At 71.7% G+C, this 55,997-nt stretch carries 53 protein-coding genes and 1 tRNA gene (2 of these 54 cut by a window edge); 15 read left to right on the top strand and 39 right to left on the bottom strand.

The features are described from left to right. The 6 genes from ACFWJ8_RS08125 to ACFWJ8_RS08100 form a co-directional block, all read right to left on the bottom strand. On the bottom strand, nucleotides 1–485 hold the beginning of the coding sequence (locus ACFWJ8_RS08125) for a DNA glycosylase AlkZ-like family protein (RefSeq protein WP_378810464.1). 613 nt of this gene lie to the left of the window's left edge; 485 of the gene's 1,098 nt are visible here — the first part of the coding sequence; its start codon is at nucleotides 483–485; the stop codon falls past the left edge of the window. Nucleotides 486–526: 41 nt separating this feature from the next. Beyond that, nucleotides 527–1,093, bottom strand: coding sequence for a LemA family protein (locus ACFWJ8_RS08120; RefSeq protein WP_018172307.1), 567 nt, complete (start codon nucleotides 1,091–1,093; stop codon nucleotides 527–529). Nucleotides 1,094–1,175: 82 nt separating this feature from the next. Next, on the bottom strand, nucleotides 1,176–2,489 hold the full coding sequence (locus ACFWJ8_RS08115) for a D-arabinono-1,4-lactone oxidase (protein WP_378810462.1): 1,314 nt from the start codon (nucleotides 2,487–2,489) through the stop codon (nucleotides 1,176–1,178). Then, nucleotides 2,486–3,742: an alanine racemase gene (locus tag ACFWJ8_RS08110; RefSeq protein ID WP_378810460.1), complete on the bottom strand. Its 1,257-nt coding sequence runs from the start codon at nucleotides 3,740–3,742 to the stop codon at nucleotides 2,486–2,488. The genes ACFWJ8_RS08115 and ACFWJ8_RS08110 overlap by 4 nt, the downstream gene beginning before the upstream one ends. A gap of 85 nt (nucleotides 3,743–3,827) precedes the next feature. Continuing rightward, nucleotides 3,828–5,060, bottom strand: a complete 1,233-nt coding sequence (locus ACFWJ8_RS08105; RefSeq protein ID WP_378810458.1) for an MFS transporter — start codon at nucleotides 5,058–5,060, stop codon at nucleotides 3,828–3,830. 4 nt (nucleotides 5,061–5,064) lie between these two features. Continuing rightward, nucleotides 5,065–6,495 carry a glycoside hydrolase family 1 protein gene (locus tag ACFWJ8_RS08100; protein WP_378810456.1) on the bottom strand — a complete coding sequence of 477 codons (1,431 nt, stop codon included), beginning with the start codon at nucleotides 6,493–6,495 and terminating at the stop codon, nucleotides 5,065–5,067. 167 nt (nucleotides 6,496–6,662) lie between these two features. On the opposite strand from ACFWJ8_RS08100, the gene ACFWJ8_RS08095 reads away from it, so the two are divergent. Beyond that, complete coding sequence (locus tag ACFWJ8_RS08095) at nucleotides 6,663–7,262, top strand: TetR/AcrR family transcriptional regulator (RefSeq protein ID WP_378810454.1); 600 nt, start codon at nucleotides 6,663–6,665, stop codon at nucleotides 7,260–7,262. 49 nt (nucleotides 7,263–7,311) lie between these two features. Here the strand turns inward: ACFWJ8_RS08095 and ACFWJ8_RS08090 are convergent, their stop codons facing one another. From ACFWJ8_RS08090 to ACFWJ8_RS08045, 10 genes are all read right to left on the bottom strand, one after another. Further along, nucleotides 7,312–7,467 carry a hypothetical protein gene (locus ACFWJ8_RS08090; protein ID WP_378810452.1) on the bottom strand — a complete coding sequence of 52 codons (156 nt, stop codon included), beginning with the start codon at nucleotides 7,465–7,467 and terminating at the stop codon, nucleotides 7,312–7,314. A 67-nt stretch (nucleotides 7,468–7,534) separates the two neighbouring features. Next, nucleotides 7,535–7,607 (bottom strand) — tRNA-Leu (locus ACFWJ8_RS08085). 72 nt (nucleotides 7,608–7,679) lie between these two features. Continuing rightward, a complete protein-coding gene (locus ACFWJ8_RS08080; protein WP_378810450.1) occupies nucleotides 7,680–9,110 on the bottom strand; it encodes an NAD(P)/FAD-dependent oxidoreductase in 1,431 nt (476 codons plus the stop codon). 33 nt (nucleotides 9,111–9,143) lie between these two features. Further along, a complete protein-coding gene (locus ACFWJ8_RS08075; protein ID WP_378810448.1) occupies nucleotides 9,144–10,436 on the bottom strand; it encodes a S8 family serine peptidase in 1,293 nt (430 codons plus the stop codon). Continuing rightward, nucleotides 10,433–10,948 (bottom strand): DUF501 domain-containing protein, encoded by a 516-nt coding sequence (locus tag ACFWJ8_RS08070; RefSeq protein WP_378810446.1) that lies wholly within the window; start codon nucleotides 10,946–10,948, stop codon nucleotides 10,433–10,435. Before ACFWJ8_RS08070 ends, ACFWJ8_RS08075 begins: the two co-directional genes overlap by 4 nt. 58 nt (nucleotides 10,949–11,006) lie before the next feature. Continuing rightward, complete coding sequence (locus ACFWJ8_RS08065; protein WP_378810444.1) at nucleotides 11,007–11,534, bottom strand: septum formation initiator family protein; 528 nt, start codon at nucleotides 11,532–11,534, stop codon at nucleotides 11,007–11,009. 120 nt (nucleotides 11,535–11,654) lie between these two features. Continuing rightward, nucleotides 11,655–12,935, bottom strand: coding sequence for a phosphopyruvate hydratase (gene eno, locus ACFWJ8_RS08060; protein WP_378810442.1), 1,281 nt, complete (start codon nucleotides 12,933–12,935; stop codon nucleotides 11,655–11,657). 123 nt (nucleotides 12,936–13,058) lie between these two features. Next, nucleotides 13,059–13,727: an O-methyltransferase gene (locus ACFWJ8_RS08055; RefSeq protein ID WP_378810440.1), complete on the bottom strand. Its 669-nt coding sequence runs from the start codon at nucleotides 13,725–13,727 to the stop codon at nucleotides 13,059–13,061. A 31-nt stretch (nucleotides 13,728–13,758) separates the two neighbouring features. Beyond that, entirely contained in the window at nucleotides 13,759–14,766 is a 1,008-nt protein-coding gene (locus ACFWJ8_RS08050) for a DUF1648 domain-containing protein (RefSeq protein WP_378810438.1), read from the bottom strand. Then, complete coding sequence (locus ACFWJ8_RS08045) at nucleotides 14,763–15,134, bottom strand: GntR family transcriptional regulator (protein ID WP_378810436.1); 372 nt, start codon at nucleotides 15,132–15,134, stop codon at nucleotides 14,763–14,765. The genes ACFWJ8_RS08050 and ACFWJ8_RS08045 overlap by 4 nt, the downstream gene beginning before the upstream one ends. A gap of 85 nt (nucleotides 15,135–15,219) precedes the next feature. On the opposite strand from ACFWJ8_RS08045, the gene ACFWJ8_RS08040 reads away from it, so the two are divergent. After that, nucleotides 15,220–15,693: a DUF4442 domain-containing protein gene (locus ACFWJ8_RS08040; RefSeq protein WP_378810434.1), complete on the top strand. Its 474-nt coding sequence runs from the start codon at nucleotides 15,220–15,222 to the stop codon at nucleotides 15,691–15,693. 3 nt (nucleotides 15,694–15,696) lie between these two features. Here ACFWJ8_RS08040 and ACFWJ8_RS08035 read toward each other — a convergent pair whose 3' ends face one another. Further along, a complete protein-coding gene (locus ACFWJ8_RS08035; RefSeq protein ID WP_378810432.1) occupies nucleotides 15,697–16,458 on the bottom strand; it encodes a helix-turn-helix domain-containing protein in 762 nt (253 codons plus the stop codon). Nucleotides 16,459–16,558: 100 nt separating this feature from the next. Here ACFWJ8_RS08035 and ACFWJ8_RS08030 point away from each other — a divergent pair, with 100 nt between their 5' ends. Beyond that, a complete protein-coding gene (locus tag ACFWJ8_RS08030) occupies nucleotides 16,559–17,062 on the top strand; it encodes a VOC family protein (RefSeq protein WP_378810430.1) in 504 nt (167 codons plus the stop codon). A gap of 28 nt (nucleotides 17,063–17,090) precedes the next feature. Here the strand turns inward: ACFWJ8_RS08030 and ACFWJ8_RS08025 are convergent, their stop codons facing one another. Then, nucleotides 17,091–17,900, bottom strand: coding sequence for an SGNH/GDSL hydrolase family protein (locus ACFWJ8_RS08025; protein WP_378810428.1), 810 nt, complete (start codon nucleotides 17,898–17,900; stop codon nucleotides 17,091–17,093). A gap of 122 nt (nucleotides 17,901–18,022) precedes the next feature. Beyond that, nucleotides 18,023–18,463, bottom strand: coding sequence for a YdeI/OmpD-associated family protein (locus ACFWJ8_RS08020; protein ID WP_378810427.1), 441 nt, complete (start codon nucleotides 18,461–18,463; stop codon nucleotides 18,023–18,025). Between the two features lie 70 nt (nucleotides 18,464–18,533). On the opposite strand from ACFWJ8_RS08020, the gene ACFWJ8_RS08015 reads away from it, so the two are divergent. Further along, entirely contained in the window at nucleotides 18,534–19,781 is a 1,248-nt protein-coding gene (locus ACFWJ8_RS08015) for an APC family permease (protein WP_378810425.1), read from the top strand. On the opposite strand, the gene hisS is transcribed toward ACFWJ8_RS08015, so the two are convergent. From hisS to nhaA, 3 genes are read right to left on the bottom strand one after another with little or no spacing between them, the layout of a single operon-like run. Continuing rightward, nucleotides 19,765–21,051 (bottom strand): histidine--tRNA ligase, encoded by a 1,287-nt coding sequence (hisS, locus tag ACFWJ8_RS08010; protein WP_378810599.1) that lies wholly within the window; start codon nucleotides 21,049–21,051, stop codon nucleotides 19,765–19,767. The genes ACFWJ8_RS08015 and hisS overlap by 17 nt on opposite strands. A gap of 60 nt (nucleotides 21,052–21,111) precedes the next feature. After that, a complete protein-coding gene (locus tag ACFWJ8_RS08005; RefSeq protein ID WP_378810422.1) occupies nucleotides 21,112–21,792 on the bottom strand; it encodes a MazG family protein in 681 nt (226 codons plus the stop codon). Further along, nucleotides 21,759–22,907, bottom strand: a complete 1,149-nt coding sequence (gene nhaA / locus ACFWJ8_RS08000; protein WP_378810420.1) for a Na+/H+ antiporter NhaA — start codon at nucleotides 22,905–22,907, stop codon at nucleotides 21,759–21,761. The genes ACFWJ8_RS08005 and nhaA overlap by 34 nt, the downstream gene beginning before the upstream one ends. Nucleotides 22,908–23,061: 154 nt before the next feature. Here nhaA and ACFWJ8_RS07995 point away from each other — a divergent pair, with 154 nt between their 5' ends. Continuing rightward, on the top strand, nucleotides 23,062–25,734 hold the full coding sequence (locus ACFWJ8_RS07995; protein ID WP_378810418.1) for a phosphoenolpyruvate carboxylase: 2,673 nt from the start codon (nucleotides 23,062–23,064) through the stop codon (nucleotides 25,732–25,734). A gap of 4 nt (nucleotides 25,735–25,738) precedes the next feature. Then, a complete protein-coding gene (locus ACFWJ8_RS07990; RefSeq protein WP_378810416.1) occupies nucleotides 25,739–26,956 on the top strand; it encodes a phosphotransferase in 1,218 nt (405 codons plus the stop codon). 52 nt (nucleotides 26,957–27,008) lie between these two features. Here the strand turns inward: ACFWJ8_RS07990 and ACFWJ8_RS07985 are convergent, their stop codons facing one another. Beyond that, a complete protein-coding gene (locus ACFWJ8_RS07985) occupies nucleotides 27,009–27,608 on the bottom strand; it encodes a gamma carbonic anhydrase family protein (protein ID WP_378810414.1) in 600 nt (199 codons plus the stop codon). Nucleotides 27,609–27,760: 152 nt separating this feature from the next. Between ACFWJ8_RS07985 and gdhA the strand changes: the two genes are divergently transcribed. Next, the gene (gdhA, locus tag ACFWJ8_RS07980) at nucleotides 27,761–29,119 is read left to right on the top strand and encodes an NADP-specific glutamate dehydrogenase (RefSeq protein ID WP_378810412.1); all 1,359 of its coding nucleotides are present in this window, start codon (nucleotides 27,761–27,763) and stop codon (nucleotides 29,117–29,119) included. A 210-nt stretch (nucleotides 29,120–29,329) separates the two neighbouring features. After that, on the top strand, nucleotides 29,330–29,527 hold the full coding sequence (locus tag ACFWJ8_RS07975; RefSeq protein ID WP_378810410.1) for a hypothetical protein: 198 nt from the start codon (nucleotides 29,330–29,332) through the stop codon (nucleotides 29,525–29,527). Between the two features lie 47 nt (nucleotides 29,528–29,574). Here the strand turns inward: ACFWJ8_RS07975 and mfd are convergent, their stop codons facing one another. After that, nucleotides 29,575–33,237, bottom strand: a complete 3,663-nt coding sequence (mfd, locus tag ACFWJ8_RS07970; protein ID WP_378810408.1) for a transcription-repair coupling factor — start codon at nucleotides 33,235–33,237, stop codon at nucleotides 29,575–29,577. A 79-nt stretch (nucleotides 33,238–33,316) separates the two neighbouring features. On the opposite strand from mfd, the gene ACFWJ8_RS07965 reads away from it, so the two are divergent. Then, complete coding sequence (locus ACFWJ8_RS07965; protein WP_378810406.1) at nucleotides 33,317–33,952, top strand: hypothetical protein; 636 nt, start codon at nucleotides 33,317–33,319, stop codon at nucleotides 33,950–33,952. A 27-nt stretch (nucleotides 33,953–33,979) separates the two neighbouring features. Here ACFWJ8_RS07965 and pth read toward each other — a convergent pair whose 3' ends face one another. From pth to ACFWJ8_RS07945, 4 genes are all read right to left on the bottom strand, one after another. Then, complete coding sequence (gene pth / locus ACFWJ8_RS07960; protein WP_378810404.1) at nucleotides 33,980–34,567, bottom strand: aminoacyl-tRNA hydrolase; 588 nt, start codon at nucleotides 34,565–34,567, stop codon at nucleotides 33,980–33,982. 58 nt (nucleotides 34,568–34,625) lie between these two features. Beyond that, nucleotides 34,626–35,399, bottom strand: a complete 774-nt coding sequence (locus ACFWJ8_RS07955) for a hypothetical protein (protein ID WP_378810403.1) — start codon at nucleotides 35,397–35,399, stop codon at nucleotides 34,626–34,628. Then, entirely contained in the window at nucleotides 35,396–35,968 is a 573-nt protein-coding gene (locus ACFWJ8_RS07950; RefSeq protein WP_378810402.1) for a DUF6114 domain-containing protein, read from the bottom strand. Before ACFWJ8_RS07950 ends, ACFWJ8_RS07955 begins: the two co-directional genes overlap by 4 nt. 87 nt (nucleotides 35,969–36,055) lie before the next feature. Then, complete coding sequence (locus ACFWJ8_RS07945) at nucleotides 36,056–36,649, bottom strand: DUF6230 family protein (protein ID WP_378810401.1); 594 nt, start codon at nucleotides 36,647–36,649, stop codon at nucleotides 36,056–36,058. A gap of 157 nt (nucleotides 36,650–36,806) precedes the next feature. Between ACFWJ8_RS07945 and ACFWJ8_RS07940 the strand changes: the two genes are divergently transcribed. Then, a complete protein-coding gene (locus ACFWJ8_RS07940; RefSeq protein WP_378810399.1) occupies nucleotides 36,807–37,445 on the top strand; it encodes a TetR/AcrR family transcriptional regulator in 639 nt (212 codons plus the stop codon). 80 nt (nucleotides 37,446–37,525) lie between these two features. On the opposite strand, the gene ACFWJ8_RS07935 is transcribed toward ACFWJ8_RS07940, so the two are convergent. Beyond that, nucleotides 37,526–38,161 carry a 50S ribosomal protein L25/general stress protein Ctc gene (locus ACFWJ8_RS07935; RefSeq protein ID WP_378810397.1) on the bottom strand — a complete coding sequence of 212 codons (636 nt, stop codon included), beginning with the start codon at nucleotides 38,159–38,161 and terminating at the stop codon, nucleotides 37,526–37,528. A 292-nt stretch (nucleotides 38,162–38,453) separates the two neighbouring features. Here ACFWJ8_RS07935 and ACFWJ8_RS07930 point away from each other — a divergent pair, with 292 nt between their 5' ends. Then, nucleotides 38,454–38,576 (top strand): hypothetical protein, encoded by a 123-nt coding sequence (locus ACFWJ8_RS07930; RefSeq protein WP_378810395.1) that lies wholly within the window; start codon nucleotides 38,454–38,456, stop codon nucleotides 38,574–38,576. Here ACFWJ8_RS07930 and ACFWJ8_RS07925 read toward each other — a convergent pair. Beyond that, nucleotides 38,561–39,067, bottom strand: coding sequence for a gluconokinase (locus tag ACFWJ8_RS07925; protein ID WP_378810394.1), 507 nt, complete (start codon nucleotides 39,065–39,067; stop codon nucleotides 38,561–38,563). The two genes, ACFWJ8_RS07930 and ACFWJ8_RS07925, sit on opposite strands and share 16 nt — an antisense overlap. Before the next feature lie 178 nt (nucleotides 39,068–39,245). Here ACFWJ8_RS07925 and gndA point away from each other — a divergent pair, with 178 nt between their 5' ends. Then, nucleotides 39,246–40,694: an NADP-dependent phosphogluconate dehydrogenase gene (gndA, locus tag ACFWJ8_RS07920; RefSeq protein WP_378810392.1), complete on the top strand. Its 1,449-nt coding sequence runs from the start codon at nucleotides 39,246–39,248 to the stop codon at nucleotides 40,692–40,694. A gap of 105 nt (nucleotides 40,695–40,799) precedes the next feature. Here gndA and ACFWJ8_RS07915 read toward each other — a convergent pair whose 3' ends face one another. Next, the gene (locus ACFWJ8_RS07915; RefSeq protein ID WP_378810390.1) at nucleotides 40,800–42,116 is read right to left on the bottom strand and encodes an FAD-binding oxidoreductase; all 1,317 of its coding nucleotides are present in this window, start codon (nucleotides 42,114–42,116) and stop codon (nucleotides 40,800–40,802) included. Nucleotides 42,117–42,226: 110 nt separating this feature from the next. Here ACFWJ8_RS07915 and ACFWJ8_RS07910 point away from each other — a divergent pair, with 110 nt between their 5' ends. Continuing rightward, on the top strand, nucleotides 42,227–43,216 hold the full coding sequence (locus tag ACFWJ8_RS07910; protein ID WP_378810388.1) for an SDR family oxidoreductase: 990 nt from the start codon (nucleotides 42,227–42,229) through the stop codon (nucleotides 43,214–43,216). A 16-nt stretch (nucleotides 43,217–43,232) separates the two neighbouring features. On the opposite strand, the gene ACFWJ8_RS07905 is transcribed toward ACFWJ8_RS07910, so the two are convergent. Beyond that, nucleotides 43,233–43,958 (bottom strand): ABC transporter ATP-binding protein, encoded by a 726-nt coding sequence (locus ACFWJ8_RS07905; RefSeq protein WP_378810598.1) that lies wholly within the window; start codon nucleotides 43,956–43,958, stop codon nucleotides 43,233–43,235. A 63-nt stretch (nucleotides 43,959–44,021) separates the two neighbouring features. Then, complete coding sequence (locus ACFWJ8_RS07900; protein ID WP_378810387.1) at nucleotides 44,022–45,500, bottom strand: ABC transporter permease; 1,479 nt, start codon at nucleotides 45,498–45,500, stop codon at nucleotides 44,022–44,024. Nucleotides 45,501–45,702: 202 nt separating this feature from the next. Between ACFWJ8_RS07900 and ACFWJ8_RS07895 the strand changes: the two genes are divergently transcribed. Next, on the top strand, nucleotides 45,703–46,431 hold the full coding sequence (locus ACFWJ8_RS07895) for a response regulator transcription factor (RefSeq protein ID WP_378810385.1): 729 nt from the start codon (nucleotides 45,703–45,705) through the stop codon (nucleotides 46,429–46,431). Further along, nucleotides 46,428–48,014: a sensor histidine kinase gene (locus ACFWJ8_RS07890; protein WP_378810384.1), complete on the top strand. Its 1,587-nt coding sequence runs from the start codon at nucleotides 46,428–46,430 to the stop codon at nucleotides 48,012–48,014. The genes ACFWJ8_RS07895 and ACFWJ8_RS07890 overlap by 4 nt, the downstream gene beginning before the upstream one ends. A gap of 377 nt (nucleotides 48,015–48,391) precedes the next feature. Here the strand turns inward: ACFWJ8_RS07890 and ACFWJ8_RS07885 are convergent, their stop codons facing one another. The 6 genes from ACFWJ8_RS07885 to glmU form a co-directional block, all read right to left on the bottom strand. Then, entirely contained in the window at nucleotides 48,392–49,954 is a 1,563-nt protein-coding gene (locus tag ACFWJ8_RS07885; protein WP_378810596.1) for an FAD-dependent oxidoreductase, read from the bottom strand. Further along, nucleotides 49,954–50,850 carry an FAD:protein FMN transferase gene (locus ACFWJ8_RS07880; RefSeq protein WP_378810382.1) on the bottom strand — a complete coding sequence of 299 codons (897 nt, stop codon included), beginning with the start codon at nucleotides 50,848–50,850 and terminating at the stop codon, nucleotides 49,954–49,956. Before ACFWJ8_RS07880 ends, ACFWJ8_RS07885 begins: the two co-directional genes overlap by 1 nt. 2 nt (nucleotides 50,851–50,852) lie before the next feature. Further along, nucleotides 50,853–51,353 (bottom strand): FMN-binding protein, encoded by a 501-nt coding sequence (locus ACFWJ8_RS07875; RefSeq protein ID WP_378810381.1) that lies wholly within the window; start codon nucleotides 51,351–51,353, stop codon nucleotides 50,853–50,855. Between the two features lie 69 nt (nucleotides 51,354–51,422). After that, nucleotides 51,423–54,218 (bottom strand): cation-translocating P-type ATPase, encoded by a 2,796-nt coding sequence (locus tag ACFWJ8_RS07870; protein WP_378810379.1) that lies wholly within the window; start codon nucleotides 54,216–54,218, stop codon nucleotides 51,423–51,425. 54 nt (nucleotides 54,219–54,272) lie between these two features. Beyond that, entirely contained in the window at nucleotides 54,273–55,307 is a 1,035-nt protein-coding gene (locus ACFWJ8_RS07865) for a ribose-phosphate diphosphokinase (protein WP_378810377.1), read from the bottom strand. Continuing rightward, nucleotides 55,282–55,997, bottom strand: partial view of a bifunctional UDP-N-acetylglucosamine diphosphorylase/glucosamine-1-phosphate N-acetyltransferase GlmU gene (gene glmU, locus ACFWJ8_RS07860; RefSeq protein ID WP_378810375.1) — the end only. Its footprint extends 745 nt past the window's final position; the window shows 716 of its 1,461 coding nt (coding positions 746–1,461); its start codon lies beyond the right edge, outside the window — the gene reads right to left on this strand; it ends in the stop codon at nucleotides 55,282–55,284. Before glmU ends, ACFWJ8_RS07865 begins: the two co-directional genes overlap by 26 nt.

Below are 55,997 nucleotides of genomic sequence, written 5' to 3'. Positions count from 1 at the left end.
ACCAGCATCTCGAGCAGCTGCAGGCTGTTGCGGTTGTTCGTCCAGCCCGACGAGCGCCACGACACCTGAGCCGTGTCGGGGACCTCGCTCGGGTGCAGCGGCCCCTCGGCGCGCAGCTTCGCGAGGGTCTCGCGGCGGAACACGTCGTTCGCGGCGAGCCACTCCCGCGCCTGCGCGGACTCGGGACGCCGTCGCATCTCGGGCACCAGCAGGGGCAGATCGGTCATGGCGCGATAGAACCCGCCCCACTCGAACACGGCGCGGTCCTCTTCGAACAGCCTCACCAGGTCTGCCGACTGGTACGGCCAGCCCAGCCTGCTCCACAGGATGAGATCGACGCTGGGGGCGATCGCCGACGTCGGATCGATGGGCAGGATCGTCAGCGCATCGATCGTCTCGACGACTCCTGCGGGACGCTCGGCGGTCAGCAGCTGCCCGTGCAGAGCGATGCGACGGGCCTGCTCCTGCGTCAGCCGATGGACCATGCCTCGACGCCGGCCACGGGTGCGGACATCACCCGTCCGCGTCAGAACTGCACGCGAGGCGGCTCGGAGATCGCGGCGCCGTCGATCACCTCGAAGAACTCGCGCTCGTGGAAGCCGAGGTTGCGGGCGAACATGTTGTTCGGGAACACCTTGATCTTCGTGTTCAGCTCGCGCACACCGCCGTTGTAGAACCGGCGCGAGGCCTGGATCTTGTCTTCGGTGTCGACGATCGACTGCTGCAGCTGAAGGAAGTTCTGGCTGGCCTGCAGCTGCGGGTACGCCTCGGCGACGGCGAACAGCGACTTGAGCGCCTGCTGCATATGGCCTTCGGCGACGCCCGCGTCGGCCGGCCCGGCCGCCGACAGCGTCTCGGCGCGCGCACGGGTCACGTTCTCGAACACCGCCTTCTCGTGCGCGGCGTAGCCCTTGACGGCCTCGATCAGGTTCGGCAGCAGATCGGCACGACGCTTCAGCTGCACCGTGATGTCGCTCCACGCCTCATCGACGCGCACGTTCAGCTGGACGAGCGAGTTGTACGTCGCCCAGAGATAGATGCCGGCGATGACGACGAGCGCCACCACGATGAGGACTGGGATCAGCCATTCCATTGCCGAGTCTCCATTCGATAGTGCCCTCATCCTATCGACGCACGCGCACGCCGCATGAGGGTCGGATGCGGACTCTCAGGCGTTACCCACCGAGAACCCTGTCGAGGTACGCGTTGCGGAACATCCGGTCGGGATCCAGCCGATCGCGCAGCGCGACGAAGTCGTCGAAGCGCGGGTAGCGTTCGCGGAGCACATCGGCGCCGAGCGTGTGCATCTTGCCCCAATGCGGACGCCCGCCGTGGGCGAGCATGATCTGCTCGACCGCCTCGAAGTACTCGGTGGGATCCTCGCGCCAGTACCGATGCACCGCGATGTACGCGGAGCCACGGCCGTGCGCCGTCGACAGCCAGCGGTCGTCGGCTGCCGCGAAGCGCACCTCGACCGGGAACCCGATGCGCCAGCCGCGCTCGTCGATGAGGGTGCGGACGGCGTCGAACGCCGGGCGCACGTTCTCGACCGGCAGCGCGTACTCCATCTCGCGGAAGCGCACCGACCTGCTGGTGGCGAACACGCGGGCCGAGTCGTCCGTGAACTCCCGGTCGCCCCAGACCTTGGCCGACAGCCGGTTGATGGGGGGGACGAGCGCCGGGACGGCCTTGCCTGTCGTGCACGCGACCTGATGCAGGCCGCTGCCGACGAGCGTGTCATCGAACCATTTGCCGACGCGCGACAGCGGGTGCCGCGGCGCGGACTCGGGAAGCCGCGTGTTGGTCTTCGTCATGGCCCGGTCGGTGTGCGGGAACCAGTAGAACTCGAAGTGGTCGGCGGCGGCGACACGGTCGTCGAGACCGGCGAGCACGACGTCCAGGGCTTCGGGCTGCTCGACCGCGTGCAGCACGAACGCGGGGACGCACTGCAGCGTCACCTCGACGAGGATGCCGAGGGCGCCGAGGCCGAGCGCGACCGCGGGCAGCAGCTCGCGGTTCTCGGTCTCGTCGACGCGGAGGAGATCGCCCGATGCCGTGACGAGGGTCGCGCCGACGACCTGGGCGGCGATGCCGCCGAAGCGCGCCCCGGTCCCGTGCGTGCCGGTCGAGATCGCACCGGCGACCGACTGCCGGTCGATGTCGCCCAGGTTCTCCATCGCCAGGCCGTACGGTTCCAGCAGCGCCGGCACCTGGTGCAGCCGGGTGCCCGCGAGCAGAGTCACCCGCTTGCGCGCCGCATCGACCGAGAGGAGGCCGCTCAGGTCGCGCAGCTCCAGCAGCACGCCGGGCGCCACCGCGATGCCGGTGAAGCTGTGGCCGGCGCCGACCGCCTTGACCGGCATGTGTCGTGCTGCCGCCGCGACGACGGCGCGCTGCACCGCATCGACGGTGCGCGGAAACTCGATCCGCTGCGGCCTGACAGATTCTGAGCGCCCCCAATTGCGCCACACTCCGCCTGGACGGGTCACAGAAATGCCTTCCCCTCGCCGCGATACGTCGCGATCGTCCCCACAAGACTGCTGCCGTCGACCACGTGGTACCGGTCGACGCGTTCGGCGAGCTCGCCGCTCTTGGAGTGTCGGAACCACACGCGGTCCCCCACCTGGAGCTCACGCGCGGCATCGCCGCGCAGCGGCGTCTGCACCTCTCCGGCGCCTTCGCGCGGCGCGGTGCGCAGGCCCGCGGGCCACACGGCGCGCGGCTGGCGCGACTCCAGCGCCGGACCCGAGGCGATCCAGCCGCCACCGAGGACGGTGGCGATGTCGGGCGCCGGCTTGCGGACCACCTCGAGCGCGAACGCCGCGGCGGGGGCGGGGTCGAAGGCACGGTAGCCGTCGAAGAGGTGACCGGCGAGCAGACCGCTGCCGGCCGTGAGCTCGGTGACGGCCTGATCGGATGCCGTCAGCTCGAGCGATCCCGTGCCGCCACCGTTGACGAACTCGAGCGGTGCGATGTCGCGGAGCGCGGCGACGATGGCCCCCCGGCGCTCGAGCAGCTCGGCACCGGAGCGCCGCTGCATCCACCGGACGACGGCATCCCCCGATCCGGTCGCGTCGCCCTGCCCGGCGATCTGAGCCTCGTACATCATGAGGCCGACCAGCCGGAAGCCGTCACGGGCGGCGATCGAGCGTGCGAGCGCGGCGACCTCGGGCGCGTCATGCACCGGCGAGCGGAACACGCCGATGTGACCGAGCCCGGGGGCCCGCCACGACGCGTCCGCGTCGATGGCCACCCGGATCTCTGGCCGCGAGCCCGGCGCCGCGATCGCGTCGACCACGTCGAGCTGGGCGAGATCGTCGACCATGAGGGTAATGCGGGATGCCGCGACCTCATCGGCCGCGAGGGCCGCGATGGCCGCGCGATCCACGGTCGGGTATCCGAGCACGATGTCGTCGTGCCCCGGTGCCCCGTCGCGTTCCTGTGCGAGCCACAGCGCCTCAGGGAGCGTGAACGCCAGGATCCCCTGGTAGCCCGGAAGGGCCAGCACGGCGTCGATGACCTCGCGGACACGGACCGACTTGCTCGCGACGCGGATGGGCACGCCACCGGCGCGCACCACGAGGTCGAGGGCGTTGTAGCGGAGCGCTTCGGCGTTGATCGCGGCGACGGGGCCGCTGACGTCGGCGAGGGCGTGACTCATGGCGCCCCAGTAGGCCGCGGGGTCATGCCAGGAGGAGCCATGCGGGCGGGCGCCGGCGGTGGCGAGCAGATCTATCGTCATGGACGCTGGATTCCTTCGGGTTGCATTCATCGTACGTGGGTGGCGACGGGCGTCATGTCGCCGCTGCGGGGCGCTCACCGGCTGCTCACCCGCCGGTCCTCACCCGCAGGACGGCGAAGCCGCCGAGCGCCATGACCGCCGCGGCGACGGCGTACAGCTGCGAGTACCCGGCGACGGTCAGCACGAGCCAGCCGACGACGGCCGCGATCGGCAGATACTGCACGGCGCCGGCGATGCCGATGTCGCGGGCGCGGGTCGCGGCATGCGGCAGCACGTCGGTCAGCAGAGCCTGGTCGACCGACAGGAACAGCCCGTACCCCAGGCCGAGGAGGACGGCGGCGGCGATGCTGCTCTCCCACGTCGGCAGGAGCGAGAGGAGCAGCGCGGCCGCCGCCTGCAGCAGTGCGGCACCGAGCACGAACGCCCGCCGGGCGGCGAAGCGGTCGGTCAGGAGCCCGCCCAGCCACGACGCGAGAGCGCAGAAGCCCAGATACACCAGGATCAGCACCATGAGAGCACCGTCGGGGTCCGGCAGCCGGAGCACGTCCGCCAGGAAGAACAGCAGGTACGTGGTGCCGATCAGGTTTCCGGCGTTGACGAGGGTGCGTGAGGTCACCGTCCACCCGAAATCCCGATACCCGGCCACCCGGTCACGCAGCGGGCGCCGCGCACGGGCCTGCCGTGGTGCCGTCGGCGCGGGGGCCTGCTCACGGAACAGGATCAGGAACGGCATCGGGGCGGCCGCCGCGATCGCTGCGATGACCATCCAGCTCGCCGGCACGTCCGTCACCACCTCGGTGACCACGACCATCCCCGCCGCCAGGGCGATCACCTGCGGCACGCCCATCGCCGCCGATGCGCGCCCGCGCTGCGCGACGGGCACCTGGTCGGCGATGACCGCGGAGAGCGATACGAGCATCGCCGCCTCCCCGACGGCCACGAGGCCCAGCAGCACGACGGCGCCGATCCAGGTCGTCTGAAACCCCACGAACGCGAACGAGAGCGTCGCGAGCACGACGCCGGCGGCGGCCCACGTGCGCCGCCGTCCGAACCGGGGCCGGCTGCGGTCGCAGAGCCAGCCGATGATCGGGATGCAGATCACGATGACCGCCGACATCTCGCCGATGAGCAGCGAGCCCAGCGCGACCTTGTCGTCGGGAGCGATGACGCTCGCGAGCTTCACGACCATGAACTGGCCGGGCAGCATCACCAGCAGCCAGAACCCGAACCACGCCAGCGCGAAGCACAGCAGCCACGTCCGCGTCACCGGGTGGACGGCGTGCCCGCTCGCGACGGTCACGTCGGACTGCTCGGCCACGGGATCAGGCCCTCGGGCGGGCGCTCAGCGCCTCGCGCAGGTGGTGGAAGGACGCCTTGGGGGTCCGCACACCCGTCTCGAAATCGACGTGCACGAGACCGAACCGCTGGGTGAACCCTGCGGCCCACTCCCAGTTGTCCATCAGGGACCATACGAAGTATCCGCGCAGGTCCACGGCCTCGGCCACGCCGCCGGGGGCGACGGCATCCAGCGCAGCGGTCAGGTGGTCGCTCAGGTAGGCGACGCGCTCCGCGTCGCGCACCGTGCCGTCCTCCCCCTGCTCGTCGGCGAAGCTCGCACCGTTCTCGGTGATGTAGACCGGCGGCAGATGCGCGCCGTACCGCGCAGACATCTCCGCCAGCGCCACGCCGAGGTACTCGGGGGCGATCGGCCAGCCGAATCCGGTGACCGGATACTGCGGCAGGGGCTCGAGTCGGAACGGCAGGTCGGCCATCGCCTGACTCGTGCCGTCCGGGCTCTCGCCCGAACCCGCGCCTGCCGCGACGAGGCTGGGCACGTAGTAGTTCAACCCGTAGAAGTCCAGCGGCTGCGAGATGGTCTCGAGGTCGCCGGCAGGGATGTCGGCGAAGGCGCCGAAGAGCCCAGCCAGCTCGTCCGGGACCTCCGGATAGCGCCCGAGCAGGACCGGGTCGGAGAAGACGCGGTTGTGCACGATGTCGAACAGCGTCGACATCGCGACGTCCTCCGGTGTGTCGTTCAGTGGCCGCACCGGGGAATACACGTTGGTGATCCCGACCGCGCCGCGCACTCCCGCTTCCCGCAGCGCCCCGACCGCGAGGCCGTGGCCGAGCAGCTGATGGTGGACCGCGGGAAGCGCGTCGAACAGGAGGCTCAGGCCGGGCGCGTGAAGGCCGAGCGCGTAGCCGTTCAGCGTCACGGTCGCGGGTTCGTTGATCGTGATCCACCCGTCGATGCGGTCGGCGAACCGCGTGCCGACGAGGCCGGCGAAGTCGCCGAACCGCAGCGCGGTTTCGCGGTCGAGCCACCCCTGCGCGTACTCGGCCGGCAGGTCCCAGTGCGACAGCGTCGCGAAGGGCGACACGCCGGCTTCGAGCAGCTCGTCCAGCAGCCGGTCGTAGAAGGACACTCCCGAGGCGGACAGCGGCCCACTGCCGCCGGGCTGCAGCCGCGTCCAGCCGAACGAGAACCGGTAGGCGTCCGCGCCCAGGTCCGACATCAGCCGCACGTCTTCACCGAGTCGGTGGTAGTGGTCGGTGGTGACCGCCGGCGTCGTGGCATCCACGATCCGACCGGGCTCGTCCGCGAAGCGGTCCCACACGCTCGGCGTGCGTCCGCCGACACGGGCGGCGCCCTCGATCTGCGCGGCGGCGGTGGCCGTGCCGAACAGGAACCCCGGGGGGATGCGGCGGCCGAGCGCCCGTGCGCTGCGGTGTGTCACGGCGTCGTCGAACATCGTCGTCCCCTCGCGCGGACACCGGCGTCCGCGTAGCCTCCATCAAGTGGGACGATCGTCCCACTTGACGTATCGTAGGCATCCACCGCCCCCGGAGGCAAACCGTCTCCACCGGCACAGAGCATCCGGCGCCGCGGCAGGTCAGAATCGATGCGGAGAGGAACCCCGTGCGCACACCCGTCGACGCCCGACGTGCCGCCCTGGTCGAGGCCGCGGTCCGTGTCGTGTCGGCGCGCGGGCTGAGTGCGGCATCCACTCGGGCCATCGTCGCCGAGGCCGGCATGTCGCTGGCGAGCTTCCACTACGCCTTCGAATCCCGCGACGAACTCCTCGACCTGCTGATCACCGAAGTGCTCGCCAAAGAGGAGAAGGCCGTCCTCCCGGAGCAGCTGGAGGGACGCACGCTCGCCGAGCTGCTCCACGCCGGCCTCACCGGCTACCTGGACCACCTCCGCGCCGATCCTGCCCGCGAACAGGCGATGCTGGAGCTCACCCAGTTCGCGTTGCGCGCCAGGCCGGAACTCGCACGGGATCAGTACGCGCAGTACACGCGCATCGCGACAGCCGCGCTCGAGATGGCGGCCCACCACACCCGGTCTCGCTGGACCGTCCCGGTCCCCACGGCTGCGCGCCTGCTCATCTCCTTCACCGACGGCATCACGCTGACCTGGCTGGTCGACCGTGACGACGCCCTCGCCGAGAGCGTCGTGACCGCGGCGGCCGCGGCGCTCGCGCAGCTTGCCGCGCCGCTGACAGACGCGGAGTGAGGGATGCCTCGTCCGCCCGCGCTCCGGCAGGCCGGGGGCGTGCGAGCGACTACTTGTCGGCCTTCAGGCGCTCCTGGCGCTCCTGCTCGACCTCCTCTTCGGCTCCCCAGACGGCGATGGGGGGCGTGCCGAGAAACAGCGCGGTGAACTTCCACCACCAGCCGCTCTTCGGGGTGTCCTGAGGGTTCGCGTTCTGGTCGTCCATGCCGGGCCCCTTCGCGTTTTGTCCCAGGTTAGCCCCGATTATCGGAGAAGACGAGGGGCGCCGACGGTACCCCCGGTGGGACTCGAACCCACACTGAAGCGATTTTAAGTCGCCTGCCTCTGCCATTGGGCTACGGGGGCGGGACGCCGTCCGCGGATACGCGAATGCCGCAGGCTCATCTTCTCAGACGAGCCTGCGGCATCGGCGGACGCTCAGTTCGCGGCGACCTTCTCGGCGTCGGCGGCCGACTTCGCGGGCGCCTTGCGCGCCGGGGCCTTCTTGGCCGGAGCGGCCGGCTCGGCGGGCGCCTCGACCGGCTGCTGCGGACGCGGGCGTGCCGCGAACTCTTCGAACACGTAGCGCGGGTTCTGCACCGTCGACAGGTTCACCAGGTCGCGACCCAGCCAGAAGTTGTTCCACCAGCCCCACAGGACGCGCCACTTGCGCTCCCACGACGGCATAGCCAGCCCGTGGTAGCCACGGTGCGCGAGCCACGCGATCCATCCCTTGAGAGCCAGGTTGCCGGACTGGAAGACGCCGACCCAGAGGCCCAGGCCTGCGACGGCGCCGAGGTTCTTGTGGAAGTACTGACGAGGCAGCTCGCCGCGGAGCACCGCGACCAGGTTCTTCGCGAGGAGCTTGGCCTGACGGACCGCGTGCTGCGCGTTGGGCACGCAGTAGCCGCCCACCCCGCCGCCCGACAGGTCGGGCACGGCGGACACGTCGCCGGCCGCCCAGGCGCCCTCGACGAACTCGTCCTCGGTGCCCACGCGGAGGTCGGCGCGGGTGCGGATGCGGCCGCGCTCCTCGACGGGCAGGTCGCCGCCGCGGACGACGGTCGGGTTCGCCATGACGCCGGCCGTCCAGATGATCAGGTCGCTCGGGATGACCTCGCCGGTCGAGAGCTGGATGTCGCCGTCGACGGCACCCTGCACCTGCGTGTCGAGGTGGACCGACGCACCGCGCTTGGCGAGGTTCTTCAGCACCCACTCGCTCGTCTTGAGCGAGACCTCGGGCATGATGCGGCCCATCGCCTCGATGAGGTGGAAGTGCGTGTCCTCGAACGTGATCTGCGGGTAGCTCTTGACCAGCGACGAGGCGAGCGAGCGCAGCTCGGCGAACACCTCGATGCCGGCGAAGCCGCCGCCGACGACCACGACGGTCAGCAGACGGTCGCGCTCGGGACCGGCGGGGAGCGTCGACGCCTTGTCGAAGTTCGACATCAGCTTGTCGCGGATCGCGACCGCCTCTTCGATCGTCTTGAGACCGATCGCATTATCGGCGATGCCCGGGATCGGGAACGTGCGCGACACGGCGCCGGCGGTGACGACGATCTGGTCGTACTCGAACTCGTACGGCGTGCCCGCGATCGGCGTGATCGTCGCCGTCTTGTGCGCGTGGTCGATGCCGGTGACCTTGGCGGCCACGACGTTCGTGCGCTTCAGGTGCCGGCGCAGCGCCACGACCGCGTGGCGCGCCTCGATCGAGCCGGCCGCGACCTCGGGGAGGAACGGCTGGTAGGTCATGTAGGGCAGCGGGTCGACGATCGTGACCTCTGCCTCACCCTTGCGAAGATGCTTCTCGAGCTTCCACGCGGTGTAGAAGCCTGCGTATCCGCCGCCGACGATAAGGATCTTTGGCACGGTGTTGCTCACGGTGGGGACTACTCCTGGAGGTCAGCGGCTCGGCGTGCGGGACGCCAATCGGATGCGTCGGACAGCAGCGGTGACGCCGAGCGCCACCAGTATAGCGGCCACCGTGAGCAACGAGAGCGGCAGGGTCCCGTACAGGACGGTGTCGCGGTCGGGAAGCAGCGGCGAGGACGCACGCGTGGCGGCGTCGGCCTTCGGCAGCGGCGGCACCTCCACGGAGGGCTGCGACTCCGTCGGCAGCGGTGCCGACTGCGCCCGCCGGTACAGGCGCACCCAGTCCTTCAGGCTGCCCATCGGGTTCGCGTTCACGCCGGGGACGTCCGCCGACACGGCGGCGGCGGCATCCACGAGTCCGTAGCCGTACAGCAGCTTGTCGGCAGGATCGACACCGACGGCGTGCGCGGTCTTGACGATGCGGTTGATGACGTTGTCGGCGTCGAGGTCGGGGTGCGCGGACCGCACGAGCGCGGCGATCCCCGCGACGATCGGCGCCGCGCCGCTCGTGCCGTCCCACGACACGACGGTGCCGTCTGCGGATACCCCGACGAGCTCCTCGCTCGGTGCGGACACCCCGATCGTGATGCCCTGCGTGGAGGCGTCGACGCTCGCCTTGCCCGAGCGGTCCACGCCGCCGACCGTCAGGACGCCGGGGATCGTGGCGGGTGCACCGACCTTGGTCGTGCCGCTCCCCCGGTTGCCGGCCGCCACGACGATGACGACGTCATGGTCGAAGGCGTACTGGAAGGCCTCGTCCCAGCTCTCGGGCCAGTCGGGCACGTTCGTCGTCAGCGACATGTTGATGACGTCCGCGCCGTTGTCGACCGACCAGTGGATCGCGTCGACGATCTGGTCGGCGAACGACCGGGTGGCGGACGACCCGAAGCCCACCGACACCGACAGCAGCTGCGCCTCAGGGGCGACGCCGATCACGCCCGCATCGGGTCCGGTGCCGCGGCCGGCGGCCAGCGATGCCACCCAGCTGCCGTGGTCGGCGTCCACCGCGCCCACCGGCGTGCGGCCGTCGGGCGAGCCGGCGCCCGACACGTCGGTGCCGGAACTGACCGCGCCGTCGAACTCGCTCGAGCCCCGGCCGATCCCGGTGTCGATGATCGCGATCTTGACCCCCGCGCCGCGGGTGGCCTGCCAGGCCTTCGCGATGCCGTAGTCGCTCAGCCAGTACTCGGCCGAACGCACCGGGTCCGTGCCGCCGGGCGGGGTCGCCTCGGGTGTCGCCGCCTGCGCCATCGCCGGCGCGGCCGCGACGAGGGTCGTCGCGACGGCGGCTGCGGCGATCGCTGCCAGGAGGCGACGGATCATCCGGCCGAGCCAGGCTGTGCGCACACGCAGCGATCCGGCGACCACGACGACAGCTCCAGCGCGCGGTCCCCGATCGGGTTGACGCCCGGTCCCGCGGCGAGCGCGTGACCGGCGAGCGCATGGAGGCACTTGACGCGCGTCGGCATGCCGCCCGCGGAGATGCCGGCGATCTCTTCGGGCTCGCCGTACGCGGCGCGATCGCGCAGGTAGGCCTCGTGAGCACGCCGGTACGCCTCCGCGACGTCCTCGTCGGCGAGTTCGTCCGAGAGCTCGCGCATCACGTGGTCGGCTTCGAGCGTCGACATCGCCGCCGTGGCCGCGGGATGCGTCAGGTAGTAGAACGTGGGGAACGGCGAGCCGTCGGGCAGCCGGGGCGAGGTCGCCACGACCGTGGGGTTGCCGCACACGCAGCGCGCCGCGATGCCGATAACCCCGCGTGCGGGTCGTCCGAGCTGCTCGCGAAGCACGGCGAGGTCGGCGTCGCTGACAGGGGGGTACGGCGGAGTCGTCACGATTCCAGGCTAGCGGGGGCGCCTGGGACGAGGCTGGACCATGACCCCCCGCGGCCGCTCACTCGGTGGGCGTGCCGGTCGGGGTCTCGCCGGTCGTGCCGGTGGGCGCCGGATCGGTGGGCGTGTCGTCGGGCACGCCGAAGGTGATCGGCGCCACCGTCTGGGCGAGTCCCGCCTCGGTCACCGAGCGCACCAGCTGCGACATCCAGTCGGTGTGCGCCGCTTCGACCTGATCGCTCACGGGAGCCTGCTCCTGCGGGGCGAGCTCGGGCGGCAGGTCGTTGTCGACGAGGTACACGACCTCTCCCGGCTTGACGTAGTACAGGCGCTCCCGCGCCTGCGTCGTGATGTACGCCGGGTCCTGCCACCGCTCGCGCTGCGCCTCGAGGTCGGCGACCTCGTCGCGACTGAGCTGCACCGCCGCCTCGAGCGCGGTGATCTGCTGGCGCTGGTCGACGTAGGTGCCGATCGTCGGCACCAGCACGAACGCGGCGAGCACGACGAGCCCCAGCATGATGACCATAAAGCCCGACAGGCGGATGCCGCCGAGCCAACCCCGCACGTCGACGGGGCGCCGAGCGCTCACGGGACGCCGGCGGGAGGCATCCACGCTTCCGGCGGGCGGGCGGGAGGCCCCGGAGGGACGAGAAGGGGGAGCCGTCGTCTTGGCCACGGCTCCCCCTCTCGTCAACAGTCGTGCTGCGCGTCAGCCCTTGAAACGGGGGAACGCTCCGCGACCCGCGAACACCGCGGCGTCGCCGAGCTCCTCTTCGATGCGCAGAAGCTGATTGTATTTCGCGACGCGCTCGCTGCGAGCGGGCGCGCCGGTCTTGATCTGACCGCAGTTGACCGCAACGGCCAGGTCGGCGATCGTCGTGTCCTCGGTCTCGCCCGAACGGTGCGACAGCATCGAGCGGTAGCCGTTCTGGGTCGCCACCGCCACGGCGTCCAGCGTCTCGGTGAGCGTGCCGATCTGGTTGACCTTGACCAGGAGCGCGTTGGCGACACCCAGGTCGATGCCACGCTGCAGGCGCTCGGGGTTGGTGACGAACAGGTCGTCGCCGACCAGCTGCACCTTCTTGCCGAGCTTGTCGGTGAGAGCCTTCCACGCGTCCCAGTCGTCCTCGGCGAGGGCGTCCTCGATCGTGACGATGGGGTAGTTGTCGACGAGGTCGGCGAAGTAGTCGGTCAGCTTCTCGGCCGACCACGCCTGACCCTCGACCGTGTACACGCCGTCCTTGAAGAACTCGGTGGCGGCGACGTCGAGACCGACGGCGACGTCGGTGCCGGGGGTGAAGCCGGCCTTCTCGATCGCCTTGATCAGGAAGTCCAGGCCCTCGCGGTTGCTGGGGAGGTCGGGGGCGAAGCCGCCCTCGTCGCCGAGGCCGGTGGCGTAGCCCGCCGCCTTCAGCTCGCCCTTGAGGACGTGGTAGACCTCGGTCCCCCAGCGCAGCGACTCGCGGTACGTCTCGGCCCCGATGGGCGCCAGGAAGAACTCCTGGAAGTCGATGCCGTTGTCGGCGTGCTCGCCGCCGTTGATGACGTTGAACAGCGGCACGGGCAGGACGTGCGCGTTGGGTCCGCCGAGGTAGCGGAACAGCGGAAGGTCGGCCGCGTCGGCGGCGGCCTTGGCGACCGCGAGCGAGATGCCGAGGATCGCGTTGGCGCCGGTGCGCTCCTTGTTGGGGGTGCCGTCGGTCTCGTTGAGGATCTCGTCGACGATGCGCTGCTCGCTCGCGTCGATGCCCTCGATGGCCGGGCCGAGCTCGTCGATGACGGCGTCGATCGCCTTCAGCACGCCCTTGCCGCCGTAACGGCCCTTGTCGCCGTCGCGCAGCTCGTACGCCTCGAATGCGCCCGTGGACGCGCCGGAGGGGACGGCCGCACGCTGGACGGTTCCGTCGTCGAGCAGCACCTCCACCTCGACGGTCGGGTTTCCGCGCGAGTCGAGAATCTCACGCGCGCCTACAGCCTCGATCAGTGCCACAGGGGACTCCTTGTTCGTGGAGGATGAATCGTCGGAGCGTCGTCGGTCCGGTCCCAGCCTAGTGATCCGACCCCGTCTCGTGACGACGGATGCCGAAGGCCGGGGCGACCGTTCATGCCGAAGTCATACGACCAGGGCGAGGGCGATCCCGTCGTAGCCCTTCGCGTCGAGGGTCTGCAGCGCCGTCGCGTCGAACCGCGGATCACGGCCGAGCATCTCCAGACCGCGCTGGACACCGATGATCTGGGGGTTCTCGGTGGCGGGATTCGCCACCTCTCCGCCACGCACGGCGTTGTCGACCATGACGACCGTGCCGGGTCGTCCGAGCCGTGCGGCCCAGTCGAGATAGATCGTGTTGGACTCCTTGTCGGCGTCGATGAACACGAGGTCGAAGGGCTCGCCGTCGTCGAGCGTCGGCAGCACGTCGGCGGCGCGGCCCAGCCGGATCTCGACCTTGTCGCCCACCCCGGCGCGGTCGAGGTTCGCGCGGGCGATCTCGGCGTTGTGCGGCTCGGCCTCGATGGTGACGACGCGGCCGCCCTCGGGGATCCCCCGTGCCAGCCAGATCGTCGAGTACGCGCCGAGCGTGCCGATCTCGAGCACGCGGCGCGCTCCCGACATGCGGGCGATCAGATGAAGCAGCTTGCCGTTGACCGGGGCGACTTCGATCGCCGGGAGGCCGGCCTGGTTCTGATCCTCGACGGCCCGGTCGAGGGTCGGATCGTGGCCGACCAGCAGTTCGGTCAAGTAGGTGTCGACGCGGCGCCAGGTGTCAGGGGTGGGGTCAGCCATTCCCCCAGCAAATCCGGCGCCGCGCCGGGCGTCAAGGCCTCGCGCCCGCCCGCTGCACCAGCGCCTCCAGCAGCGCGGCGGCGGTCCCGGCGTCATCCACCGTGACGACGAAGCGGCGCCCGTTGCGGCGTGTCGCCTCCAGCGCCTCGCCCGTGCGCAGCACGATCCCGAACCGGCGCCCCGACGGCGCGATCCTCACACCCCAGCCGCCGAACTCCCCCATCGGATTCACCGTGACACGCGCGGCGGACTCGACATCGGCGAGGGGCACGCGGAAGCGCGGGATGCCGAGCACGGAGTCGACGTGCAGCCCCGTGTCGTCCACACGGACGTGGAACGCGAGCGTTGTCGCGGCGAAGAACACCAGGATGAGCGCGACCGCGGTGAGGAGCCACGCGACCGCCGGTTCGGAACCGGTGACCCATGCCACGACGGCGCCGACCGCGACGAGCAGCACGGCCGCGACGATCGCGACGGCGGCACCGGTCGACATCGAGATCGTGCGCATCCAGAGCACGCGCTCGTTCGGCGCGAGCGCGAGGGGGGTCGCCGGCCGGGTGGCGGCATCCACGGATTCCGTCCGCGGCTGGAGGAACCAGGCGCTTACGCCGACCACGGCTCCCGCGAGGAGCGAGGCGACGAGCGGCACCCACACGGTGGGCGCCTGCGACGCGTCGTCGAGGCCGGCCTGCATCACCAGGGTCCCGGTGAGGGCGACCGTGACGAGGGCCGACACGGCGGCGGCGCTCGCGCCCATCAGGCGGTACGTCGGTCCGCGGTCACCGCGGCGCAGCCCCGCCAAGGACGTCAGCGCCATGAGCAGCGGCAGCCCGAGCCCGAACAGCACCGTCATGAGCGGCTGCGTCCAGGCGGGGGCGAAGCCGTCCGCCTCGCCGGCGGCGTTCCAGTGCACGGCGATCGTCGACGGCAGCTGCGGCAGCGCGACCAGCTGGACGATGACGCCCGCCGCGACCAGCACGACAGGGAGCCAGATCGCCACGAGGACGAAACGTCGGACGGCGGGATCGGGGCGGGTCATCGGTGCTCCTTGGGTTCGGCACGGCCGGCCTCTTTCACGAGGGCGGCCAGGGCGTCGGGTGAGAGCCCCGCCGCGCGCGCCCGCGCGACGAGGTCCTGGATGTCGTGGTGGAGGTGCTGGAGAGCGTCGGCCTGCGCCGTCACGACCGCGCCGCGGCCTCGCCGGAGCTCGACCAGTCCCTCGTCGCGGAGGTCCTGGTAGGCGTGCAGCACGGTGTGCACGTTGACCCCCAACGCGGACGCGATGTCGCGCGCGGCCGGAAGGCGGTCGCCCGCCCGCAGGCGCCCGGCCGCGGCATCCGCGCGCACGGAAGCGGCGATCTGCGCGAAAAGCGGCGCATCGCTCTCGGGATCGATTCTCACCAACACATACTTATTCTAGGGCAACTAGAACAATTGTGGGCACACGCCAACCGACTGCGCGCAACCGCCGGAGCTCCGCCATGCTGGGCGCATGCGCGTGACCCCCCGCCGCCTCGCCGTCGGCATGAGCCTGTGGATCCCCAACCTCTTCAGCGGCATCCGCGTACGGCGCTTCGCAGAGGACTGGACCAGCGCCACCGTCGAGCTGCACGTCAACGTCTTCACCCGCAACTACGTCAAGACGGCGTTCGGCGGGTCGATGTCGGCTATGACCGACCCCTACTTCTTCATGCTCGTCATGCACCAGCTCGGCCGCGATCACGTGGTGTGGGACACCCGCGGCGAGATCGAGTTCCTCAAGCCCGGTCGCGGCGTGCTGACGGCGCAGTTCCACGTGCCGCGCGAGAAGGCCGAGGAGCTGCGCGAGCGCGCCCGCGGCGGTGCGAAGGTGCTGGAGTGGTTCGAGACCGACATCACCGACGCCTCGGGCGACGTCGTGGCACGCGTGCGTCGCGAGGTCTACGTGCGCGAGAAGAAGCGCGTCACCGAGGCATCGGCCTCGTGACCGTCACTGCTCGCCGCGGTAGTCCGACGCCGTGAGGCCCAGCACCGCACGGAAGTCGTTCGCGAGATGCGCCTGGTCGGCGTAGCCGAGATCCGCCGCGATGTCGGCGAGTGCCGCGTCGGGATCGTCCCGCACGCGCTGGGCCGCCTCCTGCAGCCGCCGCCGGCGGATCATCGCCGCCGGCGGCAGTCCCACCGTGCGATGCGAGAGGCGCTGCAGCGTGCGCGCCGAGACCCGCAGGTGCTCGGCGGCGTCGTCCAGGCGCAGGATCTCGGGGTCGGTCATCAGCAGCCCGGCCATCGCGTTCGCCAGGCGCGCCTCGGGCGTGAGCGCGCCGACGCGGGCGACGAGCCAGGCCTCGACGACGTCGGCCGCGGCCCGCGGATCGGGCATCGCGGCGGCCACGGCCGACTGGAGGGCGGGCTCGTCGAGCACGACGTGCCGATCGGCGAGGTCGGCCGGCGCCGCCGCCAGGTGTGACAGCGCCGCAGGACGCAGCAGCGCTCCGACCGCCCAGCCGCTCCCCCGAAGCACGCGCTCGCCGGCGCGCGTCGTCACGCCCCAGAGCGTGACGCCGTCCGGTTCCACCGCGAGGTTCGCGGCCGGATACGGGAGCAGCGCCTGGCGGGACTCGACGCCGTCGGGAAGGTCCCACTGCGGGATCCAGTACCACTCGACGAGTTCGGATGCCGCCTCCCCCGGCGGCAGCCGGGTGAAACGCGGCAGCCGATCGGGGTACAGCACCCCGCGGTTCGGATCGGTCACCCGGCCACGGTAGCGGCGAGCGCCGACACTCCGGCCCCGCCGACGCAGGTTGTCGCGAATCTTCAAGCCGCGGCATCCACCCCTCCGCGAGCATCGGACCATGACCACAGACGACACCACCGGCGTGACCGGTGCGCACACGACCGACGGCCGTCCGAACGCGGCGACCAGCCTCACCCCCTTCCTCGCGATCCGCGGAGCGAAGGAGGCCATCGACTTCTACCGGGATGTCTTCGGCGCCCGCGTGACCGACGTCACGGAGTTCGGCGGACTCGTCGTGCACGCGGGGCTCGACTTCGGGCTCGGCATCCTGCAGATCGGCGAACCGTCCCCCGACTACGGGCTCGTGCCCGCCCCGGAGGGTGACGCGGACTGCTACTCGATCGGCATCTACGTGCCCGACGTCGACGCGGTCACCGCACGCGCGGTAGCCGCCGGCGCGAGGGTGCGCGAGGAGCCGTCGACGTTCGTGTCGGGCGACCGCTTCTCCAGCGTGCGCGACCCGTTCGGCGTGCGCTGGTCGATCATGACCCGCGTCGAGGACCTCTCCGAGGAGGAGAGCGCCGCGCGCGTCGCGGAGTGGGCCGCCTCGTACGCAGGCTGAACCGCGGGTGCGGGCGATGGCCGACGGTTCACCCGTCGCCGTCGCCCAGCGCCGCGATCACGCCCGGCAGCAGCGCCTCCGCCGTGCGCCGGTAGCCGAGCGCGCTGGGGTGGAAGCGGTCGAGGCTGAACATCTCGTCGGGCTGCGTCACGAAGAACGGCCCCACCGCCCGGCGCAGCGACACCGCGCGCGCGTCGTGGCGCAGGGCCGCCCCGGCCTGCGCGTCGGCGAGCTGGCGCGAGAGTCGCGAGCCCAGTGCCCGCAGCGGCTGCGGCACCGGGCGGAGCGCGCCGAGGTCGGGGCACGTGCCCACGACCACCGCCGCGCCCCGGGCCTGCAGACGCTCGATCGCCTCTTCGAGCTGCGCGACCGATGCCGACACCGGGACCCGGTGCGTGACGTCGTTGCCGCCGACCACGATCACGGCCGCGTCGGGGCGGTATCCGGCGGGCAGGGCGTCGATCTGCGGCGCGAGCATCGACGTCTCGGCGCCGACCACGGCGGCCGTGCGCAGCCGCACCGGGCGCCGCTCCGCGCGCGCGAGCCCCTTCGCGAGCCGCGCACCCAGCGTGTCCTTGCGGCGCTCGGCCCCGAGCCCCGCGGCGATCGAGTCGCCGAGCAACACGAGCTCCAGCGGCGGACCGTCGAAGCGTCCGCCCCACACGCGGTCGGCGTCCAGCGCGTCCTCGCCGAGCGGCTTGCCGATACGGCGTCGCGCGAGCGCCGCCTGGCGCGTCAGCACCGCGCGCCCGCCCAGCACGACCAGGCTCGCCCCCACCGCGACGCCCAGGGCGCCGACCAGCAGCGGGCGCAGCACGACCTCCCGCGAGTCAGCCATGGCGCCATGCCACCCCACCCGGGTGAACGGATGCCGTCACGCCGGTGACGCGCCGGTGCACCTCGGCCGCCGGCATCCGCCCATCCGGGACTGTACGGCGGCAGGTCGTCGCCGCACGCCCGTCAGGACGCCGAGAGCTCCTCGACGGCGGCGACGACGCGGCGCTCGCGGGTATCGGGGCGCTTGGCCTCGACCACACCGCGCGCGAGCTCCTTGCGACGGCTGAACGACAGTGCGTCGAACGCGGCCCGCACCCCGGCGGCCTCCAGCGCGGCCGCGAGGTCGTCCGGCACGTCGACCTCCCGCTCGGCGGTGTCGAGCGCGACCGTGGCGTTGACCTCGTCGCCGATGTCGACGCCGAGTTGCGCCCGCACGGCCTTCGAGACGCCGATGAGGTTCTTGCCGTCCATCACGCCCAGGCGCACCCGGGCGGTGCTCCCGCCGATCCCCACGACGACGGCCGCTCGTTTGCCGCCGCCGAGCTCATCGACCTGGGCGTCGGTCAGCTCGATCGCCGTCGCCGGTCCGAACGGCACGAGCACGGTGTGGATCTGCAGCGTCATGCGCCCATCCTGGCCGAACCCGCCGGGGCCGCGCGAGGGTCGTTCTTCTCGGCGCGCTAAGGTTCCGCCCGTGACCACCCCCTCGCTGCAGCGGCGCCTCGGCCTCGGCGACGCCGTGTTCATCGGGCTCGGATCGATGGTCGGCGCGGGCGTGTTCGCGGTGTGGGCGCCGGCCGCGGATGCCGCCGGCACGGGCCTGCTGGTGGGCCTCGCGATCGCCGCCGTCGTGGCGTTCGGCAACGCGACCTCGTCGGCGCAGCTCGCCGCGGCGTATCCCACGTCGGGCGGCACCTACGCCTACGGCCGAGCGGAGCTGGGACCGTGGTGGGGCTTCGTCGCCGGCTGGGGCTTCGTCGTCGGCAAGACCGCGAGCTGCGCCGCCATGGCGCTCACGTTCGCCGCGTACGCGGCCCCGTCCGGCTGGGAGCGCCCGGTCGCGATCGCCGCGGTGGTCGCGCTGACGGCGGTGAACTGGTTCGGCGTGACCCGCACCGCCGGTGCGGCGCGCGTCATCGTCGTGATCACCCTGGGCGCGCTGGCCGCCGCCGTGACCGCCGCGTTCTCGGGCGGCGGCGTCCCGGACTGGTTCACGTCCGACACGGTGTGGGCAGGCGGCGGCTACGGCATCCTGCAGTCGGCCGGGCTGCTCTTCTTCGCCTTCGCCGGATACGCGCGCATCGCGACGATGGGCGAAGAGGTGCGGGACCCGCGCCGCGTCATCCCGCGGGCGATCGTCATCGCGTTCGTCATCGCCCTCGCGGTGTACGCCGTCGTCGCGGTGGCCGTCCTCGGGGCGCTCGGACCCGCCGGCGTGGCGGCATCCACCGAACCCGTCGCCGACGCGGCCGCACGCTCAGGATGGGCGTGGATCGGCGTCGTCGTGCGCGTCGGCGCCGCGGCGGGATCGCTCGGCGCTCTGCTCGCGCTCATCGCGGGCGTGAGCCGCACCGCCTTCGCCATGTCGCGCGAGCGCGATCTGCCGGGGTTCCTCGACAGGGTGCACCCCCGCTGGCACGTGCCGCACCGCGCCGAGCTGACCGCTTCCGCGCTCGTCGTCGTGCTCGTCGCCCTCGTCGACCTGCGCGGCGCCATCGGATTCTCGTCGTTCGGCGTGCTGCTGTACTACTTCGTCGCCAACGTGGCGGCCTTCCGGCAGCGCGGCGAGGCGCGGCGGTACCCCGCTGTCCTGCAGGTCGTCGGAGCGATCGGATGCCTCGTCCTGGCCGTCACCCTGCCGTGGCCGTCGGTCGTGGCCGGCGTCGTGGTGGTCGCGGTCGGCGTGGCCTACCGGGCGATCCGCCTCAGGCGAGCGGCTTGACCTCGAGCGCCTCCGCCGTCGTGCCGGCGCCGACCGTCGCGAACGCGGTGTAGCCGTCGGCGGCGGCGCGCTCGAGCAGCGCCTTGAGGTTCTTGGTGCGGTGCTCCAGCCGCACGCGCGAACCCCCGCGCACCAGCGCGGCCTTGAGCGCGAGCAGTTCGGACTCGGGCACGTCACGGTCGTGGACCAGCACGACCGCGTCGGCGACGGCATCCCCTCGCTCCGCGACCAGGTCGACGATGCGCTCGAAGCCGATCGAGAAGCCCACGGCGGGGACGTCCTGGCCGAGGAACCGTCCGATCATGCCGTCGTACCGGCCGCCGCCGCCCAGCGAGTAGTCGACGGACGGGTGGGCGAGCTCGAAGATCGTCCCGGTGTAGTAGCCCATTCCGCGCACCAGGAACGGGTCGAACACGAGCGGGATGTCGCCCAGCGGGGTGTCGGCGCCCTTCGGCAGGCTCAGGGACCGGGCCGCGGCGACCGCCTCGCCGATGCCGACCAGGTGCGCGACGATGTCGTCCGGCGCGTCCGCGGGCAGCGCCTTGCGGATCTGGCGCTCGCCGTACGGGTGGTACTCCATCGTCATCGGGCGGCGCAGGAACGCGGCGAACGCGTCCACGGCCGCGGCCGTCGCCTCGCGGTCGCGCAGCTCGGCGACGATGCCGTCGGGGCCGAGCTTGTCGAGCTTGTCGATCGTGATGAGCACGCCCGGGCGCTCGTCGGCGGCGAAGCCGAAGCGGTCGAGCATCCAGTCCAGCACGCGCCGGTCGTTGATGCGGATGCTGCCGCCCTCGAGCCCCAGCGCGTCCAGCGTGTCGAGCGTCGCGACGGCGAGCTCGGCCTCGGCGCGCGCCGACGCATCGCCGATGATGTCGATGTCGCACTGCACGAACTGGCGGTAGCGACCCTTCTGCGGGCGCTCGGCGCGCCACACCGGCGCGATCTGGATCGAGCGGAACACCGACGGCAGCTGGCCGCGGTTGGTCGCGTAGAAGCGCGCGAGCGGCACGGTGAGGTCGTAGCGCAGGCCGAGGTCGGTGAGGTCTGCCGGCTCGTCGGCGGCTGCCCGGATCGCGTCGGAGTCGAGGCCGCGCTTGAGGACGTTGTACGCGAGCTTCTCGTTGTCGCCGCCGATGCCCGCGTGCAGCCGCGAGTACTCCTCCATGACCGGCGTCTCGATCTCGTCGAAGCCGTGCGCGCGGTAGCGCTCGCGGATGACGGCGAGCACGCTCTCGCGGCGGGCCTTGTCAGCGGGGAGGAAGTCGCGCATGCCGCGCGGCGGGTTCACGGATGCCACGGTCCCATCTTTTCAGACGACCGCGGCTCGTCCTCACGGGCTCGGCGCCTCCGCCGCGCGGATGTCGGACTCCAGGCGCCGCAGCCGCTCGCGCAGCGCCCGCTCCGCGTCCCACCCGTTCGCGCGCGCTGTGCCGACCAGGGCGAGGAGGGCGTCGCCGAGCTGAGCCTCGGAGGCGGGCGGGTCGCCAGGTTCCTCCGACGCCGACGCCCCCGCCTGGGATGCCTTCGACAGGAGCTTCTGGGCGAGCGCGAGGCTCGGCATCCTCTCGCTCACGCCGTCGAGCACGCTCGTGCGCGCGCTCTTCTCGGCGGCCTTCGCGGCGTTCCAGTGCACCAGCACCTCTTCGGGCGTGTCGGCGACGGCGTCGCCGAAGACATGGGGATGCCGCCGCACCATCTTGTCGGTGAGTCCTCGCGCGACGTCGTCGATGTCGAAGGGGTCCTCCGGGTCGCGCGAGGCGATCTCGGCGTGGAACAGCACCTGCCACAGCAGGTCGCCGAGCTCTTCGCGCAGCTCGTCGCGCGACCCGTCCTCGACGGCGTCGATGAGTTCGGCGCTCTCCTCCACGAGGTAGGGCACGAGCGCGCGATGGTCGATCTGCTGCGTCCACACGCACCGGTCCCGCACGGCGTGCATGACGAGCGCGGCCTCGCGGAGGGCGTCCGGGTCGGTGGGGGTCACGCGGTCGCCGTCAGGCGTCGATGGTGCCATGCCCGCCACGATACGAGCACTGCGGCCAGGATGAGCGAAACGACCGACCCGGCGAGCACACCGAGGGTCGCCTGATCACGCAGGTCGGCGGCATCCGCGAACGCGAGTTCCGACAGCAGCAGCGACACGGTGAACCCGATGCCGCCGAGCGCACCGGCCGCGAGGAGGTCCGCGAACGCCAGCGGCGACGGCCCGCCGCGATGCGCGATGCGCAGCGACACCCACCCCAGCACCGAGATGCCGACGACCTTGCCGACCGGGAGCGCCACGAGCACACCCCAGAACGCCGGCGACAGCTGCGACAGCGGCACCGACGGGATCGCGACGAGCGCCGCCGAGAACGCGAACACCGGCAGCACGACGCCGTTGACCCACGGCTCCAGCTCGTGGCGCACGCGCAGCGCCGGGCGCTGCGCCATCGCGAGACCGAGCGCCACACCGGCGATCGTGGCGTGGACGCCCGAGAGCAGCACCAGCACCCACGTGGTGATCGCGAGCACCACCAGCAGGATGGCGATGGGCACGCGGGCGCGCGTGTCGAGCTGACGACTCAGGATGCCGAACGCCACGACCGCCACGGCGGCTCCGGCGAGCGCGCCGAAGTCGACGTCGGACGTGAACAGCACCGCGATGAAGACGATGCCGACGATGTCGTCGAGGATCGCGAGCGCCAGCAGGAACACGCGCAGGCCCGAAGGCAGCCCCCGGCCGAACACCGCCAGCACGCCGAGCGCGAACGCGATGTCGGTGGCCGTCGGGATGGGCCACCCCGAGGCGGCCTCCGATCCACCGGCGATGACCGCGTACAGCACGATCGGCAGCACGACGCCGCCGGCCGCGGCGATCGCCGGCTGCAGCGCCTTGCGTGCCGAGTTCAGCTGACCGGCGGTCAGCTCGTACTGCAGTTCGACGGCGACGACGAAGAAGAAGACCGCGAGCAGGCCGTCCTTGATCCAGTGCGACACGCTGAGTTCGAAGACGCCGGGGATGCCGAGCTCGGCATGCATGACGGCATCCACGGGTCCGGCGGCGGGCGAATTGGCCACGACCAGCCCGAGGGCTGCGGCCACGAGCAGGACGATCGCGGGGAAACGGGCGGAGCGAAGAAGCGACATCAGGCCTCCGTGAGGGCGTTCGCGGGTCGGCAAGGACGTGCCGACCAGACTTCCCGGCGCTCCGCGGGCCAGTCTAGCGAGGGCTCCTGGGGAGTGGTCGTCACACAGCGTCCCGCGTGACATCCACGAAACGACGCGGCGTTAGCCTGGACTGATGCGCGAACTCACCAACACCGAAGCGATCGACCTCGTAGGGCGATTCGAGGCGGAGCAGGGCATTCCCGAGAGCATGCGCGGCGACGTCCGCCTGCTGGGCACGCTGCTCGGTCAGGTGCTGCGCGAGAGCGGCTCCACCGGGCTCTACGAAGACGTCGAGCGCCTGCGCTCCGCGACGATCCAGGCGTACACCGACGAGACCCCGGAGGCGTTCGCCCGCGCCGCCGCGATCGCCGACTCGTTCACGATCGCCCGCGCCGACGAGGTCGCCCGGGCGTTCACCGCCTACTTCCACCTCGTGAACCTCGCCGAGGAGCACCAGCGCGTGCGCGTGCTGCGCGAGCGCAACGGCCGCCCCGAGTCCGGCGGCCAGGCCGACACGGTGGCGTCGGCCTACGCCAAGCTCGCCACCGAGATCGGCGACGAGGCGGCTCTGGAGCACCTGCAGAGCATGCGGTTCCACCCCGTGTTCACGGCGCATCCCACCGAGGCGCGCCGCCGCGCCGTCTCGACGAGTATCCGGCGCCTCGCGTCGCTCCTCGGCGAGCACGACCTCGCCCAGACCGACGGTGCCGACGAGCGCCGCGCCCGGCGCCGCATGCTCGAAGAGATCGACACGCTGTGGCGCACCGCGCCACTGCGCCCCGAGAAGCCGTCGCCCACCGACGAGGTGCGGGCCGTCATGGCCGTCTTCGACGACACGCTCTACACCGCCGTGCCCCACGTCTACCGCCGCATCGACGACGCCCTGCAGGGCGTGGATGCCGGCGGCCGCGCCCCGATCGTGCGCCCCTTCGTGCGCGTCGGCTCGTGGGTCGGCGGCGACCGCGACGGCAACCCGTTCGTGACGGCATCCGTCACCCGCAAGGCGTCGGCGATCGCCAGCGAGCACGTCCTCCTCGGCCTGGAGCGCACGGCCAGCCGCATCGGCCGCACGCTGACGCTCGATGCCGCGACCACGCCCCCGAGCGACGCGCTGCTCGCCCTGTGGCAGCGCCTGCGCGCCGCCGACGAGGATGCCGCGAAGGACATCGCCAAGCGCTCCCCCGACGAGCCGCACCGCCGCATCATGCTGCTCATCGCGCGCAGGATCGATGCGACGCGCAAGCGCAACGCCGACCTCGCGTACCGCGACCCCGAGCACCTGCTCGCCGATCTGCGCACGGTGCAGGACTCGCTCGTGCAGGCCCACGCGCCGCGCCAGGCCTACGGCCACCTGCAGCAGCTGCTGTGGCAGGTCGAGACGTACGGCTTCCACCTGACCGAGCTGGAGGTGCGCCAGCACTCCGCCGTGCACGCCAAGGTGCTCGCCGAGCTCGAGTCGGGCGCGCCGCGCAGCGAGCTGGCCGAAGAGGTGCTCGACGTCATCCGCACGATCGCGTTCCTGCAGGAGCGCTACGGTCCGCGCGCCGCCGGCCGCTACATCGTGTCGTTCACGCAGTCCGCCGACGACCTCGCCAACGTCCACAAGCTCGCGCGCTTCGCGGTCGGCCCCGACGGCGCCGCACCCGTGCTGGACGTCATCCCGCTGTTCGAGACCTTCGCCGACCTGCAGGCAGCGCCCCGGATCCTCGCCGAGATCGTCGACCACCCCGAGTTCGCCGCCCGCCTGGACGCCACCGGTCGCCGGCTGGAGGTCATGCTCGGCTACTCCGACTCGTCGAAGGACGTCGGCCCGGTCGCCGCCAACCTGGCGCTGTACCAGGCGCAGGCCGAGATCGCCGCGTGGGCCGACGAGAACCGCATCGAGCTGACGCTCTTCCACGGCCGCGGCGGCGCCCTCGGGCGCGGCGGCGGTCCCGCCAACTCGGCGATCCTCGCCCAGCCGCCGCACTCGGTCGACGGCCGGTTCAAGCTCACCGAGCAGGGTGAGGTCATCTTCGCCCGCTACGGCGACCCGGCGATCGCGATCCGCCACATCGACCAGGTCGCCGCCGCGATCCTGCTCGCCTCGGCGCCCTCGAACGAGGACCGCAACCGCGCGGCCGCCGAACGCTACGCCGACGTCGCCGCCGCGATGGACTCCGCGTCCCGCGAGCGCTTCTTCTCCCTCGTCAAGGCGCCCGGGTTCGCCCCGTGGTTCGCGCGGGTCACCCCCATGGAAGAGATCGGGCTGCTCGCGCTCGGCTCGCGCCCGGCCCGCCGTGGGCTGTCGGTGGAGTCGCTCGAAGACCTCCGCGCGATTCCGTGGGTGTTCGCGTGGACGCAGGCCCGCATCAACCTGGCCGGCTGGTTCGGCCTGGGCACGGCGCTGGAGGCCGTGGGCGACGAGGCGCTGCTGCAGCAGGCGTACCAGGAGTGGCCGCTGTTCCGCACGCTGATCGACAACGTCGCGATGAGCCTCGCCAAGACCGACGACCGCATCGCCCGCCACTACCTCGAGCTCGGCGACCGCGACGACCTCGCGGCGCTCGTGCGTGACGAGATGCACCTCACGCGCGACTGGGTGATCCGCGTCACCGGCGGCACCGAGCTGCTCGGCAACAAGCCGGTGCTGCAGCGGGCCGTGAAGATGCGGAGCCCCTACGTGGACGCGCTGTCACTGCTGCAGCTGCGCGCGCTGCGGGCACTGCGGGAGGCTCCGCAGGACGCCCCGGTCGACCCCGAACTGCAGCGCCTGCTGCTGCTCTCGGTATCGGGCGTCGCGGCCGGCCTCCAGAACACCGGGTGACCCGGTGGCCACGGGAGCCGGGCTCGCGGTCAGGCTGGTGCTGGTGCTCCCCGGCGGCACGCCGCTCGGGGTGACCGCGCCGTTCACCGTGTCGCCCGACTCCGATCCCGAGTCCGAGCCGGACTGGGACTGGCGCGAGGCTCCCGCGGTCCTCGCCGCCGCCCGCGGGGCGCTCGGAATCGCGCCGACGCTGCTGCGGCTGGCGCGGGTGACTCCGCGCGACGGCGACCGGCCCGAAGAGGTCGTCTACGTCGCCGAGGTGCCGGATCGCCCGGAGCTGCCGCTCTACGACGGGGATGCCTCGCTCATCGCCGATGCCCGCCTGCGCATGGCGTGGGCGAAGCCCGGCGGGCCGAGCCGGTATCTGATGTGGGCGCAGGCGGCACTCGCCGCGTCGGGCATCGCGATCACCGGCGAGCCCGAGCAGGTCCGCACGTGGAACCTGTCGGCGCTCTGGCGCCTCCCCACCGGCTCCGGCGTGGTGTGGCTGAAGGCCGTGCCGCCGTTCTTCTCGCACGAGGGCGCGGTGCTCGATCGGCTCCAGGGGTTCGCGGTGCCGCGGCTCCTCGCCCGCACCGACGACGCCGTTCTGCTGGCCGATGTGGCCGGCGACGACCGCTACGGCGCGGGTGTCGAGACCGCGCGACGCATGGTCGACCTGCTCGTCGGCATCCAGTCGTCCGTCGAGACGTCGACGCTGCCGACCATGCCGCGGTGGACGCCGACGTCACTCGCGCCGATGGCCGAGCGCACCCTGGCCCTCGGCGACGACGTCGGTGCCGAAGATCGCGCCGCCGTGGCGAGCCTCATCTCACGTCTCCCCCGGCTCGAGGCCGATCTCGCCGCGTGCGGACTGCGCGACACGCTCGTCCACGGCGACTTCCACCCGGGCAATCTGCGGGGCGACGACGACCGCCTCGTGCTGCTGGACTGGGGCGACAGCGGCATCGGCCACCCGCTGCTCGACCATGCGGCCTTCATGGAGCGCATGCCGGCGGCCGCGGCATCCGCTCTCACGTTCCACTGGACCGCCGCGTGGCGCGCAGCCGTCCCGGGGTCCGACCCGGAGCGGGCGCTCGAGCTGCTGGCGCCGTACGGCGCGCTGCGCCAGGCGACGCTGTACCGCGGATTCCTCGACCGCATCGAGGCGTCCGAGCACGTGTACCACGCCGCCGATCCGGCCGCGTGGCTGCGGCGCACCGCCGCGCTCGTGCGCGGCTGAGGACTCAGACTTCGACAGGCTCAGACCTCGACAGGCTCAGACCTCGACAGGCTCAGTCGACGCGACGGTCGTCGGCGTGACGGGCGAGGCTGCGGCCGTAGCGCTCGGTCAGCTGCACCATGAGGTCGGGCGTCTCGCGATCGAGGCCGAACACGTAGCCCGGGAAGTCCAGCTCGCGCTGCGCCGCCCAGATCTCCTCGTGGCGGTCGGGCGGCAGCACCACCAGCGGATCGCCCACCGCGACCCAGCCGATGGGGACGGTCGTGTCCGCCGGCAGTGTCGTGCGCAGATGCACGACGGCGTTGATGCGCACCTCGCTGCGGGCGCCGATGCGGGCGCCGTTGAACACCCGGGTGCCGGTGGCCAGGAACACCTCGTCCTCGATGACCGCGCCCGACACGCTCGCCATCGGCCCGACCAGCACGTGGTCCGCGATGTGCACCGGGTTCGTCGCGGTCGCACGGATCAGCGCGTTCTCCATCACGATGACGTTCGCGCCGAGGGTGATCGCGCCGCCCTCGGCGGTGATCACCGCGCCGTGCAGGATCTGGCAGTCCGGCCCGACCTCGACGTCGCCGCTGATGACCGCGGTCGCCGCGACGACCGCGGTCGGATGGATGCGGGGCTGTGCCCCGAGGTGCTCGAAACGCATCGTCGCCTGCCTCCTGCCGTCCTGGATCGGATGCCGCAAGCGTAGCCGTCGCACAGGTCGTCACACGCGCGATCGTGCCCCGCACGGTATGTAGGGTGAAAAGGCGCCGACGACGTCGCCCTCTCTGCTGGCCTTCCGAAAGCTCCACCCCCATGCCTACAGCAACCCTGACTTCGAACGACACCGTCCGACTCGTCCTCGACACCGTCGAAGCCCGCAACCCGCACGAGCCCGAGTTCCTCCAGGCCGTCCACGAGGTGCTCGAGTCGATCGCGCCCGTGCTCGACGCACACCCCGAGTTCGTCGACGGGGGCATCCTCGAGCGCATCGTCGAGCCCGAGCGCCAGATCATGTTCCGTGTGCCGTGGGTCGACGACGCCGGTCGCCTGCAGGTCAATCGCGGCTACCGCATCCAGTTCTCGTCGGTGCTCGGCCCGTACAAGGGCGGGCTGCGCTTCCACCCGTCGGTGAACCTGTCGATCATCAAGTTCCTCGGCTTCGAGCAGATCTTCAAGAACGCCCTGACCGGCCAGGGCATCGGCGGCGCCAAGGGCGGCAGCGACTTCGACCCGCACGGCCGCTCCGACGCCGAGATCATGCGCTTCTGCCAGTCGTTCATGAGCGAGCTGTACCGTCACCTGGGCGAGCACACCGATGTGCCCGCGGGCGACATCGGCGTCGGCGCCCGCGAGATCGGCTACCTGTTCGGCCAGTACCGCAAGATCACCAACCGCCACGAGTCCGGCATGTTCACCGGCAAGGGCGTGCAGTGGGGCGGCGCCGAGGTGCGCACCGAGGCCACCGGCTACGGCGCGGTCTTCTTCACGGAGGAGATGCTCGCGGTGCACGGCGAGACGCTGCACGGCAAGCGCGTCGGCGTCTCGGGCTCGGGCAACGTCGCGATCTACGCGATCGAGAAGGCGCGCCAGCTCGGCGCCACCGCCGTCACCGCGTCCGACTCGTCGGGGTACGTGCTCGATGAGGCGGGCATCGACGTCGACCTGCTGCGTCAGATCAAGGAGGTCGAGCGCGCCCGCATCTCCGAGTACGCCGCCCGCCGCCCGGGCGCGACGTACGTCGAAGGCGAGCGCCCGTGGCGCGTGGCCGTCGACGTCGCGATCCCGTCGGCGACGCAGAACGAGCTCGACGGCGACGACGCCCGTGCGCTGGTCGCGAACGGCGTGCGCGCCGTCGCCGAAGGCGCCAACATGCCCTCGACGCCCGAGGCCGTCGAGGTGCTGCAGGCCGCCGGCGTGCTGTTCGCTCCGGGCAAGGCCGCCAACGCCGGCGGCGTCGCCACGTCGGCGCTCGAGATGAGCCAGAACGCCGCCCGCCAGCGCTGGAACTTCGACGACAGCGAGGCGAAGCTCCGCGCCATCATGGGCAACGTGCACCACGCTGCCTTCACGGCGGCCGAGAAGTACGGCCGCCCCGGCGATTACGTCGCGGGCGCGAACTGCGCGGGCTTCGAGCGCGTCGCACACGCGATGCTCGCGCAGGGCGTCATCTGACGCGGCGACGAGCTCAGACGGAGAACCGGATGCCGCGGCATCCGGTTCTCCGTCTTTCTGCGCCGTTCGACGGGGGCTGTCTGGTAGCGTCGCCGCCGTGAAGATCGGGATGGTGCCGGACGCGCAGCGCGGCGCGACAAGGGAAGGCGAACCGACCGCCTGGTGATCCGTCCCTCCTCCTTCGCCCCGACAGCGAGAGGGGGTGGATGCATGAGCGAGCAGACCCTCGCGGCCGGTGACGTGGTCACCGCGACCGTGACGAAGGCCGTTCCGTTCGGCGTCCTCGTGGAGTGCGCCGGCGTGCCGGGACTCGTGCGCGGCATGGCTGCCGATCCGGGTGTCGAACTGCGCGTGCGCGTCGTCGAGTACGACGCCGCCCAGCAGCGGTTCTCGGCGACCCGGGAGTGACGCGGATGCGGGGCGCCCGGCCGGGGCGCCCCGCATCCGTCACCGGCTCATGCTTCGGCGGCCGGCGTGGTCTCGGGCTTCTTCTCGGGCCACAGCTGATCGAGCAGCTGAGCGACCCACGCGATCAGCTCGGCGTCGCCGAGCGGTTCGCCGCCGGCGCTCGGCAGCGGCACGACCATCGCCTCGCCGCCCGCGACGAGCTTCGCCTTCGGGTGCAGACGCTGCAGGCGCACGCGCATCGAGTCGGGGAGGTTCGCCGGCGCGATGCGCAGGTTCGGGCCCATCGCGACGACGTCGGCGAGCCCGGCCTGCGCGGCGCGGCGGCGCAGTCGCGCGATCGCGAGCAGCCCCTCGACCTCCGCGGGCGGTTCGCCGTAGCGGTCGGTGAGCTCTTCGATCACGAGGTCGATCGCGTCGCTGCCGTCCGCCGTCGGCGCGGTGGCGGATGCTGCGGCCGACAGCTTCTGGTAAGCCTCCAGGCGCAGTCGCTCGCTGTCGATGTACGACTCGGGGATGCGGGCCTGCACCGGCAGCTCGAGACGCAGCTCGGTCGGGCCCTCGGTCTCCTCGCCCCGGAAGGTCGCGACGGCTTCGCCGATCATGCGCAGATACAGGTCGAATCCGACGCCGGCGATGTGCCCCGCCTGCTCGGCGCCGAGCAGGTTGCCGGCGCCGCGGATCTCGAGGTCCTTGAGCGCCACCTGCATGCCCGAGCCGAGGTCGTTATTGACCGCGATCGTCTCCAGGCGGTCGGCCGCGGTCTCGCTGAGCGGCTTCATGTCGTCGTACAGGAAGTAGGCGTACGCCCGCTCGCGGGCACGCCCGACGCGGCCACGCAGCTGGTGCAGCTGGCTGAGGCCGTACTTGTCGGCACGGTCGATGATGATCGTGTTCGCGTTCGAGATGTCCAGACCGGTCTCGATGATCGTCGTCGAGACGAGCACATCGGCCTTGCGCTCCCAGAAGTCGTCCACGACCTGCTCGAGCATGTGCTCGCCCATCTGCCCGTGGGCGACGGCGATGCGCGCCTCGGGCACGAGCTCGGCGAGCTCGGACGCGACCCGCTGGATCGACTGCACGCGGTTGTGGACGTAGAACACCTGTCCCTCGCGCAGCAGTTCGCGGCGGATCGCGGCCGCGATCTGCTTGTCGTTGCGCGGACCGACGTACGACAGGATCGGATGCCGGTCCTCCGGCGGCGTCTGCAGCGTCGACATCTCGCGGATGCCGGTCACCGCCATCTCGAGCGTGCGCGGGATGGGCGTCGCGCTCATCGCGAGGATGTCGACGTTGGTCTTGAGCTTCTTCAGCGCGTCCTTGTGCTCGACCCCGAAGCGCTGCTCCTCGTCGATGATCATGAGCCCGAGGTCCTTGAAGGTCACCTTCTCGGTGAGGATCCGGTGCGTGCCGATCACCATGTCGACGGTGCCGTCGGTGATCCCCGCGAGCGTGTCGCGCGCCTGCTTGTCTGTCTGGAACCGCGACAGCGGCCGCACCTTGACGGGGAATCCGGCGAAGCGCTCGGCGAACGTCTCGAGATGCTGCTTGACGAGCAGTGTGGTCGGGACGAGCATCGCCACCTGCTTGCCGTCCTGGATCGCCTTGAACGCGGCGCGCACCGCGACCTCGGTCTTGCCGAACCCGACGTCGCCCGACAGCAGCCGGTCCATCGGGATCGGCTTCTCCATGTCGGCCTTGATCTCGTCGATGGTCTGCAGCTGGTCCGGCGTCTCGGCGAACGGGAACGCCTCCTCCAGTTCGCGCTGCCACGGCGTGTCGGGACCGAATGCGTAGCCCTTCGACGCCATGCGCGCCGAGTACAGCTTCACGAGCTCGACGGCGATGTCGCGCACCGCCTTGCGCGCCTTGCTCTTGGCCTGCGCCCAGTCGCTGCCGCCCATCTTCGACAGCGTCGGCGCCTCTCCGCCCACGTAGCGCGACAGCAGGTCGAGCTGGTCGGTGGGCACGAACAGCTTGTCGCCCGGGTAGCCACGCTTGGACGGCGCGTACTCCAGCACGAGGTACTCGCGCACGCTCTTGACGGCGTTGCGCCCGCCGCTGGACACCTCGCGCTGGGTCAGCTCGACGAACCTGCCGATGCCGTGCGTGGCGTGCACGACGTGGTCGCCGGCCTTCAGCTGCAACGGGTCGACGACGGCCTTGCGACGCGACGCGAGCTTCTTGACGACCCGCGTGTCGCCGCCGATCGTGCGGCCGTAGAACTCCGACTCGGTGAGCACCGCGAGCTTCGCGTCCGGCGCCTGGAAGCCGCGCTCGAGCACGCTCACGACGACGTGCGCGACCCCCGGCTCGGGTGCGTGCAGCACCTCGTCGACCTTGCGGGCCGCGATCCCGCGCTCTGCGAGCACGTCGCGCGCCCGCTCGACCAGCCCGGTCCCGGACGCCGCGATCACGACGCGCCAGCCGTCCGCCAGCAGGGCGCCCACATGGTCGGTGGCGCCCTCGACGTTGCCCTGGAAGGACGGCACCGCCGTCCCCGGCACGCGGATCGCGGCGGACGCCTCGAGTGCCACGTCGATGTCGGTGCTGATCGGGCCGTCGTACTCCGCTCCCTGAGCCTGTCGAAGGGCGGCGGCGGCATCCGCCTCCCCGGAGTCGAACGCGCTGAGGGTCCACCACACTCCGCCGCGGGCGTGTGCGGCCGAACGCAGCTCGGGCAGCGAGAGGAAGTCGCCGGCACCGAGGTCGACGGGCGTCGTGGCGCCCGCCGTCGCGGCGCTCCACGCGGCGTCGAGGAACTCCCGGTTCGTCTCACCGAGGGTGATCGCCCGGGTGACGGCGCGTTCGGGGTCGACGAGGGCGACGGCAGCGCCCTCGGGAAGGTAGTCGGCCAGGGTCACGAGGCGGTCGACCACCGCCGGCAGGAGCGACTCCATGCCCTCGACGGGGATGCCCTCGGCCATCTTCTCGAGCATGCCGGTGAGCCCCGGGAACTCGTCCTTCAGCTGGCGCGCACGACCGCGCACGGCGTCGGTCAGCAGCAGCTCGCGGCTGGGCATCAGCGTGACCGCGCGGACCTCGCCCGGCAGCGATCGCTGGTCCGCCACCGAGAAGGCGCGCATCTCGTCGATCTCGTCGCCGAAGAACTCGACGCGGTACGGGTGCGGCGCGGTCGGCGGGAAGACGTCGAGGATGCCGCCGCGCACGGCGAACTCGCCGCGCCGGGACACCATGTCGACCCGGTGGTACGCCAGCTCGACCAGCCGGGTCACGACCTCGCCGAGCTCCTGCCCGCGTCCGCCCATGACGAGCTCGACGGGAGCCACGTCGGCCAGACCGCCGGCCAGCGGCTGCAGCGCACCGCGCACCGACGCGGTCACGACGAGCGGCGTGGCTCCGTCCCAGCGCGCGATGCGCGCGATGATGTCGAGCCTCTCGCCCACCGTCTCGGTGCTGGGGCTCAGCCGCTCGTGCGGCAGCGTCTCCCACGCCGGGAAGTGCAGCACCTCGGACCCGGGCAGCAGCGCACCGAGCGCCGGGCCGAGGGACTCGGCACGGCGGCCGGTCGGCGCGATCAGCAGGATGACGGGCGGCCGGCCTGCTGCCCGCCGCTTCTCGAGCATCGCCGCGAGCAGCGGAGCGTCGAGTCCTTCGACGAGAGAGAAGTCGGCATCGATGGATGCCGCGGCCACCGCGTCCCGGAAGGCTTCCGCCTGTTCGAGGGCGCGCACGATCCCGGGAACTGTCACCGCACGAGTCTACGGCGCGTCGCAGACATCGCGGCCCGCGGGGCGCGTCCGGGCCGCCGCCGCTCCTAGGATGAGTCGCGTGACGACCCCCGACGCCCCGCAGAACCCGCCCGCTCCCCCGGGAGCCTGGGTCCCGCCGGCCGCGCCGCCGTTCGGGCCGCCGCAAGGCGCTTCTCCCGTGCCGCCCGGTGTGCCCGTCGCCCCGCCCGGCGCGTACGCGCCGCCGCAGGGCTACGCGCCGCCGCAGGGCTACGGGATGCCGCAGGGCTACGGGATGCCGGCGGCCCCGGCTTCGCCTGCGACGTACGGTCAGCCGGCACCGGCGCGCCGCGGGGGTGCGCTGGGCCTCGTCGCCCTCGTGCTGGCAGTGGTCGCCACCGTCGGCGCCGGTCTGTTCGGCGCCGTCGCGAGCTTCAACATCGGCCTCGGCGCCGGCAAGGGCCTCGCGAACCTGCCGATGGACGGCTCGTGGGACTGGTCGATCCTCACGCCGGTGCGCGACTGGGTGCTGCTGGGCGAGGTGTCGTTCTGGGTCGGCACGGTGCTCGGTGTGTGGGCGCTGGTGCAGGGCATCGTCGCCACGGTCACAGGGCGCGGACGCGCCACCGGCATCGCCGCGATCGTCGTCGCGGCCCTGGGGCCCCTCGTGTTCGGCGGCCTCGTGCAGGGGTTCCTCACCGCGGGGCTCGCCGCGGGGACCGGCATCGGCGGCTGACGGCCTCCGCCGGGACGAGCCGCGGGCTCAGACCCGCGGCGCGTGGTGCTTCTGCTGAGCCGCGAGCAGACCCTCGTCGACGAGCTGCTCGACGGCGTCGGCGGCGTCGCCCACCAGGATGGGCAGGTTCTTGCGCTCGGTGGCGCCGAACGGGTCGAGCACCCAGTCCGCCGGGTCCTGCCGGCCGGAGGGGCGGCCGATCCCGACGCGCACCCGCGGGAACTCCGGGGTGTCGAGCGCCTTGGCGATGTCGCGCACGCCGTTGTGGCCGCCGTGACCGCCGCCGACCTTCAGCTTGATGGTGTCGAACGGGATGTCGAGCTCGTCGTGCACGACGACGACGTGCGACGGGTCGATGCCGTAGAACTTCGCGAGGCCGGCGACAGGGCCGCCCGACACGTTCATGAACGTGTTGGCCTTCGCGAGCACGATCTTGGGGCCACCGGGGCGCAGCCACGTCTCGACGACGCGGGCGTTCGCCTTGTGCGCCTTGAACGTCTCGCCGCGACGGCCCGCGAGCTCGTCGACGACCAGCTGGCCGACGTTGTGGCGGGTCAGCTCGTACCGGGGTCCCGGATTGCCGAGCCCGACGACGAGCCAGGTGTTCTCGGCCATCCCGACGTCCTCTCCGGCGCGCGCCAGGGTGGCCGCGAGCCCACACGAGCGTACCCGCTCAGAACGTGGCCTGATGCGAGTCGTCGTACGAGATGCTGTCGGCGAGCATGCCGCGCAGCGGGAGGGTCAGCCGGGTCAGCGAGGCGAGCTCGTCGGCGGTCGGGGTCGTGAGCGTGTCGATCAGCCGCTCGGTGCCGTCGGCGAGGATGCCGCTGATCGACGGCGTGTAGACGACCACGCTTCCCTCGACGGTGAGCGTCGTGGCGGTGTTGCGCAGCCCGCCCTCACCCGAGGGCACGTCGAGGCGGAAGCCCTCCACGACGACGCGGTCGGCACTCAGCCGGATCGCGCGCTCCATGCTCCCGTCGGCCAGCCGCACGCTCACGATCGCGATGCCGCTCAGCCCCTGGATCGCCAGGCCTGTGCCCGACAGCGTCGCAGGATCGCCGGTGAACACGGGCGCACCCTCGTCGAGAGGCGCCAGCGGCAGGCCCTCCGGCGCCGCCGGCGTGGTCGACCCGCTCTGGGGCGGTGGGGATGCCTCCCCCTCGGCGCCCTCGTCGGGCGCTGTCCCGGGAGCCGCGGAGGTCGGGGTGGGGGTCGGAGTCGGAGTCGGGGTCGGGGTGGGCGTCGTCGCCGGGTCCGCGCCCGGCGCAGGCACTGCGCAGTCGCTGAGCCCGAGCAGCGGGCCCAGCGGGTTCGGGAGGAGGCATCCCTCCTCCGCCGCGGTGCCGGTCACCGGCAGCGCCGACGCCGCCTGGCCGGTGCCCGCGACCAGCAGCAGTGCGAGGGCGGCCGCGGCCGCCGAGCGCACGGGACGGATGCGCCTCATGCGCGCCCCTCCGCGACGCCGGACGCGCCGGGCACCTCGTGGGCGGTGTGAGCGCCCTCGGCCACGGGTGCGTCGACGGCGAACGTCGAGGTCGTCGGGGCGGCGGCATCCACCGTCTCGGTCGCTGTGGATGCGGCGGCGGCGCGCGGCGCCCACGAGACGACCATGATGCCGCCGATGCACCCGAGCAGGAAGCCGACGAAGAAGCCGCCCAGGTTCACCGCCACGAGCGAGTAGATCGAGCCGATCAGGACGATCACGCCGTAGAAGATGCGGTGCGCCGGCATCGCGACGGAGAGGATGCCCGCCAGCGCGATGACGAGGGGCAGGATCGTGGCCTGCATGCCCTCGATGCCGACGTGCACCGTGATGTTGCCGAGATCGAGCTGCGTCGACAGCAGCATCGCGAGGGCGCCCAGCACGGCGATGCTGCCGCCGATGACGGGCCGCGAGCGGTACCAGGCGGATGCTCCGCCGTTGGTCGGAGCCGCCGTGGCGCGAGAGGCTCGGGTCTCGAGCAGCTCGTCGAGATCGACGGTCTGCTCGTCGTGGGGATCGGTCGCGTGCATCGGAGGACTCCTTCGTCGTCGTGCAAGGGGTGCGGGGCGGGCGGGCGAGGGCCCGCCCCGCGGGTCAGCGCCCGAGGGGGCGCCGGGTCAGAAGCATTCCTTGCCGTTGGTCAGCTGCAGGTGCAGGCCGTTGAGCGTGAAGACGCCCGCCTGCGTGCTCCAGGCCGTCTGCTTGAGGCCCGAGATCTTGATCGTGTCGGCGTCCTGCGCGAAGCCGCCGGCCTCGCCCTTGGCCGCAGTGTTGACGGTCGAGGCGTCGACGCCGATGCGGATCTTGCCGAACGTGGCGTCGCCCTGGAGGTCGGTGAGCCCGATCTGCAGGTCGGTCGCGGTGGCCGGGTTGCCGCCGCCGCCCGCCGAGATGAGGAGGCCGACCTTGCCGAGCGGGGTGTCGGTGACGACGGACTGGCAGAGGTCCGACAGCGACGCGCTGCCGATGTTCGAGATGGCGACGGGGTGCGGCGTGCCGTTCTTCTCGGCGGCGACGCCGGCGTACTGCGAGAACGCCGTGCCGTCGAGCGAGGACGCCGCGATCTTGAACTGGCTCCCCGAGACCGCGAACGAGACAGGGACCGCGCCGTTGGCCACGCCGGTCATGATCAGACTGGCGGCGATGCCCACCGGCACCGCCGCGATGGCGACCCGGCCGAGCCGGGAGCCTTTGAGCGAGCGGAACTTCATAGATCCTCCTTGATGCAGTGAAGTCGGCGGCGTGCGCCGCCAGGGCGACACTACGGATCCTGTTGACTGTCCGTCAATAGGCTATTCACTCGAAGTCAATAACGATCGTGTCTCCGCGCCACGCTCCCCGCGGACGTCGCGCCGATAGTCTCGGAGCATGGCCGCGAGCGTCGACGACCCACCCGCCGTGCGCCGTGCGCGGCTGTCGCCCGACGAGCGCAGGGCGCAGCTCATCGCACTCGGTGTCGCGGCCCTCGCCGAACACCCTCTGGGCGAACTGAACATCGAGGTCCTCGCTACGGAGGCGGGCGTCTCGCGCGCCCTGCTGTTCCACTACTTCGGCTCGCGCCAGGGCTTCCAGCGCGAGATCGTCAAGACCGCGGGCGACAGCATGCTGCAGGCGACCGAGCCCGACCCCGGCCTCGCCCCGCTCCCCCGCCTGACCGACACGCTGCGCCGCACGGTCGGCTTCGTGCGCGCGCACGCGGGGACGTTCTCGTCGCTCGTGCGCGGACCCGCCAGCGGCGACCCGCAGATCCGCGCCGTCGTCGAGCAGGCCCGCCTGCTGCAGACCGAGCGCGTGGTGGCGCTCTTCCGCGAACTCGGCGCCGAGCCGTCGCCCCGGCTGCGGATCGGCCTGCGCGGCTGGCTGGCTTTCACCGAGCAGGCGCTCGTCGACACCGCCATCAGCGAGCAGCTCACCGACGAGGAGCTCGTCGCCGTGCTCCAGGAGTCGCTGCACGGGATCGCCGAGCGACTGGAGCCGGCGGCATCCCGCGTCCTCTTCGGTGCCTGAGCCGACCCGAGCCGCTCGCGGCGCCCGGGTACGACGAAGGCCCGCCCCGACCGGAGTCGGGACGGGCCTTCGTGACGGGATTACTCCGCGGCGGTCTCTTCGGCGGCCTCGGACTGCTCGGCAGCAGCCTCGGCGTCGGCCTCGGCGATCTCGTCCTCGGCGGCGATGGTCGCGGCCGGGACCGAGATGGCGACGATCAGCAGCTCGGCGTCCGCGACCAGGACGGAGCCCTTCGGCAGCTTCAGGTCGCCGGCGGTCACGTGCGCACCGTCCTCGAGACCCTCCACGTCGACCTCGATGTGCTCGGGGATGTGGGTGGCCTCGGCCTGGATGGTGACCGTGGCGTTGTCGAGGTTGGCGATGGTGCCCGCGAACGGCTCGCCCACGACGACGATCGGCACCTCGATCTCGACCTTCTCGCCCTTCTTCACGACGAGGAGGTCGATGTGCTCGACGATCTGGTGCACCGGGTCCTTCTGGACGTCCTTCACCAGCGTCAGCTGCGACTTGCCGTCGAGGTCGAGCTCGAGCACCGCGTTGGCGCGGCGGATGAGCAGCGACACCTGGTGGCCCGGGAGTGCGACGTGCACGGGGTCGGTGCCGTGGCCGTAGATGACGGCGGGGATCTTGCCGGCGGCACGGAGGCGGCGGGCGTAGCCCTTGCCGAAGTTCTCGCGGAACTCGGCCAGGACCTTGTTGTCGGTCTCAGTCGACATGGGTTCTCCTTGCGGGGCGCGCGGCCCCTTCTCTGCGAGCGGCGCTCGGCCGTTCGTACTGGCCTGCACAGGGCGGGCCCGGGTATGTGGGCGGCAGGATCTGCCTGTCATTCGACTCGAACGCGCGCGCGTGAGGAAAGCCACAGGGGCCGGCTTCACCGCGTCGATCACGGATGCCGCATCCCGCCGCGGACGGCAGGCACGAGGCATCCCTCGCCGAAGTTCGACACGAGTCTACCAGCGCCCCCGCTACGATGAAGACGCCCCTGCTTCCCCGCCCACGGAGGACCCCATGGAATACGGCTTCTGGTCTCACGCCCTGCTCTGGATCATCGGCGCGATGGCCCTGGTCGGCACCGTCGGCACCGTCCTCGCGTTCTGGGGCCTCGGCCGCTCGGGCTACCGCAAGGACTGATAGCGGTCCAGCGCCGCCCTCGCCGCGTCGACGACCGCGGTCAGCGGCGGATCTCCCGCGACGGCGACACCGGGCTCGTCCGCCTCAAGGTGCTCCAGCGTCTCCAGCTGCGAGGTCAGCAGCGACGACGGCATGAAATGCTCGCGCGCGGCCATGCGTCGCGCGAGCTCCGCCTGCGGCACGAGCAGCTCCACGAACACGGCGTCCGGCGCGCCGTCGAGGATGCGGTCGCGATACCGCCGCGCAAGGGCCGAGCACGCGATGACCGCTCCCCCGGTCGCCTCGCGCAGCGTCGTCGCCACGACGTCGAGCCACGGCATCCGGTCGTCGTCGTCCAGTGGCGTACCGGCGGCCATCTTGGCGACGTTGGCCGCCGGGTGCAGGTCGTCGGCGTCGACGAACGGCAGGGCCAGCGCACCGGCCAGCTGCGCGCCGAGGGCCGACTTGCCGGAGCCGCTCGGTCCCATCACGACGATTCGGGATGCCGTCATCACGCGCCCACGCTATCGGACCGATCCGCGCGCACGAGCCCGGACTAGGCTCGACTCGTCAGCCCGAGCGCGCGCTGCTCACGACCCCCCTGGCGGCGACGTGAGCGCCCGGCCCCTCTCGTGTAACACGGACAGGCCAGACTCTAGGCTGGATCACGGAATGACGACAGGAGCTCGAGTGTCCGAGAACGCAGCGAACATCGGCGTGGTGGGTCTTGCGGTGATGGGGTCGAACCTCGCCCGCAACCTGGCCTCGCGTGAGGGCAACACGGTCGCGGTGTACAACCGCAGCCGCGCCAAGACCGACGAACTGGTCGCCGAGCACCCCGAGGCGGGCTTCGTCCCGGCGTTCTCGTACGAGGAGTTCGCCGCGTCGCTGCAGAAGCCGCGCACCGCGATCATCATGGTCAAGGCCGGCGGTCCCACCGACGCGGTCATCGATTCGCTGCTGGAGGTCTTCGAGCCCGGCGACATCATCGTCGACGGCGGCAACGCGCTGTTCACCGACACGATCCGTCGCGAGAAGGCCGTCCGCGAGACCGGCGTCAACTTCGTCGGCATGGGCGTCTCCGGCGGCGAGGAGGGCGCGCTGCTCGGCCCGTCGCTCATGCCCGGCGGCTCCGACGAATCGTGGATCACGCTCGGCCCGATCCTCCGCTCGATCGCCGCGATCGCCGAGGGCGAGCCGTGCGTCACGCACGTCGGCCACGACGGCGCCGGCCACTTCGTGAAGATGGTGCACAACGGCATCGAGTACGCCGACATGCAGCTCATCGCCGAGGCCTACGACCTCATCCGCCGCGGCACCGGCAAGTCCCCCGCCGAGATCGCCGAGGTCTTCGCCGAATGGAACCGCGGCGAGCTCGAGTCCTACCTCATCGAGATCACCGCCGAGGTGCTGCGCCAGGTCGACGCCGAGACCGGCAAGCCGCTCGTGGACGTGATCCTCGACCAGGCGGGCGCCAAGGGCACCGGCGCCTGGACGGTGCAGACCGCGCTGTCGCTGGGCGTACCGGTGTCGGGCATCGCCGAGGCGACGTTCGCCCGCTCGCTGTCGAGCCACCCCGAGCAGCGTGAGATCTCCCGCGATCTCCCGGGCCCGAACGAAGGCTTCACCGCCGACGACGCCGAAGCGTTCATCGAGCAGGTGCGCCTCGCGCTGTACGCGTCGAAGATCGTCGCGTACTCGCAGGGCTTCGACGAGATCCGCGCCGGCGCCGCCGAGTACGGCTGGAACATCGACCTCGGCAAGATCGCGTCGATCTGGCGCGGCGGCTGCATCATCCGCGCCCGCTTCCTCAACCGCATCACCGACGCCTACGTCGAGACCCCCGACCTGCCCGTGCTGCTCACGGCGCCGTTCTTCGTCGACGTGTTCACGCGCGCGCAGGACGCCTGGCGCGAGGTCGTCGCGACCTCGGCGAAGGTCGGCATCCCCGCCCCCGCGTTCTCGTCGTCGCTGGCGTACTACGACGGCCTGCGCGCCGAGCGTCTGCCGGCAGCGCTCATCCAGGGGCAGCGCGACTTCTTCGGTGCACACACCTACAAGCGCGTCGACAAGGCGGGCACCTTCCACACGCTGTGGTCGGGCGACCGCACCGAGATCGAGGCCGAAGACACGCACTGACACGCGGTCACGCAGGACGGGGCGCGGTTGCGCGCCTGCGTCTGCGTCACACGCCAGAGGGCGGGCTCCCCACCGGGGCCCGCCCTCCGTCGTTGTTCCGGCGGGTCAGGGCTGCACGTTGTGGTTGCGGCAGAAGATGTTGCCGGGGTCCCACTGGCGCTTGACGGCGGCCAGGCGCGCCATCGTCGCGGGTGGATACATGCGCGCGGCGACGCTCGGATCGGCCGACGCGATGAAGTTGCCGTAGACGCCGGAGCCCTTCGCCTCGATGTCGGCCCAGGCCTGCACGGCGGCCGCGCGCGCGTCGTCGTCCAGCATGCCGGGCACATCGAACGCTCCGGCCATCGCGAACCACGTCGCGTCGCGCGCGGGGAACGGCGTGGCGTCCTGCGCGACGTCGCCGAAGGCGCCGCCGAGCGAGCGCAGCAGCACGACCGAGGCGGGGTTCTGCGTGCGGAAGGCGACGAGGCGCTCGATGGCGTCGTCGTCGAGCGCCGGCAACAGCGTGTTGCCGCCCACGAAGCCGGGCATCGGATGCTCGGGGTCGAACTCGGGGGCCTCCATCAGCACGTCGGGGTAGTCCTGCGGGCCGAACTCGCGCTCGCTGACGCCGGGCGCCGCGGCCAGGGCCGCAAGCGCGGCGCGGGCCGCCGTCTCGTCGTCGCCCGCCCAGACCGCCGTGATCGACGCACCGGCCGGCGCGCTCGGATCCATCGGCGGCACGTCCATGTACGTCACCGTGAGCTCGCGCGGGGCAGCGGCGAGCACGTCGCGCAGGACGCGCAGGGTCGGCCCGGCGTCGCCCTCGATGCCGTAGACGCCCACGACCACGCCCGGGAGGTGGTGCGCCTCGAAGTCGAAGCGCGTCACGACTCCGAAGTTGCCGCCGCCGCCGCGCAGCGCCCACATCAGCTCGGGGTGCGACGTGTCGGAGACCTCGACGACCTCGCCGTTCGCGGTGACCAGCTCCGCGCCGACGAGCTGGTCGGACGCGAGACCCCACGCGCGCACCATCCAGCCGATGCCGCCGCCGAGCGTCAGGCCGCCCACGCCGACCGATGCGGTGTCGCCCGAGCTCAGACCGAGGCCGTGCGCGGCCAGCGTGTGCGCCACGGCACCCCACTGCGCACCGCCGCCGACCCGGACGCGAGTGCCGTCGACGGCGATGTCGTCGAGCGCGGAGATGTCGAGGGTGAGGCCACCGGGGACGCCGCCCCACGCGCTGTGACCGCCGCCGCGGATCATGACCTCGAGCCGCTCAGCGGCGGCGTAGCGCAGTGCGCCGCGCACGTCGTCGACGGACATGGCGCGGATGATGGCGGCGGGCTCCCCGATGCCGGAGTGGAACCTGCGGGCGGACTCCCAGTCGGAATCGCCCGGACGGATGACGGCAGTGCTGACGTTCAGATCGTCGATGCTCATGGGGGCCAGGCTAGGACCGGGGGCCGACATCGCTCCACCCTGTTCGCTGAGCGCGAGTCGGGGAATGCGGACCCGCCGCGGTGTCCGCCGAGGCCGCTAGGCTCACGACCGTGACGAGCATCCTCTACATCGGCGGAACCGGAACCATCAGCGCGGCCTGCGTACGCCGCTCCGTGGCCCTCGGGCACGAGGTCACCGTCCTCAACCGCGGCAGCGCGCGGCGGGCCCTCCCGCCGGAGGTGCGGGTCGTGCAGGCCGACATCCGCGACGCGGCGTCCGTGCGGTCCGCGCTCGGCGACGCGCGGTTCGACGTCGTGGCCGAGTTCCTGGCGTTCACGCCCGAGCACATCGCCACCGACCTCGACCTGTTCGAGGGCCGCACGGGCCAGTACGTGTTCATCAGCTCGGCGTCGGCGTACGAGAAGCCGCCGCGCCGCCTGCCGGTGACGGAGTCCACACCGCTGCGCAACCCGTTCTGGCAGTACTCGCGCGACAAGATCGCGTGCGAGGACGTGCTCGTCGGTGCGCATCGCGAACGCGGGCTGCCCGTCACGATCATCCGCCCGTCGCACACGTACGACGAGCAGATGCTGCCGACGCTCGGCCACTGGACCGACATCGCCCGCATGCGCGCGGGCCGCCCCGTCATCGTGCACGGCGACGGCACGAGCCTGTGGACCATCACGCACGCCGACGACTTCGCCGTCGCGTTCACGGGGCTGCTCGGCAACCCCGCCGCGATCGGCGAGGCCTTCACGATCACCGGCACGCACGCGCCGACCTGGAATCAGATCTACGGGTGGCTGGCCGACGCGGCCGGTGTGGCATCCCCGGATCTCGTCCATGTCGCCTCCGACACGATCGCGGCGTTCGAGCCGGAGCTCGGCCCCACGCTCATCGGCGACAAGGCGCACTCGGTGGTGTTCGACGTGTCGAAGGTGCAGCAGCTGGTGCCCGAGTTCCGCACCACGATCACGTTCGACGAGGGCGCGTGCCGCATCCTGGCGTACTACGACGCGCACCCCGAGGCGCAGCAGATCGACGAAGGCCGCGACGCGCTCTTCGATCGCATCGCGGCCTTCGTCCGCTCGGCCGGCTGAAGCCTGCGGGCCGGCCTCAGCGCGTGATGTCGCGCACGGTGCCCTTGTCGAGCCGCAGCCGGCGACGGGCCCGGCGCGCGACCGCAGAGTCGTGCGTCACGACGATGAGCGTGAGCCCTTCGTCGTTGAGCTTCTGCAGCACCGAGAGGATCTCGTCGCGCATGCTCTCGTCGAGGTTGCCGGTGGGCTCGTCGGCCAGCAGCACACGCGGGCGCTTGACGATCGCGCGGGCGATCGCGACGCGCTGCTGCTGACCGCCCGACAGCTCGCCCGGACGGTGATCGCCACGCTCGGCGAGGCCGACGTGCGCGAGCGCCTCGGTGACGCGGGCGGTGCGCTCGTCCTTCGCCAGCCCGAGCGGCTCGAGCGCCATGTCGACGTTCTCGTGCGCGGTGAGCGTGGGGATGAGATTGAACCCCTGGAAGACGAACCCGATCTCGTGTGCGCGGATGCGGCCGAGCTTGCGGTTGTTCGCCGTCGCGATGTCGAGGTCGCCCAGGTGCACGGCGCCCGTCGTCGGCCGGTCGAGCGCGCCCAGCAACTGCAGCAGGGTGGACTTGCCGCCACCCGTGGGGCCCTGGATGGTGACGAAGTCACCGGCTTCGATCTCGAGGTCGACCCCGGCGAGCGCCTCCACGACGCGGCCCTTCTGGGTGTAGGTGCGGGTGACGCCTTCGAGCCGGTAGATGGCCTCGGGGGCGGCATCCGCAGCCGCGGCGGGCTCGGTGTCGGTCATGGTCATGACGTTCTCTCCTGATTCGGACGGGATGGATGCCGCGTCGCGGCGGGTCGTGTCGGTCATGGCTCAGCCGACCGATCGAAGGGCTTCGGCCGGGCTGAGCCGTGCGGCACGCCAGCCGCCGAACGCGCCGGCGACGAGTCCGCCGAGGACCGCGATGCCGACCGCAGCGACGATGACCCAGGTGGTGACGGGTGCGCTCAGGGTGATGGAGGTGGTCGCCTGCTGCACGGCGCCGGCGAGTCCGCCGCCTCCGAAGCCGCCTCCGCCGGGGCCGCCCTGACCGCCGGAGCCGAACGAGTCGGGCGAGGACGTGGTCGAGATGGTCGGCGAGATGAGGTTGATCGCGATGATGCCCGCGAACCCGATGGCCAGGCCGATGATGCCGCCGATGAGGCCCTGGACCACCGACTCCCCCGCGACCTGCCCCACGACGCGGCCGTTCGACCAGCCGATCGCCTTGAGCGTGCCGAACTCCCGCGTGCGGCGCGAGACGCCCGAGATCGTGAACAGCACGGCGAGGACGAGTGCCACAGCGAGCACGATCAGCGACAGCCACGTGCCGAGGTTGGTGATGAGCGACGTGGCGCTGGAGAGGGAGCTCGACACCGTCGAGGCGAGGTCGTCCTGAGAACTGACGGTGGCGTCAGGGAGCGCCGCCTCGAGCGAGGTCTGCACCGAGCTGATCTGGTCGGAGGACGCGGCCTGCACGTAGACGGTCGAGATCACGTCGCCGGCTCCCGACAGCTCCTGCGCGACGTCCAGCGGGATGTAGACGTTCGATGCGGTGTCTGCCGAGTCGGAGGTGGAGGTGACGATGCCGACGATCTCGAAGTCGGTCCCGCCCACGTTGATCGTGTCGCCGACGCCCAGCTCGGAGGTGGTCGCATAGGTCGAGTCGAGCACGGCGACGTAGGCGCCCTCGTCGGAGGACTCCAGGCCGCGTCCGTCGGAGAGTTCGACGGCCGACAGCGGGCCGACAGCGTCTGCGGTCGGATCGATGCCCAGGACGGTGAACGAGTCGACGTCGAACGAGCCGCCGCCGAAGCCGCCGCCGCCTTCGCCCTGCTGCGGCGGAGCCTGCTGGGTGTCGGTCGACCCGTCGCCCGAGTCGGTGGGCCGCTGCGGCAGCTCGCCGTTGAAGGTCGTGTTGGTGAGGCTGAGCGCAGCGGATGCCCCCTCGACACCGTCGACAGCGGTCACGGTGTCGAGCGTCGACGCGTCGAGCGTGCCCCGCATGAAGTCGGTCATCAGCCGCGACTGGCTGAGCTCGGTGGTGCCGTCGTCGCCGGTGGTGCCGCCGTCCTCGCCGAAGTCGAAGCGCTGCCCGCCGCCCTGCCCGGGCTCGGCCTGCGCGCCCGTGACGGTCAGGTCTGTGCCGACGCCGTACACGGACTGCAGCGCCTGTGCCTGGGCGGCGCTGACCCCTGCGGCGAGGGAGTTGACGATCATCACGAGGGCGATCGCGATCGCGAGGCCGGCCGCCACGATGATCGTCTGCTTCTTGCGGCCGGCTAGCTCGCGCCGCAGATAGGTCATGTACATGCTGTCTTCGGGTCTCCATCTCGGCGGGCAGGATGCCGGCCGTCGACAGGACGCTACGGACGGCGCTCATGCGCACCGCCAGCACGAGCTATGAGGAACTTATGGATGGCGGCGTCCCCCCTTCCCTGCGTCGCTGCGATTTCACAGCGGGCACATAGCCCGCTCCATAGCAACCGCATAGGAAGGTGTTCACAATGGACGCATGACCAACCCCGCTCCCGCCCTGCTGCGTCCCGACGGCTCGAACCTCCGCGTGCTGGTGGTGGACGACGAGCAGATGCTCACCGACCTGCTGTCGATGGCGCTGCGCATGGAGGGGTGGGACGTGCGCACCGCCGGCTCGGGCTTCGAGGCGCTGCAGACCGCACGCGACTTCGAGCCCGACGCGATGGTGCTCGACATCATGATGCCCGACCTCGACGGCATGGCCGTGCTGCAGCGGCTGCGTCAGTCGGGCGATGACGTGCCCGTCCTGTTCCTGACCGCGAAGGATGCCGTCACCGACCGCGTCGCCGGCCTCACCGCGGGCGGCGACGACTACGTGACGAAGCCGTTCAGCCTCGAAGAGGTCGTGGCGCGGCTGCGCGGGCTCATGCGCCGCGCCGGCACGGCGCACGCCACGGGGGCGGAGCCGATCCTGCGCGTCGCCGACCTCAGCCTCAACGAGGACAGTCACGAGGTGGAGCGGGCGGGGACCGAGATCGAGCTGACCGCGACCGAGTTCGAGCTGCTGCGCTACCTCATGCGCAACCAGCGCCGCGTCGTGTCGAAGGCGCAGATCCTCGACCGCGTGTGGAACTACGACTTCGGCGGCCGCTCCAGCGTCGTCGAGCTCTACATCTCCTACCTCCGCAAGAAGATCGACGCGGGGCACGAGCCCCTCATCCACACCGTGCGCGGCGTCGGGTACATGATCAAGGCGCCGCAGTGACCGACGCCCCCACCCCGACGACTCGACCGGAGGACGTGGATGCCGCCACCGCCGCAACGCCGGCGGTGGCGGCATCCACTCCCCCGGTGACCGGTGCGACGAGCACGAAGCCCGCGAAGAAGACGCGCGCGCGCCGACCGTGGACGCTGCAGCGCAAGCTCATCGCGACCGTCGTGTCGATCACGTCGTTCATCATCGTGCTGGTCGCCGTGGCGACCAGCGCGATCCTCGCGCAGGTGCTGGAGGGTCAGCTCAACGACAACGTCGAGTCCGCCGCGCGCCGTGCCGCGGTCATGCTCAGCTCCCCCGCCGTCAGCGGCCAGACGGCCGAGGAGGTGCTGACCAGCCAGCCTCAGCTGCCGGGCTACTTCCTGGCACTCGACGTGCCGCCTGACGAGCCCAACGCCGCCGTCATGACCTCTGACGGGGTGGTCGCCCTCGACGATGCGCAGATGAAGCAGATCAGCAGCAGCCTGCGCGGGCAGCGCGGCCAGCTGGTCGTCACGATCGACGACCTCGGGAGCTATCGCGTCGAAGCGCTGTCGTCGAACGGCGCCGTGGTCGCGCTCGTCGGGCTGTCGCGCGACGACGTCGCCGCGACGATGACGCGCATGCTCATCACGATCGCGCTGCTCACCGTGGGCGGCCTCATCCTGCTCGCCGTCGCCACCGCGTGGACCATCCGCCGCGGGCTGGCCCCGCTGCGCGACGTCGCCGACACGGCCGACCGGGTGTCGAACCTCAAGCTCGATCAGGGCGACGTCTCGATCACCGAGCGCGTCCCCGATCCCCAGGCGGACCCGCGCACGGAGGTGGGCCGGGTGGGCGCGGCGCTCAACAGCCTGCTCGACCACGTCGACGAGTCGCTCACGGCCCGCCAGCGCAACGAGGAGCGCATGCGCGCCTTCGTCGCCGACGCCAGCCACGAGCTGCGCACGCCGCTCGCCTCGATCCGCGGGTACTCGGAGCTGTCACTCAAGGCACTCGGCCGCGACCACGCCGCCGCGACGATCGAAACGACCGAGTCGTCGCTCGAGCGCATCCAGGCCCAGTCGCTGCGGATGACCTCGCTCGTCGAGGACCTGCTGCTGCTCGCGCGCCTCGACGAGGGACAGGAGCTCGTCTACGGCAGCGTCGACCTCACGCGGCTCGCGATCGACGCCGTCGGCGACGTCCAGACGACCGGTCCCGACCACGAATGGGTGCTCGAGCTCGGCGACGAGCCGGTCACGATCGCCGGCGACGCCGGGCGCATGCAGCAGGTCGCCACCAACCTGCTCGCCAACGCCCGCACCCACACCCCGGCGGGGACGACCGTCACCGTGAGCGTGCTCCGCGACGGCGGCGACGCCGTGCTGCGGGTGCACGACGACGGTCCGGGTGTGGACCCTGCGATCACGGACGAGCTGTTCGAGCGCTTCTCTCGCGCCGATCGCTCCCGGGCCCGGCAGACCGGCGGCACCGGCCTCGGGCTCTCGATCGCCCGTGCCATCGTCGAGGCGCACGGCGGCAGCATCCGCGTCCGCAGCGTTCCCGGAGACACGACCTTCGAGGTGCGGGTGCCGGCGCGACCGGCGGACTGATGCAGCGGGCCGGCACCGACCGCCGGCCGGGCGTTTCGTCTCGCTCGTGCCTCGCTCGCTCGACGACCGGAGACCGGTGTCACCCGCGGACGGACTCCCGAGACCGGCGCCGACCGACGGCCAGGCGTTTCGTCTCGCTCGTGCCTCGCTCGCTCAACGACCGCGCCCGGTGTCACCGGCGAACATGAGTCTCGGTCGCTGAGCGAGCGCCAGCGAGACGAAGCGTGGCGCCGGCACCGACCGACGGCCAGGCGTTTCGTCTCGCTCGTGCCTCGCACGCTCGACGACCGCGCCCGGTGTCACCGGCGAACATGAGTCTCGGTCGCTGAGCGAGCGCCAGCGAGACGAAGCGTGGCGCCGGCACCTCGACCGACGGCTCAGTAGCCGCTGAAGGCGTCGGTGGTGATCGAGCGCGCGCGCTCCAGAGCGGGGGCGAGATCGGCGATGAGGGCCGCAGGGCCCGAGATGTACGCGTGCCGCGAGCCGAGGTCGGGCACGACGCGCGTCAGGCCGTCGGCATCCAGCCGCACACCCTGCGCCCACTCCCAGTGCGCCGGGAGGTCCGCCGGGCGGTCACGTGTGAAGACCACCACGCGGGCGCCGGAGGCGGCGATCTCATCGCGATAGGCGAGCTCCGACGAGTCCGATGCGACGTACACGAGCACGATGTCGCGCTCGTTCCCCGCCGCCGAAGCCTGTCGCAGCTGTGACACGAACGGCGTGACGCCGATACCGGCGGCGACCATGAGGATCGGCGCGGCGTCGCGCTTGGGCAGCAGGAAGTCGCCCCACACGCCGGTGATGGCCAGCGCATCGCCGGGCTTCACCTGCGCGAGCGCCTGCTTGTACGAGCTCAGCGTCTTCGCGGTCTTGCCCTCTTTGAACGCGACCTTGAGGAACGGCAGATCGGCGGGCGCCGACGCGATGCTGAACTCGCGCCGCGTGCCGCGGGCGTCGGGGTGACGGTGCGGCACCTCCAGCTCGAGGTACTGACCGGGCAGGAACGCGAGCCGGTCGTGCACGCGGAACGTGAGCTCCTGCACGGTGGGCGTCGGCTCCGTGCGCGACACCAGTGTGAGGCGCACGGCGGTGCGCACCGCGAAGGCGAACGCCACCAGGTTGCCGACCAGCAGCGCACGCTCCTGACCGAGGGTGATGTCGCCGATCGCGAGGGGCCAGCCGCACAGCACGCCCACGACCGCCGCGACAGTGAACTGCTGCCAGCGGCGCGGCGGCAGCGTCAGCGGCTCGGACAGCATGAAGGCGCCGAGGAACAGGAACGGCGACGACCACAGCACCGGCCACAGGATGTCGAGGGTGCCGATCTCGACGCCCGCGGCCTGGTACATCGCCGCGGTGCGGATCACGCCGACCGCCACCGCGATCACGAGGAACACCGAGATGACGCGCACCTTCTCGGTGCGCACCAGCACGGCGAGCCCCAACAGGATCACCGGCGCGGCGAGCGCCGGCGTGCCCACCCACCACGACGAGGCGCCGAGGTCCGGCCACGCCAGGCTCAGCAGCGTGAGCACCGTGGCGCCGACGGCGGCGGGGTTGAAGATGTGGCGTCCGCGCCAGGCCAGCACGTACTTCGAGAGCGACGCGACGGCCGCGGCGATCACGATGCCGACCAGGCCCATGAGCTCGAGGGTCGGCCGCAGCACGAACAGCAGGATGTGCGCGGTGATGAGCGACGACTCGAGGCGCCACGGGAGGTTCAGGACGCGCTGGGCGGCGGCATCCACTCCCACGCACACGGCCGACAGCACGAGGAGCGTGACGACCAGCTGCCACGGGTCGGGGCCCACCAGGCCGAAGAACGACAGCAGGAACGCCACGATGGCGAGCGCTGCCAGCGCGAAGTACACGAGCCGGTACATCGACAGGCGGCCGAGCACCGCGAAGACCCGAGCGAACAGTGCGGTCAGATTGCCCATCACCGTTCCACGCTATCTGCTCCGAGGAACAGGTCGGCGCGGCAGCCGGGCGACCACTCGACGGCGCCGTCGGTCGTCATGCGCACCCACTCGGCGCCCCACTCGTGCGCGAGACGCGGGCCGCCGTCGAAGAACAGCGCGGTCGCGACGGCGTCGGCGGTCATCGCGTCAGCGGCCACCGTCCACGTCGCGGCGTAGGTGCGGACCGGTCGGCCCGTGCGCGCGTCGAGCACATGATGCAGCGTCGTGCCGGTCGCTGACGGCCAGGAGCGCCGGTTGACGGCGGAGGCGCACAGCGCGGCATCCCCCACCTCCCACACGCCGATCGCGCGGCGCGGGTCGAACGGATGCTCCAGGCCGATGCGCTGCGGGCGCCCCCGCACCGCGAGGTCGCCGCCGGCGTCGACGACGACGTCGCCTGGGCTCGCCGTCGCGACGACCGCGAGGACGAGGTCGACGAGGCGCCCCTTGCCGAGGGCGCCGACGTCGATCGTCCCGGGTCCCGACAGCGAGAGCGCGCCGCCATGCCACGTCAGCCGGTCGCGCCAGTCGGCCGGCGCGGGCCGAGCGCCGTGGTCCTGCAACGAGTACGCCGCGTCGTAGCCGAGCGCGTTGAGGGATGCCCCCACCAGCGGGTTCACGGCGCCCGCGGTCGCTGCATCCAGCGCCGCGAAGGCGTCGAGCATCGCGGCGGCGTCGGCCGGCGCAGGGACGGAGCCGCCGGCGCCGGCCAGCGCGGTCACGACGGAGTCGAGACGGAATCGCGACCACTCGCGGTCGAAGCCGTCCACGACCGCGCGCACCGCGTCGCGCGCCTCGGCCGTGAGCGGCCCGTCGGTGACGACCTCCCATGCCGTGCCGATGGCCTCGAAGCGCCACGAGGCCGCAGCGGTCATCGTCAGGCCGCAGCCTCGGACTTGATCGTCTCGATCGCGTCGTTGAAACCGCCGCTCGTGAGCGACGAGCCGGCGACACGGCTGACCTGGACGTCGTCGATGTCCTGCCCGACCACCACGGCCGCGATGCCGCCGATGAACTTGCTCTGGTACTCCTCCGACTCCCGCTTCTGCGGGTTGCCGGTGACCTCGACGTCGGTGATGACGTCGTCCTGCAGCGTGACGGTGACCGAGATGGTCTCGACGGACTCGGGCGTCGCGTACGTGCCCTCCGCCGTGTAGGTGCCGTCGGTGTACGCCCCACCGCTCGTCGAGCCGGCGTCCGACGAGGTGTCGTCCGACGAGGTCTCGTCCGAGTTCTCGCTCGACGACGTGGAGCCCGTCGACGGTTCCTCGGCCTCAGAGGCGGTCGGCGCGCAGCCGGCCAGCAGGGCGATGCCGGCTGCCGCGGTGAAGGCGGCGCCGAGTCGGACGGGACGTGGAGCGAGTGCGGTGCGGATCATGACGGTCCTCCTGGCTCGTAGGCTGCGGGGCGGATATGTATGCGCCCGCAAGCATCCTCGCAAGCGGTCCTATGAACCGCCTTTGAGCGACGCCTTGTTACGCGATGAGCGTGCACGCATCGCCTTCAGCGCCTCGACCGCGAGGAAGATCACGATCGACAGCCCGACAGGGAGGATCCAGGATGCCGCAGGCAGGGGCCGCGACTCGAACAGCAGGTTCATGAACGGCACGTACGTGTAGATGACCTGCAGCACGACCAGCGCGATCGCCGACCACCACACCGCCCGGTTGCCCCGCAGCACGTCGAGGGTGAGGCTGGAACGCGTCAGGAACCGGCAGTTGAACAGGTACGCCAGCTGCCCCAGCGCCAGCATGAGCACGGCCTCGGTGCGCGCGACCTCCACCTCCACGCCGGTCGCCGCGACGCCGTAGAAGACCCCCATCGCCGCGCCGCCGATGAGGAGCGACACGACGATCACGAATCCGAGCTCGGCGCGGTCGATGATCGGCCCGCCGCTGGCACGCGGCGGACGCCGCATGATGCCCCGCTCGGCCGGCTCATACGCGAGCGCGAGCGACAGCGTCACGGCGGTCACCATGTTGACCCACAGCACCTGGACGCTCGTCACCGGCAGGGCGAGCCCGAACAGCACCGCGATGAGGATCACGAGCGACTGCGCGCCGTTGGTCGGCAGCAGGAACACGATCGACTTGCGCAGGTTGTCGTAGATGCGCCGCCCCTCGGCGATCGCGCTGCGGATCGTCGCGAAGTTGTCGTCGGCCAGGACGAACTCGGCGGCCTCCTTGGTCGCCTCGGTGCCCTTGATCCCCATCGCGATGCCGACGTCGGCCCGTGTGAGAGCCGGGGCGTCGTTGACGCCGTCGCCGGTCATGGCGACGACCTCGCCATGGGACTGGAGCGCCCGCACGATGCGGATCTTGTGCTCGGGGCTCGTGCGCGCATACACGTCGACGTCGCGCACCACCTCGCGCAGCTGCTCCTGAGTGAGGGCCTCGAGGTCGGCGCCGGTCAGCACCGGGGCGCCCGGGCCGGCGAGCCCCATCTCGTGCGCGATCGCGAGCGCCGTCCCCGCATGGTCGCCGGTGATCATCTTGACGCTGATGCCGGCCGTGTGGCAGTCGGCGATGGCGGCGATCGCCTCCGGCCGCGGCGGATCGACGATGCCCCACAGGCCCAGGAACTCGAGGTCGACGAGGTCGTCGAGCGCGAACTCGTCAGTGGTCGCGCGCACCGGCTTGCGGGCGGCGGCGAGCACGCGCAGGCCTTGCGAGCTGAGCTCGTCGAGCGCCTCCTCCCAGCGCGAGAGGTCGAGCGGCTCGGAGCCGTGGGCGCCCCGTTGCGTGAGCGAGCGCTCGAGCAGGCGGTCCGGTGCGCCCTTGACGAGGATCGCTCGCGACACCTCGCCCTCGCCGCCGCCCGTCCGCGCCGCCTCGTTGAGCGTGGCCATCAGCTTGTGCGCCGAATCGAACGGGATCACCGCGACACGGCGCCCGCCGGCCGAGCCCACGCCGCCCTTCATCGCCGCGACCTTGAGTGCACCCTCGGTCGGCTCGCCGACGAGCGACCACGTGCCGTCGTCCGCCTGGACGATGTGCGCGTCGTTGCACAGCGTGGCCACCGACAGGATCGCGGCGAGGTCGCCAGAGCCCGAGACCGCGTCCGCGTCCGCGGCGCCGATCTCGTGGATGCCGCCCTCCGGCGCGTATCCGAGCCCCGACACCTCGTACGCGGCGATCGGCGTGACGATGCGCCGCACCGTCATCTCGTTCTTCGTCAGCGTGCCGGTCTTGTCGGAGCACACGGTCGTGACCGATCCCAGCGCTTCGACGGCCGGGAGCTTGCGGGTGATGGCGTTGTGGCGCGCCATCTGCTGCACGCCGATCGCGAGCGTGATCGTCACAAGCGCCGGCAGGCCCTCCGGGATCGCGGCGACGGCGAACCCGATGGCCGCCGAGATCAGCTCGTCGAACGGCATCCCGTGCAGGAATCGGCCGATCATCAGCATGACGGCGGCCATGCCCAGGATCACGACCGTCAGCACGCGACCGAAGCTGTCGAGCTGACGCGTCAGCGGGGTCGCGAGCGACCCCGCCTCGTCGGAGAGCGCCTGGATGCGGCCGATCTCGGTCGCGACACCGGTCGCGGTCACCACGCCCTGCCCCTGGCCGGCGCTCACGATCGTGCCCGAGAAGGCCATCGAGCCGCGGTCGCCGACCCCCGCGTCGGCCGCGACAGGGTCGGTGGACTTCGAGGACGGCACCGACTCCCCGGTCAGCGCGGCCTCGTCGATGCGCAGCCGGAACGCCTGCGTGAGCCGCACGTCGGCGGGCACCTTGTCGCCCGGCATCAGGCGCACCACGTCGCCGGGCACGAGCTCGGCCGCCGGCACCGTGACCCAGCGGCCGTCGCGCCGGGCCGTGGCATCCGCCGACAGCATCCCCCGGATCCCCGCGAGCGCCTTCTCGGCCCGGCCCTCCTGGATGAACCCGATGACCGCGTTGATGATCGCGACCGCCATGATGACCCAGAAGTCGAGCCAGTCGCCCATCAGGGCCTTGATGACCGCCGCGGCCAGCAGGATGTAGATCAGGGTGTCGTTGAAGTGCGCGAGGAAGCGCACGATCGCGGGTTTGCGCTCGGGCTCGGGCAGCTCGTTCGGGCCGGCGATCCGCAGTCGCTCCGCGGCCGCGGCCGCATCCAGGCCGGCGCTGCCGGTCTCCAGGTGCGCGAGCACGTCGCCCGTCGGCAGCGCCCATGGGCGCGGGACGGTCAGGCGGGCCTCCGTCACCGGGGCGGCGTCAGGCGGTGCCCCGTGGGTTGCGGGAGGGTTCGGCTGCGACATCGATGCTCCATCCGTCTGTCGCCGCCGATCCCGCCGGTCCTCCTGCCGATGTCGTCAGGCGGCGCCGTCGAACATGCTGGTGACGGAGCCGTCCTCGAACACCTCGTGGATCGCTCGCGCGAGCAAGGGGGCGATAGGCAGAATCGTAAGCGTCGAGAAGCGCTTCTCGTCGGGGATCGGCACCGTGTCGGTCACGACGACCTCGTCGATCGCCGGGCTCTGCAGTCGCGTGGCCGCCGGATCGCTGAAGATCGCGTGGGTCGCGGCGACGATGACCTTGACCGCGCCGTTCGCCTTGAGGGCCTCGGCCGCCTTCACGATCGTGCCGCCGGTGTCGATCATGTCGTCGACGAGCAGGCAGACGCGGCCGTCGACGGCGCCGACGATCTCGTTGACCGTGACCTGGTTCGCGACGTTCGGGTCGCGCCGCTTGTGGATGATGGCCAGCGGCGCGCCGAGGCTGTCGGACCACTGGTCGGCGACGCGGACGCGGCCGGTGTCGGGCGAGACGACGGTGAGGCGCGCGCGGTCCTCTGCGTTCAGCGTGTTCTCGAAGTACTCCAGCAGCACCGGCTTCGCGAACAGGTGGTCGACGGGGCCGTCGAAGAAGCCCTGGATCTGCGCGGCGTGGAGGTCCACGCTCATGACGCGGTCGGCACCGGCCGTCTTGAACAGGTCGGCGACCAGGCGCGCGCTGATCGGCTCGCGGCCGCGGCCCTTCTTGTCCTGGCGCGAATAGGGGAAGTACGGGGCGACCACGGTGATGCGCTTGGCCGACGCGCGCTTGGCGGCGTCGAGCATGATGAGGGTCTCCATCATCCACTCGTTCACCGGCGGGCCGAAGCTCTGGATGAGGAACAGGTCGCAGCCGCGGATCGACACCTCGAACCGGGTGAGGATCTCACCGGACGCGAAGGTGCGGTACTCCGTCGGGACGAGCTCGGTGCTCAGCTGCTCGGCGACCTGCGCCGCGAGCTCGGGGTGGGAGCTGCCGCGTGCGACCACGAGACGCTTCTTGGTCTTGGCGACCAGTCCGGGGGCGATGTCATTCGCCCGGTCGAGCTCAACGGTCTTCTTCTTGCGCGCCATCGTCCGCCTTCTGTGCGCTGCGGGCCTTGGCGGCGACATCCGCCGCCCCGGTACCCGGCCTGTTCTTCTCGACCCACCCCTCGACGTTGCGCTGAGGGGCGACGCTGAGAGCCAGGGCGCCGGCGGGAACATCCTTGCGGATGACCGCCCCTGCCCCGGTCTTCGCGCCGTCTCCGATCCTAACGGGCGCCACGAAGACGTTGTGCGACCCGGAGTGAACCTCGTCGCCGATCTCGGTGCGGTGCTTCGCCAGGTCGTCGTAGTTCGCGGTGATCGCGCCGGCGCCGAGGTTGACGCCGCGGCCGATCGTGGTGTCGCCGATGTACGACAGGTGAGGCACCTTGCTGCCCTCGCCGATCGTGGAGTTCTTGACCTCGACGAAGGTGCCGATCTTGCCCTTGTCGCCGAGGTACGTGCCCGGCCGGATGTACGCGAACGGGCCGACGGTGGCCTTCGCTCCGAATACCGCGAGCGTCGCGTCGGTGCGGGTGATCGTCGCGTCCTCGCCCACCTCGCAGTCCACGAGACTCGTGTCGGGCCCGACGATCGCGCCGGTGGCGATGGTCGTCGCGCGCAGGATGTGCGTGTTCGGCAGCACCGTCACGTCGGGGGCGAGGGTCGCGTCGACGTCGATCCACGTCGTCGCGGGGTCGATGACGGTGACGCCCTCGAGCTGCCAGTGCCGCACCG

Source organism: Microbacterium sp. NPDC058389 (assembly GCF_042722305.1).
Lineage (GTDB): Bacteria > Actinomycetota > Actinomycetes > Actinomycetales > Microbacteriaceae > Microbacterium.
Note: the sequence above shows the minus strand (reverse complement) of the source record. Positions and strands in the feature narration are given on the sequence as shown.

Coding starts and splice junctions, on each gene's coding strand:
- ACFWJ8_RS08120 (WP_018172307.1), bottom strand. CDS start 1,093: ATGGAATGGCTGATCCCAGTCCTCATCGTGGTGGCGCTCGTCGTCATC.
- ACFWJ8_RS08110 (WP_378810460.1), bottom strand. CDS start 3,742: ATGACGATAGATCTGCTCGCCACCGCCGGCGCCCGCCCGCATGGCTCC.
- ACFWJ8_RS08100 (WP_378810456.1), bottom strand. CDS start 6,495: ATGTTCGACGACGCCGTGACACACCGCAGCGCACGGGCGCTCGGCCGC.
- ACFWJ8_RS08090 (WP_378810452.1), bottom strand. CDS start 7,467: ATGGACGACCAGAACGCGAACCCTCAGGACACCCCGAAGAGCGGCTGG.
- ACFWJ8_RS08075 (WP_378810448.1), bottom strand. CDS start 10,436: ATGATCCGTCGCCTCCTGGCAGCGATCGCCGCAGCCGCCGTCGCGACG.
- ACFWJ8_RS08055 (WP_378810440.1), bottom strand. CDS start 13,727: ATGGCTGACCCCACCCCTGACACCTGGCGCCGCGTCGACACCTACTTG.
- ACFWJ8_RS08050 (WP_378810438.1), bottom strand. CDS start 14,766: ATGACCCGCCCCGATCCCGCCGTCCGACGTTTCGTCCTCGTGGCGATC.
- ACFWJ8_RS08040 (WP_378810434.1), top strand. CDS start 15,220: ATGCGCGTGACCCCCCGCCGCCTCGCCGTCGGCATGAGCCTGTGGATC.
- ACFWJ8_RS08030 (WP_378810430.1), top strand. CDS start 16,559: ATGACCACAGACGACACCACCGGCGTGACCGGTGCGCACACGACCGAC.
- ACFWJ8_RS08025 (WP_378810428.1), bottom strand. CDS start 17,900: ATGGCTGACTCGCGGGAGGTCGTGCTGCGCCCGCTGCTGGTCGGCGCC.
- ACFWJ8_RS08020 (WP_378810427.1), bottom strand. CDS start 18,463: ATGACGCTGCAGATCCACACCGTGCTCGTGCCGTTCGGACCGGCGACG.
- hisS (WP_378810599.1), bottom strand. CDS start 21,051: ATGCGCGACTTCCTCCCCGCTGACAAGGCCCGCCGCGAGAGCGTGCTC.
- ACFWJ8_RS08005 (WP_378810422.1), bottom strand. CDS start 21,792: ATGGCACCATCGACGCCTGACGGCGACCGCGTGACCCCCACCGACCCG.
- nhaA (WP_378810420.1), bottom strand. CDS start 22,907: ATGTCGCTTCTTCGCTCCGCCCGTTTCCCCGCGATCGTCCTGCTCGTG.
- ACFWJ8_RS07995 (WP_378810418.1), top strand. CDS start 23,062: ATGCGCGAACTCACCAACACCGAAGCGATCGACCTCGTAGGGCGATTC.
- ACFWJ8_RS07985 (WP_378810414.1), bottom strand. CDS start 27,608: ATGCGTTTCGAGCACCTCGGGGCACAGCCCCGCATCCATCCGACCGCG.
- gdhA (WP_378810412.1), top strand. CDS start 27,761: ATGCCTACAGCAACCCTGACTTCGAACGACACCGTCCGACTCGTCCTC.
- ACFWJ8_RS07975 (WP_378810410.1), top strand. CDS start 29,330: ATGAGCGAGCAGACCCTCGCGGCCGGTGACGTGGTCACCGCGACCGTG.
- pth (WP_378810404.1), bottom strand. CDS start 34,567: ATGGCCGAGAACACCTGGCTCGTCGTCGGGCTCGGCAATCCGGGACCC.
- ACFWJ8_RS07955 (WP_378810403.1), bottom strand. CDS start 35,399: ATGAGGCGCATCCGTCCCGTGCGCTCGGCGGCCGCGGCCGCCCTCGCA.
- ACFWJ8_RS07950 (WP_378810402.1), bottom strand. CDS start 35,968: ATGCACGCGACCGATCCCCACGACGAGCAGACCGTCGATCTCGACGAG.
- ACFWJ8_RS07945 (WP_378810401.1), bottom strand. CDS start 36,649: ATGAAGTTCCGCTCGCTCAAAGGCTCCCGGCTCGGCCGGGTCGCCATC.
- ACFWJ8_RS07940 (WP_378810399.1), top strand. CDS start 36,807: ATGGCCGCGAGCGTCGACGACCCACCCGCCGTGCGCCGTGCGCGGCTG.
- ACFWJ8_RS07935 (WP_378810397.1), bottom strand. CDS start 38,161: ATGTCGACTGAGACCGACAACAAGGTCCTGGCCGAGTTCCGCGAGAAC.
- ACFWJ8_RS07930 (WP_378810395.1), top strand. CDS start 38,454: ATGGAATACGGCTTCTGGTCTCACGCCCTGCTCTGGATCATCGGCGCG.
- ACFWJ8_RS07925 (WP_378810394.1), bottom strand. CDS start 39,067: ATGACGGCATCCCGAATCGTCGTGATGGGACCGAGCGGCTCCGGCAAG.
- ACFWJ8_RS07915 (WP_378810390.1), bottom strand. CDS start 42,116: ATGAGCATCGACGATCTGAACGTCAGCACTGCCGTCATCCGTCCGGGC.
- ACFWJ8_RS07905 (WP_378810598.1), bottom strand. CDS start 43,958: ATGACCATGACCGACACCGAGCCCGCCGCGGCTGCGGATGCCGCCCCC.
- ACFWJ8_RS07900 (WP_378810387.1), bottom strand. CDS start 45,500: ATGTACATGACCTATCTGCGGCGCGAGCTAGCCGGCCGCAAGAAGCAG.
- ACFWJ8_RS07895 (WP_378810385.1), top strand. CDS start 45,703: ATGACCAACCCCGCTCCCGCCCTGCTGCGTCCCGACGGCTCGAACCTC.
- ACFWJ8_RS07885 (WP_378810596.1), bottom strand. CDS start 49,954: ATGGGCAATCTGACCGCACTGTTCGCTCGGGTCTTCGCGGTGCTCGGC.
- ACFWJ8_RS07880 (WP_378810382.1), bottom strand. CDS start 50,850: ATGACCGCTGCGGCCTCGTGGCGCTTCGAGGCCATCGGCACGGCATGG.
- ACFWJ8_RS07875 (WP_378810381.1), bottom strand. CDS start 51,353: ATGATCCGCACCGCACTCGCTCCACGTCCCGTCCGACTCGGCGCCGCC.
- ACFWJ8_RS07870 (WP_378810379.1), bottom strand. CDS start 54,218: ATGTCGCAGCCGAACCCTCCCGCAACCCACGGGGCACCGCCTGACGCC.
- ACFWJ8_RS07865 (WP_378810377.1), bottom strand. CDS start 55,307: ATGGCGCGCAAGAAGAAGACCGTTGAGCTCGACCGGGCGAATGACATC.